General features: G+C 37.5%; 48 protein-coding genes and 4 pseudogenes (2 of these 52 cut by a window edge). 42 read left to right on the plus strand and 10 right to left on the minus strand.

What is annotated here, in order from left to right; translation table 11 throughout:
- The 7 genes from P0092_RS07355 to P0092_RS07385 form a co-directional block, all read left to right on the plus strand.
- Nucleotides 1–1,512, plus strand: the 3' portion of a protein-coding gene (locus tag P0092_RS07355) for an ABC transporter ATP-binding protein (protein WP_004621015.1). The gene continues 327 nt to the left of window position 1, outside the view; 1,512 of the gene's 1,839 nt are visible here — the last part of the coding sequence; its start codon lies beyond the left edge, outside the window; its stop codon occupies nucleotides 1,510–1,512.
- Between the two features lie 99 nt (nucleotides 1,513–1,611).
- Nucleotides 1,612–1,734 (plus strand): hypothetical protein, encoded by a 123-nt coding sequence (locus P0092_RS07360; RefSeq protein WP_004621016.1) that lies wholly within the window; start codon nucleotides 1,612–1,614, stop codon nucleotides 1,732–1,734.
- Nucleotides 1,735–1,889: 155 nt separating this feature from the next.
- Entirely contained in the window at nucleotides 1,890–3,701 is a 1,812-nt protein-coding gene (locus P0092_RS07365) for a non-ribosomal peptide synthetase (protein ID WP_276187131.1), read from the plus strand.
- Nucleotides 3,702–3,742: 41 nt separating this feature from the next.
- Nucleotides 3,743–4,780: a cysteine peptidase family C39 domain-containing protein gene (locus P0092_RS07370; RefSeq protein WP_004621019.1), complete on the plus strand. Its 1,038-nt coding sequence runs from the start codon at nucleotides 3,743–3,745 to the stop codon at nucleotides 4,778–4,780.
- A 343-nt stretch (nucleotides 4,781–5,123) separates the two neighbouring features.
- Nucleotides 5,124–6,035, plus strand: a complete 912-nt coding sequence (locus P0092_RS07375; protein ID WP_004621020.1) for a glycyl-radical enzyme activating protein — start codon at nucleotides 5,124–5,126, stop codon at nucleotides 6,033–6,035.
- Between the two features lie 27 nt (nucleotides 6,036–6,062).
- Complete coding sequence (locus tag P0092_RS07380; RefSeq protein ID WP_004621021.1) at nucleotides 6,063–8,663, plus strand: pyruvate formate lyase family protein; 2,601 nt, start codon at nucleotides 6,063–6,065, stop codon at nucleotides 8,661–8,663.
- Between the two features lie 11 nt (nucleotides 8,664–8,674).
- Nucleotides 8,675–9,715, plus strand: a complete 1,041-nt coding sequence (locus tag P0092_RS07385) for an HAD family hydrolase (RefSeq protein WP_004621022.1) — start codon at nucleotides 8,675–8,677, stop codon at nucleotides 9,713–9,715.
- A 452-nt stretch (nucleotides 9,716–10,167) separates the two neighbouring features.
- Here P0092_RS07385 and P0092_RS07390 read toward each other — a convergent pair whose 3' ends face one another.
- Nucleotides 10,168–11,313, minus strand: a complete 1,146-nt coding sequence (locus P0092_RS07390) for a 2-deoxy-scyllo-inosose synthase (protein WP_004621023.1) — start codon at nucleotides 11,311–11,313, stop codon at nucleotides 10,168–10,170.
- A gap of 470 nt (nucleotides 11,314–11,783) precedes the next feature.
- Between P0092_RS07390 and P0092_RS07395 the strand changes: the two genes are divergently transcribed.
- Nucleotides 11,784–11,960, plus strand: a complete 177-nt coding sequence (locus P0092_RS07395) for a hypothetical protein (RefSeq protein WP_004621024.1) — start codon at nucleotides 11,784–11,786, stop codon at nucleotides 11,958–11,960.
- Between the two features lie 32 nt (nucleotides 11,961–11,992).
- Nucleotides 11,993–13,639, plus strand: a complete 1,647-nt coding sequence (locus P0092_RS07400; RefSeq protein ID WP_004621025.1) for a recombinase family protein — start codon at nucleotides 11,993–11,995, stop codon at nucleotides 13,637–13,639.
- Nucleotides 13,640–13,658: 19 nt separating this feature from the next.
- Here the strand turns inward: P0092_RS07400 and P0092_RS07405 are convergent.
- A pseudogene (locus P0092_RS07405) lies at nucleotides 13,659–13,754 on the minus strand (manganese catalase family protein); the annotation flags it as partial.
- A 240-nt stretch (nucleotides 13,755–13,994) separates the two neighbouring features.
- Between P0092_RS07405 and P0092_RS07410 the strand changes: the two are divergent.
- The 3 genes from P0092_RS07410 (at nucleotide 13,995) to P0092_RS07420 (ending at nucleotide 18,401) form a co-directional block, all read left to right on the plus strand.
- Entirely contained in the window at nucleotides 13,995–16,580 is a 2,586-nt protein-coding gene (locus P0092_RS07410; protein WP_004621026.1) for a glycoside hydrolase family 44 protein, read from the plus strand.
- A gap of 113 nt (nucleotides 16,581–16,693) precedes the next feature.
- On the plus strand, nucleotides 16,694–16,822 hold the full coding sequence (locus P0092_RS07415) for a hypothetical protein (protein ID WP_276187132.1): 129 nt from the start codon (nucleotides 16,694–16,696) through the stop codon (nucleotides 16,820–16,822).
- Nucleotides 16,788–18,401: a recombinase family protein gene (locus tag P0092_RS07420; protein ID WP_004621027.1), complete on the plus strand. Its 1,614-nt coding sequence runs from the start codon at nucleotides 16,788–16,790 to the stop codon at nucleotides 18,399–18,401. The genes P0092_RS07415 and P0092_RS07420 overlap by 35 nt, the downstream gene beginning before the upstream one ends.
- A 15-nt stretch (nucleotides 18,402–18,416) precedes the next feature.
- On the opposite strand, the pseudogene P0092_RS07425 reads toward P0092_RS07420, so the two are convergent.
- From P0092_RS07425 to P0092_RS07435, 3 genes and pseudogenes are all read right to left on the minus strand, one after another.
- Nucleotides 18,417–18,515: pseudogene (locus P0092_RS07425) on the minus strand (manganese catalase family protein); the annotation flags it as partial.
- A 5-nt stretch (nucleotides 18,516–18,520) separates the two neighbouring features.
- Nucleotides 18,521–19,006: a spore coat protein CotJB gene (locus tag P0092_RS07430; RefSeq protein WP_004621029.1), complete on the minus strand. Its 486-nt coding sequence runs from the start codon at nucleotides 19,004–19,006 to the stop codon at nucleotides 18,521–18,523.
- Nucleotides 18,996–19,208, minus strand: coding sequence for a spore coat associated protein CotJA (locus P0092_RS07435; RefSeq protein WP_004621030.1), 213 nt, complete (start codon nucleotides 19,206–19,208; stop codon nucleotides 18,996–18,998). Before P0092_RS07435 ends, P0092_RS07430 begins: the two co-directional genes overlap by 11 nt.
- 190 nt (nucleotides 19,209–19,398) lie before the next feature.
- On the opposite strand from P0092_RS07435, the gene P0092_RS07440 reads away from it, so the two are divergent.
- Nucleotides 19,399–20,331: a DUF4825 domain-containing protein gene (locus tag P0092_RS07440; RefSeq protein WP_004621031.1), complete on the plus strand. Its 933-nt coding sequence runs from the start codon at nucleotides 19,399–19,401 to the stop codon at nucleotides 20,329–20,331.
- Between the two features lie 104 nt (nucleotides 20,332–20,435).
- A complete protein-coding gene (locus tag P0092_RS07445; protein ID WP_242831793.1) occupies nucleotides 20,436–20,861 on the plus strand; it encodes a sigma-70 family RNA polymerase sigma factor in 426 nt (141 codons plus the stop codon).
- Here the strand turns inward: P0092_RS07445 and P0092_RS07450 are convergent.
- Genes P0092_RS07450 through cooS form a run of 4 tightly spaced genes read right to left on the minus strand, consistent with a single transcriptional unit; the run spans nucleotide 20,821 to nucleotide 25,321 of the window.
- Nucleotides 20,821–21,591: an ABC transporter ATP-binding protein gene (locus P0092_RS07450; protein ID WP_004621033.1), complete on the minus strand. Its 771-nt coding sequence runs from the start codon at nucleotides 21,589–21,591 to the stop codon at nucleotides 20,821–20,823. The two genes, P0092_RS07445 and P0092_RS07450, sit on opposite strands and share 41 nt — an antisense overlap.
- Complete coding sequence (locus P0092_RS07455) at nucleotides 21,581–22,348, minus strand: ABC transporter permease (protein ID WP_004621034.1); 768 nt, start codon at nucleotides 22,346–22,348, stop codon at nucleotides 21,581–21,583. The genes P0092_RS07450 and P0092_RS07455 overlap by 11 nt, the downstream gene beginning before the upstream one ends.
- A gap of 16 nt (nucleotides 22,349–22,364) precedes the next feature.
- Nucleotides 22,365–23,306, minus strand: coding sequence for an ABC transporter substrate-binding protein (locus tag P0092_RS07460; protein WP_004621035.1), 942 nt, complete (start codon nucleotides 23,304–23,306; stop codon nucleotides 22,365–22,367).
- 23 nt (nucleotides 23,307–23,329) lie between these two features.
- On the minus strand, nucleotides 23,330–25,321 hold the full coding sequence (gene cooS, locus P0092_RS07465; protein ID WP_004621036.1) for an anaerobic carbon-monoxide dehydrogenase catalytic subunit: 1,992 nt from the start codon (nucleotides 25,319–25,321) through the stop codon (nucleotides 23,330–23,332).
- A gap of 202 nt (nucleotides 25,322–25,523) precedes the next feature.
- Here cooS and P0092_RS07470 point away from each other — a divergent pair, with 202 nt between their 5' ends.
- The 4 genes and pseudogenes from P0092_RS07470 (at nucleotide 25,524) to P0092_RS07485 (ending at nucleotide 29,869) form a co-directional block, all read left to right on the plus strand.
- On the plus strand, nucleotides 25,524–25,712 hold the full coding sequence (locus tag P0092_RS07470; protein WP_004621037.1) for a hypothetical protein: 189 nt from the start codon (nucleotides 25,524–25,526) through the stop codon (nucleotides 25,710–25,712).
- 7 nt (nucleotides 25,713–25,719) lie between these two features.
- On the plus strand, nucleotides 25,720–27,378 hold the full coding sequence (locus P0092_RS07475) for a recombinase family protein (RefSeq protein WP_004621038.1): 1,659 nt from the start codon (nucleotides 25,720–25,722) through the stop codon (nucleotides 27,376–27,378).
- A pseudogene (locus P0092_RS07480) lies at nucleotides 27,368–27,472 on the plus strand (RNA polymerase subunit sigma); the annotation flags it as partial. The gene P0092_RS07475 and the pseudogene P0092_RS07480, both read left to right, overlap by 11 nt.
- A 165-nt stretch (nucleotides 27,473–27,637) precedes the next feature.
- Complete coding sequence (locus tag P0092_RS07485) at nucleotides 27,638–29,869, plus strand: beta-L-arabinofuranosidase domain-containing protein (RefSeq protein WP_004621039.1); 2,232 nt, start codon at nucleotides 27,638–27,640, stop codon at nucleotides 29,867–29,869.
- A gap of 116 nt (nucleotides 29,870–29,985) precedes the next feature.
- Here the strand turns inward: P0092_RS07485 and P0092_RS07490 are convergent, their stop codons facing one another.
- Complete coding sequence (locus P0092_RS07490) at nucleotides 29,986–31,548, minus strand: recombinase family protein (protein WP_004621040.1); 1,563 nt, start codon at nucleotides 31,546–31,548, stop codon at nucleotides 29,986–29,988.
- A gap of 148 nt (nucleotides 31,549–31,696) precedes the next feature.
- On the opposite strand from P0092_RS07490, the gene P0092_RS07495 reads away from it, so the two are divergent.
- The 24 genes and pseudogenes from P0092_RS07495 to hypF form a co-directional block, all read left to right on the plus strand.
- Nucleotides 31,697–31,843 carry a hypothetical protein gene (locus P0092_RS07495; RefSeq protein WP_004621041.1) on the plus strand — a complete coding sequence of 49 codons (147 nt, stop codon included), beginning with the start codon at nucleotides 31,697–31,699 and terminating at the stop codon, nucleotides 31,841–31,843.
- Between the two features lie 36 nt (nucleotides 31,844–31,879).
- Nucleotides 31,880–32,173 (plus strand): annotated as a pseudogene (locus tag P0092_RS07500) (sigma-70 family RNA polymerase sigma factor); the annotation flags it as partial.
- A 126-nt stretch (nucleotides 32,174–32,299) separates the two neighbouring features.
- Nucleotides 32,300–33,682, plus strand: a complete 1,383-nt coding sequence (locus P0092_RS07505; RefSeq protein ID WP_004621042.1) for an MATE family efflux transporter — start codon at nucleotides 32,300–32,302, stop codon at nucleotides 33,680–33,682.
- Nucleotides 33,683–33,830: 148 nt separating this feature from the next.
- Nucleotides 33,831–34,589, plus strand: coding sequence for a 30S ribosomal protein S2 (rpsB, locus tag P0092_RS07510; protein ID WP_004621043.1), 759 nt, complete (start codon nucleotides 33,831–33,833; stop codon nucleotides 34,587–34,589).
- Between the two features lie 122 nt (nucleotides 34,590–34,711).
- Nucleotides 34,712–35,359 (plus strand): translation elongation factor Ts, encoded by a 648-nt coding sequence (tsf, locus tag P0092_RS07515; RefSeq protein ID WP_004621044.1) that lies wholly within the window; start codon nucleotides 34,712–34,714, stop codon nucleotides 35,357–35,359.
- A gap of 139 nt (nucleotides 35,360–35,498) precedes the next feature.
- Entirely contained in the window at nucleotides 35,499–36,206 is a 708-nt protein-coding gene (gene pyrH, locus P0092_RS07520; protein ID WP_004621045.1) for a UMP kinase, read from the plus strand.
- A gap of 52 nt (nucleotides 36,207–36,258) precedes the next feature.
- Nucleotides 36,259–36,816, plus strand: coding sequence for a ribosome recycling factor (gene frr / locus P0092_RS07525; RefSeq protein ID WP_004621046.1), 558 nt, complete (start codon nucleotides 36,259–36,261; stop codon nucleotides 36,814–36,816).
- A 5-nt stretch (nucleotides 36,817–36,821) separates the two neighbouring features.
- Nucleotides 36,822–37,085, plus strand: a complete 264-nt coding sequence (locus P0092_RS07530; RefSeq protein ID WP_004621047.1) for a hypothetical protein — start codon at nucleotides 36,822–36,824, stop codon at nucleotides 37,083–37,085.
- 72 nt (nucleotides 37,086–37,157) lie between these two features.
- Entirely contained in the window at nucleotides 37,158–37,913 is a 756-nt protein-coding gene (locus P0092_RS07535) for an isoprenyl transferase (RefSeq protein WP_004621048.1), read from the plus strand.
- Nucleotides 37,914–37,970: 57 nt separating this feature from the next.
- Complete coding sequence (locus P0092_RS07540; RefSeq protein WP_004621049.1) at nucleotides 37,971–38,798, plus strand: phosphatidate cytidylyltransferase; 828 nt, start codon at nucleotides 37,971–37,973, stop codon at nucleotides 38,796–38,798.
- Nucleotides 38,799–38,832: 34 nt separating this feature from the next.
- Nucleotides 38,833–39,978: a 1-deoxy-D-xylulose-5-phosphate reductoisomerase gene (locus tag P0092_RS07545; protein WP_004621050.1), complete on the plus strand. Its 1,146-nt coding sequence runs from the start codon at nucleotides 38,833–38,835 to the stop codon at nucleotides 39,976–39,978.
- A gap of 34 nt (nucleotides 39,979–40,012) precedes the next feature.
- Nucleotides 40,013–41,299: an RIP metalloprotease RseP gene (rseP, locus tag P0092_RS07550; RefSeq protein ID WP_004621051.1), complete on the plus strand. Its 1,287-nt coding sequence runs from the start codon at nucleotides 40,013–40,015 to the stop codon at nucleotides 41,297–41,299.
- A 21-nt stretch (nucleotides 41,300–41,320) separates the two neighbouring features.
- On the plus strand, nucleotides 41,321–42,370 hold the full coding sequence (ispG, locus tag P0092_RS07555) for a flavodoxin-dependent (E)-4-hydroxy-3-methylbut-2-enyl-diphosphate synthase (protein WP_479692061.1): 1,050 nt from the start codon (nucleotides 41,321–41,323) through the stop codon (nucleotides 42,368–42,370).
- 70 nt (nucleotides 42,371–42,440) lie between these two features.
- Complete coding sequence (locus P0092_RS07560) at nucleotides 42,441–46,742, plus strand: PolC-type DNA polymerase III (protein WP_004621053.1); 4,302 nt, start codon at nucleotides 42,441–42,443, stop codon at nucleotides 46,740–46,742.
- Between the two features lie 357 nt (nucleotides 46,743–47,099).
- Nucleotides 47,100–47,558, plus strand: coding sequence for a ribosome maturation factor RimP (gene rimP, locus P0092_RS07565; protein ID WP_004621054.1), 459 nt, complete (start codon nucleotides 47,100–47,102; stop codon nucleotides 47,556–47,558).
- A 32-nt stretch (nucleotides 47,559–47,590) separates the two neighbouring features.
- Nucleotides 47,591–48,739 (plus strand): transcription termination factor NusA, encoded by a 1,149-nt coding sequence (nusA, locus tag P0092_RS07570; protein ID WP_004621055.1) that lies wholly within the window; start codon nucleotides 47,591–47,593, stop codon nucleotides 48,737–48,739.
- Nucleotides 48,740–48,799: 60 nt separating this feature from the next.
- The gene (rnpM, locus tag P0092_RS07575; protein WP_004621056.1) at nucleotides 48,800–49,072 is read left to right on the plus strand and encodes an RNase P modulator RnpM; all 273 of its coding nucleotides are present in this window, start codon (nucleotides 48,800–48,802) and stop codon (nucleotides 49,070–49,072) included.
- Nucleotides 49,065–49,403, plus strand: coding sequence for a L7Ae/L30e/S12e/Gadd45 family ribosomal protein (locus tag P0092_RS07580; protein ID WP_004621057.1), 339 nt, complete (start codon nucleotides 49,065–49,067; stop codon nucleotides 49,401–49,403). The genes rnpM and P0092_RS07580 overlap by 8 nt, the downstream gene beginning before the upstream one ends.
- Nucleotides 49,390–52,974, plus strand: a complete 3,585-nt coding sequence (gene infB, locus P0092_RS07585; protein ID WP_004621058.1) for a translation initiation factor IF-2 — start codon at nucleotides 49,390–49,392, stop codon at nucleotides 52,972–52,974. The genes P0092_RS07580 and infB overlap by 14 nt, the downstream gene beginning before the upstream one ends.
- A 229-nt stretch (nucleotides 52,975–53,203) precedes the next feature.
- Nucleotides 53,204–53,557 carry a 30S ribosome-binding factor RbfA gene (gene rbfA, locus P0092_RS07590; RefSeq protein ID WP_004621059.1) on the plus strand — a complete coding sequence of 118 codons (354 nt, stop codon included), beginning with the start codon at nucleotides 53,204–53,206 and terminating at the stop codon, nucleotides 53,555–53,557.
- A 33-nt stretch (nucleotides 53,558–53,590) separates the two neighbouring features.
- Complete coding sequence (locus P0092_RS07595) at nucleotides 53,591–54,553, plus strand: DHH family phosphoesterase (RefSeq protein ID WP_004621060.1); 963 nt, start codon at nucleotides 53,591–53,593, stop codon at nucleotides 54,551–54,553.
- Nucleotides 54,554–54,555: 2 nt separating this feature from the next.
- The gene (truB, locus tag P0092_RS07600; RefSeq protein ID WP_004621061.1) at nucleotides 54,556–55,485 is read left to right on the plus strand and encodes a tRNA pseudouridine(55) synthase TruB; all 930 of its coding nucleotides are present in this window, start codon (nucleotides 54,556–54,558) and stop codon (nucleotides 55,483–55,485) included.
- A gap of 22 nt (nucleotides 55,486–55,507) precedes the next feature.
- Nucleotides 55,508–56,443, plus strand: a complete 936-nt coding sequence (locus P0092_RS07605; RefSeq protein ID WP_004621062.1) for a bifunctional riboflavin kinase/FAD synthetase — start codon at nucleotides 55,508–55,510, stop codon at nucleotides 56,441–56,443.
- Nucleotides 56,444–56,463: 20 nt separating this feature from the next.
- Nucleotides 56,464–57,671 carry the 5' portion of a carbamoyltransferase HypF gene (gene hypF, locus P0092_RS07610; protein WP_004621063.1) on the plus strand. Its footprint extends 1,165 nt past the window's final position, so 1,208 of the gene's 2,373 nt are visible here — the first part of the coding sequence; it begins with the start codon at nucleotides 56,464–56,466; the stop codon falls past the right edge of the window.

Here is a 57,671-nt window from a genome sequence, read left to right on the forward strand (position 1 = left end):
GTGATTTCACTGAAATTGCAGGATGGGATTCATCAGAAATCTCAAAAGGTTCCGGTTGCATTTTATGAAGTACCACAATTAAATGATATAATCAACAGGGCACAAAATGCATTCTGCTATGGACCTGCAGTCGGTGCAGCGTTGAATATAACGCATATTCTGAGTGTTATAGCCTCTTTGATAGCATCTGTGGGGATTCTTTCGAGTTTTCACTATTCCCTTGCGATATTGCTGGTGGGCGTATCCTTACCCTATATTATTAAATTATTAATAAACCGAATTAATTTTGATTTTACTGTCCGGTCCAGTCCTAAAAGACGGGAAGCGGAAATATACAGCAGGTATTTCACAAAATATGAATATATAAAGGAAACCCAAATCCTGGATGCCAAAGCCTTCTTTATTGATAAATGGCTGAAAGTGATGAATTTCGTTCGCCGGGATGAAATAAAAACGAATCTTAAAACCGTCGGAATTGAAACGGTTATTGAGATATTTGAAAGTGCAGGGTATGTTTTCTCAATATTTTTAACTGTATATCTGATTAACAAAAAAATTATCGGCATTGGGGAATTTGGAGCCATTGTAATACTGCTTGGACAAATGAAAGATAACATTACGAGATTTTTCGGGGATATAGCTGAAATGCACGAACTATTATGCGTGGTAGAAAAGGGATTTGAATATCTGGATCTTAAGGAGGAGGACCGGCCTATCCATATTTCTCCTGAAATTAAAGAAGATATTGTTTGTGAAAATGTTTCCTATGCATATCCCCTTATTCGAGAAAAAGTGATTGATGGGGTGGATATTCGTATCAAGCAGGGAGAAGTGATTGCTCTTGTAGGGTCAAACGGCGCTGGTAAATCTACTCTGGCGAAAATACTGCTAGGACTTCTCACGCCGGATGAAGGCAGGATAAAGTATGATGGAACGGATATTAAAAATCTGGCTTATCAAAGTGTTTATAAAAATGCTTCTGCAGTTTTTCAAGACTTTGTTCATTATTACTTAAGCATACAGGAGAACATCGGATTAGGTGATATCTCCAAGTTGGATAATACTGATTTGATTTTAGATGCGGCAAAAAAATCCGGTGCAATTTCATTTGTGAATTCCCTCCCGGAAGGCATCAATACGGTTTTAGGGAAGGAATACGGAGGCATGGAACTATCAGGCGGACAATGGCAGCAATTGGCGCTAGCCAGAGGGTACTTCAGAGATAGCTCGTTTGTTGTTCTTGATGAACCTTCTTCTGCCCTGGACCCGGTAAAGGAAGCGGATATGTATGAAAACTTCCGGAGATTATGTAACGGTAAAACGGGAATTATTATCACCCACCGGCTTGGAGCTGCAAGTTTGGCGGATCGGATATTTTTAATAGAAAAAGGGCGGATTGTTGAGGAAGGAAACCACAGTGAACTATGCAATAAGAAAGGGAAGTACTGGCGCATGTTTGAGGCGCAGGCTTCCATGTATCGGGCAAATAATTGTGCTAATGATATGCAGTAAAGAAGTTCCGACCTGAACCCTATGAGGTTTAAGTAATTTTTTGGGGAAGTATGCAGGGTTGCTTTAAATATATATTTTAGTGAGAAATGAGGTGATACTATGAAATTTGATGTTAACGAATTAAAGAATTTGGTTGAAGAAATGGATCTGAATTCAGCTTTTGATAATATTGATGCCGAGAATTGTTCCGTATGCTGTTATGTAGGCGGGGGCGGATGCTAATTTAAAATCAAAAAATTGGAATGACGACCGGCCATATGGCATTAGCCATACGGTGGTTTCTGGTACATAAACAGGTTAATGTGTAGTTTAGAATACCCTGCTTCTTAACTACACATATTTTTTCAGGGTATAAACAGGAGGTGCATTTACATAGGATGGATAGGAATATACCGGTAACCGAAAATCCAATCACACCCCATATGATACACAGGCTTTTTGAAAGTCAGGCACTAAGTACTCCAAATAATACTGCCCTTATATTAGGAGAAAAAAGCTTATCCTATAAGGAGCTTAACGAAAGGGCAAACCAGCTTGCATGGAAATTAAGAGAAAAAGGTGTTCAGGCAGATAGGATTGTCGGTATCATGGTGAATCGCTCATTCGAAATGATCATCGGTATTCTCGGAGTACTTAAAGCCGGCGGGGCATACTTGCCGATTGATCCTGCATATCCTGCAGATAGAATTCAGTTTATGCTGGAAGACAGTAGCTCACATATATTACTGTCTCAGAAAAAATTCGTTGAAGGAATCCATTATGAAGGTGATTTTATAAATCTGGATGAGAAGGCTATATATGCAGGTGATGATTCAAATCCGGCAATAATAAATAGTTCAAAGGATTTGGCCTATGTGATTTATACATCAGGCTCAACCGGTACACCGAAAGGTGTCATGATAGAGCATGGAGCTGTGTGCAATTTTATCCGGGGAATATCAGAGAAAATCGATTTTTCTGAAGGAAAAACAATCTTAGCGCTTACGACAATATCCTTCGATATTTTCGTCATGGAAACACTTCTTCCCTTATCCAGAGGATTATCGGTTGTCATTGCGGATGAATCCCAACAAAAAAATCCGAAGCTCCTAAATGAGTTGATAATCCAAAATCATGTCGACATGCTTCAATCAACACCTTCCAGAATGCAGCTGCTGCTACGATACGATGAAGAGCTGCAAGGATTAAAATATTTAAAGGAAATAATGGTTGGCGGCGAGCCTTTGCCAACTTCTTTGTTAGAGCGTCTAAAGTGCTTGTCAAATGCAAAGATATACAATTTGTATGGTCCCACAGAGACAACCGTTTGGTCCACATTGAAGGATGTATCGCTTTGCAGCAGCATAAACATTGGAAAGCCGATCTGCAATACTCAGATTTATATTGTTGATGAAAACAGCGGGTTACAGCCTGTCACTGAGGAAGGCGAACTATGTATTGCAGGGGACGGATTGGCCCGAGGATATCTTAACAGGCCGGAATTGACGGAAGAAAAGTTTGTTGCAAACCCATTCAACCCAGGAAGTAAAATGTACAGAACCGGAGACCTGGCACAGTGGCTTCCTGACGGTAATATTGAGTTTTTGGGAAGGATCGACAATCAGATAAAACTGAACGGCTACAGGATTGAGCTAGAAGAAATAGAATATCAACTGTTAAAGCACCACTCTATTAAAGAAGCGGTGGTAATTGCAAAGGAAGGTAAGGAAGGAAATAAATTTTTGTGCGCATACTTTATGTCGGATATAGAATTGCAGGATACGGTCTTAAAGGAATACTTATCAAAATCGTTACCGCAATATATGATACCGCCATACTTTATGAGGCTTGAAAAGTTTCCCCTAACGCCTAATGGAAAGATGGACAGGAAATGGTTGCCTGAGATACAAAATAATGAAACTTCCGATGTTAATGAGGAGCAGCAGATAACCGAGGATTCTGAAGAAAATGAAATTGAAGCCAGGGTGAAAACTATTATCAGGGCATCTATTGACATACAGATTCAGGAGGATAGTATAAATTTGAAGAACCGGTTCAGTGACTTTGGAATCGATTCACTCCTCTATATCAAGATAGTTGTTTTAATAGAAAATGAATTTGGCCTGAAATTCGACGACGATGCTTTGAACATGGAAACATTCCCGGATATTCAAAGATTTATTACATATATAGTATCAAAATCAAAATAAATAAGCCTCCCTAAATACAGGATTTTGAGAGGAGTGAGTTTATGAAATCTTCTAAAGTGCTGCCAACAAGGGAACCCCCTGTAAAGGTTTACCATTTTAGGGCGTTTCCTCTGTCGGTAACTTCAAATTATAGTGAAACATTGCCATGGTTTTATAGTAATTTTATACAATTAAAATGTACCTCCGAATTTATACGGGAAAAAGAAATGGACTTTGACTTTATTGCGGGTGATGTTTTCGGCGGCATACCATGGATTGATTATATCAAAGATATTGACAAAACTATGCTGAATGAGAATATGAATGATGTATGTCAGTTTGTTATTAAGAATATTGATAATGGATACTACATTTATACATTTGTTGATGAATTCTTTATTCCTGACAGATCCGCTTATAAAAAATATCATCGTATGCATGATATAATGGTTTACGGATATGATGATTCTGAAAAGGTGTTTAATGTTGCCGGCTATAACTCGAAGATGAAGTATGCTGAAACCAAATCCGACTTTGAATGCTTCTATAATGCATTTTCAAGCTCTGAACCTAAGCGAAATGATAAAATTGTCCTTTTTAGGAAAATAGATGATGTCAATTATAGCTTTGATATAGAAAGAGTATTTGAAAAATTGGAAGACTATTTATATTCAAGGGACTGTTCGGATAAGCTGGAAATTTACGATTTTGACGGTAGGACTAAACGTATAAAATATTTACACCAGCTTCTTAAAACAGGAAATTATGTATTTGGCATAAATGTATATGATCAATTGATACTATTTTGTGAAGCTATGAAGAACAAGTATGTTCGTCCCGATTTACGACCGTTTCATTGCCTGTGGGAACACAAAAGTTGTATGTTAGAGCGATTAAGATATTTAGCAGGCCAGAATTACATTAAAAATATTGATGATTTATGTAATAATTATAAACTTATCGAGTTAGAAGCGTTAACAATCAGAAACATGATGGTTAGGATGATGTTAATCCGTGACTTCCATTCAATTGAAGATGTTAAGTATCGTCTTGACAAGCTATCTAAGGATGAATACGCCTTATTAATTAATTTATTATAATTGTAATAAATTAATTTCAATAATTAGTGGGTAGTAAAAGGAAGATTTTTATGTTTAAAATTTTGTGTATGAAGCCTTTTAGACTCAATGATGGCTAAGTATTTCCAAAGTATTAACTCTCAAAAATTTATTCAATGATATTTCTATGCTTTTCCCTGTATTTTGAGGGTCTAGCCCGTCCGGCGATGAGGATTTGCCTTCACAAAAAATGTCAATATAAATGACACTAAAATTTTAAAATATAGTAGCGTAGTTCTTGAAAACAGTGTATAATAATTTTAAATAAGAGATAAATTTGTATACTAATGCATACAAAAAAATTACATTTTTAAGGACACGTTTTATGAGAATCAAATATTTTGATATTGGGTGGTTATCAAGAACCGATGGGCCGGGTAACAGAACAGTACTGTTTTTGCAGGAGTGTAATCTGCGGTGCCCCTGGTGCCATTCTCCTCATTCAAGAGAAGTTGAATCTCCAATCCTTTTTAACGAAGTAAGGTGTATTAATTGTCATAACTGTATGGAGATTTGCATTCAAAATGTCCATTCTTTCAGGAACGGAATCCACATGGTTCAAAGAAAAAACTGTATAAAGTGCGGCAGGTGTATTGAAGCCTGTCCGACTTCAAGGTTGGATACCAATTCAGGAGCCTTGTTTTTGCCTACCCGCAGTATGGAGGTGTCGGACATGTTTTCGTTGTTGCGCCCGCAGCTTGAGGTTTTAAAAACCTCCGGCGGACTTACGGTAAGCGGTGGAGAAGCTCTTCTTCAAAAGGAGGCTGTTATGGAAATACTGAAACTTTGTAAATCGAGGAACATTCATACAGCCGTAGAAACCTCATTAACACTACCGGAAGAGTATTATGACTCCGTCAGTGAGTATGTGGACTGTTGGCTCATAGGATTGAGAGGTACATATCTGAATAATATATCCGATAAAATCAAAAGTACAACAATGAATAATGTACGTTACTTTTCACGCTTGGATTCGGAAGTAGTGGTAAGGTTTCCTGTGATAAAAAATTATACAATGTCGGAAATACAGTTATCCCGGATTGCAGAAACCATGTGTATCGGGGCTTTTAACAATATCGAGATATTGCCGTGCAACAAAAGTATGGAGCATTATTACAAATTATCAGGAATAACCTCTGAAATTAATGCAGAGGATGCGTTTCCAGATGCATATGAAATAAAATGTATTGTTTCATTCTTCAAGGCAAAAGGCTTCAATGTAAAGGTAATATCCTAAACAAAAAATAAGATAAGGAGAAGATTTATGAGTACTTGTAAATTTGAAATGACAGAAAGAGTCAGAAATTTGCTTAACAGCTTGTACGAACAGGGCAAAAAAGACAGGAGCAGTGAATGGTTTAAGAAGGAGGAGTTTGAAAATATAGCGGTTGCTTATCCTGATGAATCGGTTATCATCAGAAAAGCCTATGCAATCAATGAAATGCTCACAAAACTAACTGACAAAAAGATTTCAGAAAGGACACTTACATATAAAATAAATGAGGGTGAGCTTATAGTTGGTGTATTGCCCATGGGTTCCAACGGATTAGGCAAAGTGTTCCCAAATTACTTAACTGAAAATGAGCAGAGGGCCGGAGCATTTACAAACAAAACCGAGCTTTCTCTTCTGGGGCATAACTCAGTGAATTATGACAACCTGTTGGATAAGGGGCTGAATGCAATTATCAAGGAAGCAGAAGAAAAGCTGGAAGACTTGAAATCTGTTGGTGAAATGTTCGAAACAGGCGACGACAAAAGAAAAAATGCTATTGATTTCTATAACGCAGTGATAATAAGTTGTTCGTCAGTTATAGAATATTCATTAAAATTTGCCGACCTTGCAGGAGAGATGGCAAAAGGTCTCACAGACCCAAAAGATGGGGCCAGAAAAAAAGAACTGCTTGAAATTGAGAGAATATGCAGGAAGGTACCTATGGAAAAGCCGGATACCTTTCACGAAGCACTCCAGAGCATATTTACATTCCATACAGCACTTCATGCAAGCTTGAATTACCTGTCACTCGGGCGTCTGGATCAAGTTCTGGTTAAATACTTAGATAAGGACAAAATAACCGATGAGGATTATTTGAAAAAATGCACAGAATTGTTCGAGTGCTTCATAATAAAAGCTGCATGGCGGCTTAACATGACAACCGAATACCTGGTGGAGCAGGACCATATGGACCATAATGCCGCTCTTGGAGTCCACCCGTATTATATTGACCAAAGGGCAGGAGTGAACAACTTCCTTCAAAACATTATTGTTGGAGGAAAAACACCTGATGGAAAAGATGCGGTCAACAAGATGACATACATAATCCTTAATGCATTTGAGAATGTGAATCTCTCAACTCCGGGTATATATGCGAGGCTTCATAGCCAGTCTGATGACAAGTTGAAAAAAAGAGTGGCTGAGATGCTTTCAAAAACCAAAAACCTCCCGGGTATACTGAACGATGATGTATTAATTCCTGCAATGTTCAATGGCCTACGTGAAAATGACGTTGATCTTGATATTACCAAAGTTAAATCATTTTCCGGTAAAGAAGCTGAATATATGAGGCTGGCAAATGACTACTGTGTTGACGGATGCTGGGAGCCAATTCTAAACGGCAATTCAGACTGGACTTTCGGAATGCTGAACGGAATGACCATACTTCAGTGTACTTTAAATAGGGGAGCTACGTTAGATACAAATCCCGGAATGTTAAGGGGCGGAAAAATGAGCTTTATATCCGATGTCCCCACAGATTACAATAGCTTTAAGAAAATATTTGAAAAGCAAATGCAGTTTTTCATAGACCAGTCTACGTTCGGACTTTATGAATATTATATGCTTGACGAATTTGTAAATCCTTCTCCGTTATTTTCATCTGTTTTCGGAGGCTGTATGCAGCAGGGCCGTGACAAATCATGGGGAGGAGCAGAATACAACCTGGGTGGTACAATACTGATAGGTATACCAGATATGATTAATACTCTTGCTGCAATTAAAAAATGGGTATTTGACGAAAAGAAATACTCTCTTCAGGAAGTACTGGATGCCATGAGAAGTAATTTTGTATCACCTGCAAAGGAAAATGTAATTCTGCAGAAAAGATACGATAGTATTCGAATTGATTTTAATACAAATACACCTAAATTTGGTGAAAATGACAAGGAAATTAGCGAAATAGGAAGCTATATAATTGAAACCTATTGTAATTCCATTAAAAGCTCTAAAAAACTTGCTGATAAAGTATTTCTGATTCCGTTAAGAGAGTTTTCCGAGAAGGAAAAGGCAGAGATATTGAGACTCAGGAAGATTTGTGGATATTTTGGAAATTCTCTTCAAAACAAGTTTGGTAAGGACTTCAATATCAGGTTTACAGCAGGCTGTGGTACATTTGAACAGTATCCGCTACAAGGTCTGGGTATCGTCGCATCGCCGGACAGAAATTCCAACGACCCCCTGGCGCCTAATCTCTCACCTTATCCCGGAACAGTTCAAAAGCCCACGGCTCATATTCTTGAGTCACTAAAAGCATTGAACCTGAACAAACTTGCGGCAGGAGCCATAACTGACTTGTGCATCGATTACAAGGCAAATAACGTGGAGCATATTGCAGGGATTATTAATAAATTCATTGAAAGTGATGGTAATATGATGACACTTGCCATAGGCGACAAGGAGGAGTACCAGAAAATATATGAACTATCGGTTACGGCAAGCAACTCTTCAGATAAGGAAGCATCAAAAGCGGCTTATGAGAAATTGGAACAGTACAAACATGTCAATGTCAGAGTCGGGGGATGGCAGGCACCGTTTGTTTCCATGAGCCTCGACCAGCAAAAAAGCTATATACTCAGAATATTAGAAGAGTAAGGGAGGTCCCTATGATGAATAAGTATATTAAGTCACTGACATCTGCATTACTTGTGTCCATATTAATACTGTCACTGAATTCCTGCGGTATGAACAGTGCATCAAAAAGCCTTGACGCATGGGCGGACAATTCGCCGAACAAGCAAAAAATCATTACCTTTGTCAAAGAAATCACTGACAGAAACAGTAAGAATTTCGTTCCGGAGGAGGATAGAATTGCCACCTTTGATATGGATGGCACAATTGCATGTGAACAGCCTCTTTGGATAGAGCTTGCTTCGGCGGAATACAAGATAATGAATGATATGAAGGACAGGAAAGGTCTGGTTGCAGAAGTTGAAAAACTAAATAAGGATCTGAAACAAAGCCCGGAGCCAGGTGAAACGGGTCAACTAATTGATGATGTTACAAGTCAGGCGTTCTTGAATATGTCGGAAGAAGATTATGTAAATTATGTTCAAAAATTCATGAGTACCAATAAAATTGAGTTTACCAATCTTCAATACAAAGATACATTTTACAAGCCTATGCTTGAACTAATAGACTATCTGATGCTGAATAAGTTTCAGATATACATTGTGTCAGGCTCCGAACGGGGGTCGGTCTGGGGTGCATGCAGGGAAAGTATACCGAATATTCCGAGATCCCATGAAATAGGTTCGGATATTGTCCTGAAGCCTTTAAATCAGACAGACCCGTCAGACAATCAATATATTTATGCACATGATGACAATTTGATAAGACAGGGGACTTTTTCTCAAAAAGACTTGAAGCTTGGAAAAGTATATAACATTTATCATCAAATAGGTCAAAAACCAATTTTGGCTTTTGGAAATACAGACGGGGACTTTTCCATGCTGAATTACGCAAAGTCCAATAAGTATAAAAGTATTTCCTTCCTGTTATGCCATGATGACAATAAACGTGAATATGACTATAATGTAAATCAGAGAGCACAATGGGATAAGGAGGCCAAATCCAATGGCTGGAATGTTGTATCCATGAAAAATGAGTTTAAACAGATATTTTTAAAAGAAACAACAAAAAAATAAAATAGCAAATCATATAAAATTTTAGCCAACTTGACGTAACAAAAAAATATTACATTGCTTAGCAATAGGTCAGGTATAGATTACTTTTTTGTTTTTGGAGATTTGAACTGTTTGAAAGATACAAAAAGCAGTGCAAGTGGACTTCTAAAAAAGTGTGTTCATGGGAATCAGATATAGAAAAATATAAATGCCCATCAGAAGCTGGATACACTGATAATGCTCTACAAAACAGGAAAGTGCGAGATGGAGGTAGAAGACGGGTTCTATCAAAAACATCGGGTAATGTTGTTACATATATATGTAATGTAACAGTTAGCAATTAAACTATAAATAAAAGCCACGCCTTGGATGTGAAGTGCACCCCATTATTAGATGAATGTTAATCTAACAATGGGATGCACTTTTTATGACAAAGTTTAGTATAGAGTTCCGAAATGGATACCTCATTAGTATTACCTGTACATCTTTTTGATTTCCTGTATTACAATTTCCTCCGGTACTAAAGTAATCAAAGCACCATTTTGATTTTTTAGTGGCTTGCCTATGCTGCCTAAAAGCAATAGTTGCACGGTGTCTGGCATATTACTGATATAACCCCTTTTGTTATCGAATTTCATTATGGACATAATAGTGTCGGAATCTATGTGGGCAGGTATTATAGTAGGAGCTCCTGCCTTCTCTAAAAGCTCTTTATGTAAATAAACTTCTTGTTCAGATAAATAACCCAGTGTGTGTGATATTCTTGCTGCACACAGCATACCTAAACCTACAGCTTCACCGTGAGATATCCCTCTGGCATCGGCTAACTCTATAGCATGTCCTATTGTATGTCCATATTCCAGTATCAGTCCCTCATTTATTTCAAAAGGATCGTTTTTCATTACTTGTTCTTTTGCTTGAATAGACATATCTATAAAGTAGCGATAGTCCTGCCATGAGTAAATACACTCTGAATTCAACATATCTAATAAACGTGTTATAGTTTCAGGTAAAATAGTAAGAGAATTTTTGATAACTTCACATAAACCGGAGATTACTTCCTTATTAGGTAATGTACTTAAAAATTGAGTACTTGTAATTACCATATCAGGAGTATAAAAAGTACCAATTAGATTCTTACCTAATTTTGAATTTATTGCCTGCTTTAATGATAAGACAGAATCAAGTATAGCCATTAGTGTTGTTGGAATATGTACAAACTTTAACCCTCTAAATAGCAATGATGCTACCATTCCTGAGATATTGCCACAGATTCCGCCACCAAGACCGATTATGCATGTCCGCCTTGTTGCTTTTAATAATAGTACTTTTTCAATTAGCTGTTGTAACCCATCAAGACTTTTATTTTTCTCTGTACATTCAAACAAAATTAAATCACACTTGTATTCTTTACTTATTTGCTCAACCAAGCTTTGTCCGCATATATCTGCTACATTTTTATCAGCTATTATTACAAATGATTCAATATCGGTTAACTCATTTAAAAGTCTTGTACAGTCATTTAGCTCGTTGTTATATAGAAAATATTTAAATGAATTATTTCCAAATCTTATATTGTATGTATAGTAGGTTTCTTCCAAGCATTCTAATGACTCCATTAAAATCACCCTCCCTTTTGTTTACCTATTATCTTTTGCCAAAAATAGAAATCGTCATAAGCAAATAACCTTTTATAGACTAATTAAGTAATATAATACAATTATATTATAAACTTCCACAAAATACATGTCAATATATACTATAAAAGTATATATTTGGTATATTTAATTTATTGCAATTAGCACATAATTTGATTTATTCCGCATAGCAAACTGTGAGGAAACAAGGTGACCCTTTCTCAATCAAAGATACAGCAATAATCCCTAAGCTTAAAAGTTTGGCATAGTTACATTACGCTAAGTGCTGGGCATTAGGAGAGTTTCTTGTAAGAGAAATGAGTCATGCGATACAATAAACCACCTAACAGTTAAAATAAAGTTGTTCAAGTACATCTGTTAAGAAAAAGAACATAGACAAAGAACCAGATTCTTTCTTTTGAATATCATGTAGGTATAGGGGGGCGAATTAAGTGAGGACTGGGCGACAGCTGTATTTATTGAGAATCAGGGATACAAAAATATCTGATAAGCAATTATCAGAATTACTGGACATGAGTGTAAATGACATACTTATTTATGAATATGGCTTAAAACCAATTCCAAAAGATTTATATGATAGATGGGAAGGAATTGTCTGCAATCATTGAGGTATATTTATTGATATTGGAGAAAATTATAAATGAGATGTGTTGCATATTGCAGAGTAAGTTCTGACAGTAAAGAGCAGATGAATAGTTTGGAAAATCAGATAAAGCATTATACGGAATTGTTTAATAAGAATGGCTTTACCAGAGCAGAATGTGGGATGTATTATTCCAAAGATAAGAAAAATGAGGTTGTTAAATATATACCTTCCATTTTTGCAGACGAAGGAATTTCCGGAACAAAGCTCAAAAATAGGGGAGCTTTTAACTATATGCTCGAATGTGCATACAGAAAAGAGTTTGACGCTATTCTTGTAAAGAATGTACAGCGTTGGGCCAGAAACGTGGAGGATGGTGCAGGAATTCTCAAGAAACTCAAAGTAATGGGAATTAAAGTAATATTTGAGGATGGATGGCTTGACAGCTTGAATCCGGCAAATGAAGCTACAATTAATATATTATTCGTTATGGCGCAAGAAGAGAGTAGGGCGAAAAGTATTGCAATTCAATTCGGAATAAGGAAAGCTCAGGAGGCAGGTAAATTTACAAGTGCTTTGCCCTACGGATATAAAAATAATAAGGGTTATCTGGAGCCTGTACAAGAGCAGTTGGATGTCGTAAAAAATATATTCAACTTATATTTGGAAGGCTGGGGAAGCACCAAAATAGTAAAATATCTGAATGGTGAAAAGATACCTACACAGAAGGGGAGAGGATGGTCTACCTCACAGATTTTTGGTATCATAACAAATTCAATATATACAGGAAAACAAATAACACATAGACAAATTAATACTGATATTAATTTGGACAGATTTGTCCATGATGGACAAGTTTATAAAAGTAGAAAGCCGGTATCAGAAGACGAATGGATAATAAATCAAATAGAAGAGCTGAGAATAATATCGGATGAAACCTTTCAGGAAGCACAAAGAGAGTACACTAAAAGAAAAGAGATGTATATTACGGCATCAAGACCCAGTAATGCGAATATTTTCAGTAATCTCCTTTACTGTAGAAATTGCGGAATAGCAATGAGAAGAAAAAAATTGTGGGGTTGGAAGCGTAAAGACGGAACAAGAAAATTCGGAGTTGAATGGGTCTGTACCCAACATGATAAGTATCACAATGACATATGCCAGTACAGAAATTCATGGCATGAGGATGTGCTTATTGAAAGAGTAAAAAAAGAAATAGAAAAACTCAGAGAAAACAAGGGTTCTCTTGATAAAATGTTTAGCGAATATATGCAGTCTTTTTTCAGCAGCGAGGAAGTAGCAGAGAAAATTATGGAGCTTCAGACACGGCTGGACGAGATTAAAGCAGAAGTATCAGCAAATTTAAAGCTATTTTCAAAAAGCATTATTGACGAAGAGCAGTATAAGCAGCAAAACGATGAGTTGCAAAACAATAAAAAAATGATAGACACCGAGCTTGCTAAGATTAAAAGAATAGACCATGCAAGAAATGAAGTAAAAAGAAAATATAATAACTATGTTGATTTCATTAATAAAGTTGACGTTAATAATTTAAATAATGCATTGCTTAAAAGAGTTATTAATAAAATTGAGGCATATACCGTAAAAGATGAAAAAGGAAACGAAGTAAAAGATATATATATTGATTGGAATATGCTTGATAAGTCCTTTGATGATGTTTTCTATTTTAGAGCCAAGGAATAAAAACCTATATACACTTATACAATATCTCTTTTGCCTGCTCATAGGGCATAGTATATCTCTGATTAAGATAACGGAGGGATGCAGCAAGTTCTCCATCAGGCCCGCCGGATTTCATGTTTTTACAAATTCACCCTATTAACACAATGATGCAAATAAGAAGAAATTTTAACAATATATTACTTTAATTTATGATATAATTTAAGTTACAACATATTAAAAATATGTTAAAAACAAGAATTAAATTATCATTTGCAATATTAGGGGTAGAATTCGAAAAGAAAGGGGGATTTTAGTGTTAACCATTTACCCCAATGTCTGCCGATGAGTAAAAAACATAAAAGGAGACTTGAGTTAAATGACGAAAGTATCAAAAATGAGAAAGGTTGGGGCATTACTTGCTGGATCTGCATTGCTTTTTACAACCATGATTCCGGCAAGCTTCTCTTCCGTAGCTGCCAGTGAAGCGATAAATGTAAGTATAGACACAACTGCTGAGAGAACTGCAATCAGCCCATATATTTATGGAGGAAACTGGGAGTTCAATAATGCTAAATTAACTTCAAAAAGATTTGGCGGAAACAGAACAACAGGTTACAACTGGGAAAATAACTTCTCCAACGCAGGTAGCGACTGGCAACAGTCCAGCGACACTTATATGTTGACAAACCCCAAAATTCCACAAGAAAAATGGGGTGAACCGGGAGTAGCAATAACTGATTTTCAGGATAAAAACCTTGCAGCAGGCGAACCATATTCATTGGTAACCTTGCAGGCAGCAGGATATGTTGCTGCTGATGCAAATGGAACTGTAGCAGAAGATGAAGTAGCACCTTCAGCAAGATGGAAAGAGGTAAAATTCAAAAAGGATGGGCCTTTATCACTTACTCCGGATACGACTGACAATTATGTATACATGGATGAGTTGGTAAACTTCCTTGTAAATAAATACGGAGCTGCCTCTACAGCAACAGGAATAAAAGGCTACGCTATTGACAATGAGCCTGCTCTATGGCCGAGCACACACCCAAGAATTCACCCTAAACAGCCAACTTGTGCAGAAGTGGTTGATAAGAATATCAACCTTGCAAAAGCTGTAAAAGGTGTGGACCCAAGTGCAGAAACCTTTGGACTTGTGGCATACGGATTTGCAGCATACAATGAATTCCAGTCTGCAACTGATTGGAAGAGTTTAAAGGGCGATTACACATGGTTCCTTGATTATTATCTGGACAGCATGAAAAAGGCTTCTACTGAAGCAGGAACACGTTTAGTAGATGCTCTTGATCTTCACTGGTATCCAGAGGCAAAGGGTGGAGAACAAAGAATATGTTTTGGCGAAGACCCGACAAACATATTGTGTAACAAAGCTCGTCTGCAGGCAGCGAGAACATTATGGGATCCTACATATAAAGAGGACAGTTGGATAGCACAGTATTGCAGTTTTGGACTTCCTTTAATACCAAAAGTACAAGAGTCCATAGACAAATACAATCCGGGAACAAAGCTTGCTTTCACAGAATACTCCTATGGAGCAGATGATCATATAACTGGTGGTATAGCTGAAGCTGATGTATTGGGTGTATTCGGCAAATACGGTGTTTACCTTGCAACAGTTTGGGGTGGAGGAACTTACACAGCAGCTGGTGTAAACATGTATACAAACTATGATGGTAATGGTTCAAAATATGGAGATACAAAGGTAAAAGCAGAAACTTCTGACGTAGAAAATACTTCAGTATATGCTTCTGTTGACTCAAAAGACGATTCAAAATTGCATGTAATCTTAATAAATAAAAATTATGATAGTCCTATGACAGTTAACTTTGGCATAAACGGTGACAAACAGTATACATCAGGAAGAGTATGGTCCTTTGACAGAAGCAGCGCAAACATAACAGAAAAAGATTCAATAAATGCTATTAACGCCAACAAATTAACTTATACAATACCTGCATTAACCGTATGCCACATAGTGCTTGATTCAAGTAACTCTGCTGTAGTTTACGGTGATGTTAATAAAGATGGAGCTATAGATTCTATAGATTATGCACAATTTAAGAAAATATTGTTAAACCCCGATTCTAGTTATGATAAAGCATGTGATTTAAACCTTGATAATGCTGTTGACGCAGTTGACTATGGATTACTAAAACAATACTTACTTGGAAAAATACAAACACTACCATACACAACAATAACAGAAAACAAACCACCGGTAGCAGCTTTTACAGTATCACCAAAAGAAGCATTTACCGGAGATAATATAAATTTCGATGCGACAGCTTCAACTGACCCTGATGGAAAAGTTCATATTTATTCTTGGGATTTCGGTGACGGTAAAGAAGGTTCCGGCTCAACAATTGTCCATAAGTACAAAGCTCCCGGAACATATACAGTCAAATTAACGGCAATAGATGAAAAAGGTCTGTCAAATTCAGTGACAGATACAGTTACAATAACTTCAGCTACAGGGGATAATGCTGACGTTAACTTTGAAGATGGAGAATTACACGGTTTTACAACAAATGAAAGCACTACAACAAAATTATCAGTTACCTCTGAGAAGGCTTTCCAGGGAAACAAGTCCCTTAAATGGGAAGCTGTGGGTTCAAAAGACGGTAAAGTAGATGCTGAAATAAACAGCAGCGTACCTGTTTTAAAACCCGGACAAACAATGACCTTCAGAGTTTGGATTCCGGAAGGAGCTCCAATAAAATCTATTCAGCCGTATGTAATGCCACATAACGCTGATTGGACAGCAATGGAATGGAATTCATCATGGAAGGGCTACGACATGGTAAAGAAAGGTGACTGGAATGAATTTACAGTTACACTTCCTCTTACTACAGATGTTAGTTTAACTCAGCATCAGTTTGGTATTCAGGTTGAAACATCTGCAGAAGGCAACTTTACAATGTATGTAGATTCAATTGACTGGTAATATAAGCATCTTAAAAAGCTCTGAAGCGCTTAAATCGCTTCAGAGCTTTTTTGCATGAATAGCTTTATTCACAAAAGAGCTTTACCCCCATATTATATATATGGGGTGAGTTTATGACCAAAAAGGAAATACTTGATGAAGTTATCGAAATTCTTATAAAAAGAGCCTTGGAAGAAAAAACAATAGATTCAAGGGGTGAAAAAGAAAATGGAGTATATTCCTCCTCTGGTTACGGCAAATAGATTTGAACAGTATAATGATATCAAAAATTCCATAGGGGAAGTCGGCTTGGAAGTAGGAGGATACATACGAATATCAACTAAAAAAGACAGTCAAATAACTTCAATAGAAAATCAAAAAAAATATATATTAGAATGGGCAAGTGTTAATGGCTATAAAATAATAGATTTTTACATAGACATGAAAACCGGTGCGTACAGTTATCAGAGGCAGGAAATGGTAAAGATGAAAAACGATATTTCCTCCGGGAAAATAAAAGGAATTGTTTCAAAGGAAATATCCCGAACCTCACGTGACATACTTGACATAATTGAACTTAAAAGGAGCCTTGCAAATCAAGGAGCTTTTTTTATTTCAATAAAGGAAGGTTATGACAGCAGGACTGACGATGATGAGTTTCTTTTGATAATACATGCGGGACTTGCGCAAAAGGAGAGAAAAGTAACCGGTTCAAGAGTTAAAATAACACAGATGATAAAAGCACGAGAAGGTAAAACCAATGTACCGATACCGGCTTTTGGGTACAAGCTGTCTTCTGACGGACAGCATATTATTATTAATCCTTCAACAGCAGAGGTATACAAAATAATAGTTGATAAATTTCTTGAAGGCTGGGGCAGGCTTAAAATATGCAAATATCTTAGCTCAAAAGGAATAAGGACAAACAGAGGAAATGCCAGTTGGAGTACCAATTCCATATATGCAATTCTGACAAACCCCGTATACCTTGGTATAACCATGTATAACGTAACTCTGACAGTGCGGGACGATACAGGAAAGGCAAAAAGAATGGTAAGACCGCGTGAACAATGGATTGTACGGGAGAATACTCATCAGCCCCTTATTACAAAAGAAAAATTTGATAGAATTCAACGAATAATTCAAGATAAAAAACAAAAAGACCAAAAGGAATGGAGCTGTACCAAGAAGTACCTTTTATCAGGGCTTGTTTACTGCGGTTCCTGCGGCAGTAAATTATACGGGGGAAAATTTCCTAAAAAGGAGGCAAAGTTGAAAAACAAGTCAGAAAGAACGCCGGAGGACTACTATTATTATTACTTTGATAGAAAGACATCAGGGCTATGTGGTAACAGTAAAGCAAATTACCACATGGATATTCTTGAAAAAAAGGTAATTGAAAAGGTAAAGGAAATTCTTTTGTCCTATGACAAATTGGATGAAAGAATTAATAAGAAACAGTTCCTTTACGAAAAAGGGTTTACAAGAGAAAAAATTGAGCATCAGCGACTTCAAGACAAGCTTGAAGCAGTTGCAAATGCAATAAGAAGACAACAGGCGGCATACGAGGAAGAAGTAATTACAATAGATGAATACAAAACACGGTTGGAGGAGCTTCGGCGTGAAAAGCTTTCACTGGAGGGCAGAATTGAAAAAATAAACACCATACCTGTAAAATCAAGTTCCTTAGAGCTGATAAACAAGGTAAAGGCTATTATATTCAATTTACATAATGCGGATTCGGATTTTCAATATGAAATAATTAGAAAATTAATAAACAAGATATATATATATGATAATTGCTTTCTTGAATTTGAATATACTTTTAATGAATCAAATTAATTAAAAAAACATAAAATCCGGCCCGCCGAGTTGTGTTATTATAACTTTTGCAAGAGCTGCATTTGGTCTGGCTATTTTAACAGGATATTGCAATTTCTTTTCATAAATCCACATGTATATTAAACCTCCCGTCCTATTTCCCATGGCCATGGATTCTCAATCCATCTCCATGTTGATAAATCGTTATCCATGTGAGTGGCAGTCAGAGGGCCAAACCTCTTTGTAAATTCAGACTCCAGCTTATTCTTCATTTCACGGTACTGTTTAAAGTATGCCAGTGCTGTTTTATCGGTGGGATGGGTATTGAGAAACAAACCTACTTCGACACAGGCAAATTCATAAGCCTGAACCTTCCAAAGCAGTGCTTCACGTTCATTCATAGGCTTTGATTTGCTGGTCATGCCCATGTTTCCCATACCGCCGCAATCATTCATGCCACCCATATTGTTCATGCCACCCATATTGTTCATGCCACCCATATTGTTCATGCCACCCATATGGTCCATACCACCCATATGGTCCATACCACCCATATGGTCCATACCACCCATATTGTCTTTACCTGCCATATTACCCATACCGCCAACACCGGTGTTAGTATTCATTCCTGTTTCCCCCTCCCAAGAAAGGCTTATCCAAAGCCGGGAAAAGAGTACCTCTGTCTAATCCTTCATTTACATCATAAGGCCTTTCCCATACCTGATCAGGCACATAGGCCATAGCGATAGCTATCTTAGCAGGATTAAAGGGTTTTATAGGACTTTTGTCTCTTTCCTGATAACCGTATTCATTTACCAAGTCACCCATTATTCTTCTCCTTTCAAATAAAACGAATAACTTTCTCTATTTATAGAATATGAAGATACAATGGTATGGGTTACATAATATCGAATAAAATGAATTTATGTATTAGGTTTAAGTATTTTCTTGACAGGAAATATCTTACAAGTGTAATATTTAAGATAAAATAACCAGTTCTTATGAGGAGGAATCTGTTTTGAATAAGCCTTCAAGAAAAGTTGTGACAGTACTTGTATCTATTACATGTGTTTTTGCTTTAGTAATTATTTTGGTATTTGCTACCAAGGGGAATACTCCCGGAGCTTTTGATAATAGTGCAAAGATAAACGCAAAAGGGCAAGTCTATAATGCAGATTACTTATTTGAAAACAAAACTCCTTATGTGGGAAACAACAGCAAGGTTTTACATATTGTCGGAAACCTGCAGTTTAATAACTACATAGAAAAAGTATCACTTCAAACTGATAAAACTCCTTACGGAGTAACAGTCAACTATGATTTTCAAAATGTGGCTAATGGGGATTTCCAAAAGGCAAAAATAGAAAACGAAGAACGATTAAAACTTGCTTTTAAAAGAAACGCAGCAATGATGTTTTGTCTTATAGAAAATCTGGACATGCTAACATTTAGCTGTCGCACAATAAAAGGGACGGCTGAGTACGGATTTACCAGAAAAGAAGTACAAAAAGATTATAATGAAGATTTGAAAGAATATTCAAAGGATAAAAACAAGTTTGGCAGCTTTGCAATTACATTGAATAATGACAATATTATTGTACATTCAATGAAAAAATACTCTCCTGCCATGTCAAGTATATTTGGTTTGAAAATCATGTCTGCCTATGAAGGGAAAGCAGATAATATAAGATATACAGCCACGGAGGGTACACTAATGAGAGACATTAGTTCCGAAAATCGAGGAAAGACACTGACAGTTCCGGCGAATACGCCTATATACTGGAGTCCCTTGACCGGATATGATACAAGTTTAAAAACTGATAAAATTATTGTTAAAGTTGAAGCCCTTAACCAAGGGATAAAGATTGCGGAGCAAAAAGTTTGTATTAACAAGGATGGTTTAATGTATTCTATAGAAGAAAATACCAATGTGCTGGCAGATTTACAATAAAATATTAAAATATTTATATTTGGACACGCATTATTTTTTTATTTTATCATAGAATGGAAAGGTACACTATTTTTGAGGTGTTAATTACTTCATTATCATAGGGGGTGCCTTGCTTGATAGATATACTATTTTCAACTATCTTTGATGTATTAAGCAATTTTTTTGTAATGATTGGCTACGTATCAAATGTGAATTCCTTCCCCCAGCCATTAAAACCGGAGGAGGAACAATACTATGTTGAGGCATACAAAAATGGTAGTGAGGATGCAAGAAATATTCTTATAGAAAGAAACTTGAGACTTGTTGCACACATTGTAAAAAAATACGGTTCGTGCGGCAGCGACAGTGATGATCTTATATCAATAGGTACTATTGGCCTAATTAAGGCAATATCTACATTCAACATGGATAAAGGAACCCGTCTTGCTACATATGCTGCCAGGTGCATAGAAAATGCTATTCTCACACAACGGAAACATTTTATATATGTTAAATATAGTACTCTGTCTTATCAGGGTCTTTCATATTAAATTCGGAGAATACCCTGTCACGGATTTTCAGAAAATCATGACTGGTTCTGTCACGTTTTCTCGCCAACGGAACACTGACAATTGACTTAATTTTGCCGGGATTAGGCGTCATAATAACAATCCTGTCAGCAAGAAATACAGCTTCTTCAATATCATGAGTAACAAAAATAATGGTCTTTTTTTGCTGTTCCCAGATATTTGAGATTTCATCCTGCATTTTAAGTCTTGTTAATGCATCCAAAGCACCGAAAGGCTCATCCATAAAAATAATTTCAGGGTCAACAGCCAGAGCACGGGCTATTGCAACACGCTGCTGCATACCGCCTGATAACTGGGAGGGGTGACTTTTGCTGAATTTCGAGAGTCCTACCAAATCAATGTATTTACTGGCGATATCATGTCTGTCTTTTTTTGATAGCTTTTTACTTTCCAAACCCAATTCTACATTTTTTTGCACCGACCTCCAAGGCAGAAGACCATAGTTCTGAAAAATGGTTACATTGCTGATGCAAGGCTCCAAGACCTGTTTGCCGTCTATTTCAATACTTCCGCTGTTAACCTTTTCAAAGCCTGCAACGGAGTTCAGAAGTGTAGTCTTACCGCAACCGCTTGGGCCAAGGAGGCATATAAACTCTCCTTTTTCAATTTGCAAGGATACGTGGTCCAAGGCTTTAAAAGTTGAATTATTTTGAAAATATTCCTTTGAAACATCCTTAATATCAATGAACATTGTTACCTCCAATAATTCCCCATCTTTTCAAGAGCTGCTTCTCTGCAAAACCTATAAAACTGTCCAAAACAAGTCCTATAAGCCCGATGGATAATATTCCTGCAAGTAATAAATCTGCCCTTAGATTGTTTCTTGCATCAATAATCATAAAACCTAATCCTGTCTGAGCTCCTACCATTTCACCTGCCACCAGAAACACCCAGGCTGTACCTAAAGCTATATGTAGACCGGATGCAATAACGGGAAAAGCGGAAGGGAGAATTATTTTAGTCAATAAATGAGGTTGGCCGATGCCAAAATTCTTTGCAACCTTAATATAGGTTTGGTCAACCTTTCCTACAGCATTTACAGTGGTTAAAAGTACGGGGAAAAATGCTGCAATGAAAATAATAATAATGGCAGGAAGGTCACCTATTCCAAAAAGAAGTACAATAAAAGGAAACCATGCTATGGGTGAAATAGGTCTTACCAATTGGACAACTGGATTAACAAAGCTCCACGCATTTCTGAACCAACCCAGAACAAGACCCAGTGTAATTCCTGCAAAGGCAGCCAGAAGATAGCCTATAAAAAATCTGTACATACTGGCCTTTACACCCGTAAAAAGAGTTCCTTCCGAAATAAGCTCTCCAAATCCCCTTCCAACATCAACAGGAGAGGGCAGCAGAGCTTGATTCCAGTGCCCCAAAGACACGGCTCCCTGCCATAAAAGCAATAATATTGTGAATGATACTAAAATATGAATCAGTTTCTTCATGAATTATTCTCCATTTTTATTTTTCTAAAAGGCTGGAATCTACAAAATCGTCATATGCCGGAGGATTTGAGGATATCCCGAATTCTTTGATCTTGGAAGTAAGGCTGTCATATGCTTCTCTGGTAATTTTAAGGTCGTTGTATGAAATCCATTTCATTGACAAATCCAGAACCTTGTCGTCAAGCTTTAGATACTTCTTGGCAATAGTATTTGCCTCATCCTTGTGAGAACCGATGTATTCACCTGCTTCACTATAACCTGATACCACATTTTTTGCTAAAGCTTTGTTGCTGCTGATAAACTTGTCGGATAAAACCAAAGAGCAGCATATTGAATCCTTCCACAGTTCATTGGATTCAAAAAGTACTTTTCCTGTGTTCAGAGCCACGGACTTTGCACCAAAGGGCTCTGCAACACTATATCCCGCTATTTGGCCTTGAGCGAGAGCCGCAGGCATTTCCGGAGGAGGAAGTTCAACAATATTTACATCCTTGTAAGATAGTCCGGCATTTTTAAGCATTTGTCCCAAAAGGATATTATGAGAAGATTGTCTATGGGGAATGGCAAATTTCTTTCCTTTTAAATCCGTCACATTATTAATATTTTTGGATACAACTACAACGTTACCGTCCTTATGTCCCAGTGCTACCGCTTTAACGCCAACACCCTGCTCTTTTGCTTTCATGGCAAGCTCTATAAGCACCGAAGCCCCGTCAACATGCCCTGTGTTCAGGGCGTCCATCAATTCAGGCCATGAACCGTACTTGACCAGATCAATTTTATATTTTTGCCCGGCTTTATCCGTTAATTCATTTTCTACAAACACAGGAAGTGCGTGAGTAATAGGAAGGTAGGCGATTTTAACGGCTTTTACATCTGCTGCAGATTTTCCACAGGCTGCAGTACCTGCAATTAGTCCAAAAACTAAAGCTGCTGCAATAAACTTTTTAAATTTCATAGTTATTCCTCCATATAATCATTTTAATCCCATCCCAGAGCTTTTCTCTGCTGCTTGAGGTTATTGACAATCTCATGTGCCAATTCTGTGTGATTAACATTGACAATCATTTTTGAACCCAAAATGTCTTTGGTTCCATTACTCATAAATTCTGTAACATTATCTGAGCCTTGAGTGGGTGCATATACACAATGGTAAGAATCAATCCCCAGCAATCTGAAACTAAGAGCCGCACAGATTCCTTTTTCGTTAGACCATTCGGGACTGGCAAAAGCATAGGGCATATCTTTGATGTAAATATCCGAAGTCTCAGCTACAGCCTTAAAAAGTGCGGATGCTCTTGCATTATCCAAACATTCTCCCATATGCCATACGGGGGGAAGCTCCTTTAAAAATCCTTTCAAGCTGTCCCCTGTGCGCTCCAATGCCGAAGCAGAGCAGTACCCGAGTTTCATAAGAGGAAAGGAAGCACACCCGTTAGTCAGAACCAGAACATTATTCTCCAGAAGAATGTCCGTAAGCTCAACAATAGCTTTTTCATATACAATACGTGGATTATTGCAGCCAACAAGATTAACAATACCGAGAATTTCTCCTCTTTTCAGCGCTTCTGCAATAGGCTTTACGCTTCCGAAATGTTTATTGATATATTCAACGGAAAAACCTACTTCTGCTTCAATTTCATACGGCGGAATATAAACAGGAACCTCTCTTCTCTGGGTAAAGCTTTCAATAGCTCTGTTCAGAATCTTTGCTGCAAGTTCAGCAGTCTGATTCATATTAGAGTGGTGATGGTCAAAACCGTAATGCTCTGCGCCGGGCAATCTTGCAGAGTCATTTGTGGTAACAACAGTTGTTTTAAAACATCGTGCAACCTCCATGATGGAAGGAAAAACATCCTGAACATCAGCTACCCATAAATCCAAGGCCCCTGTTCCCAGAACAAGTTCAGCCCCGATAGCATTAGAAAGGGGAATAACCCCTCCATACCTGTACATTGCAGAAAGTCCTGAACAGCAAATGCCGTAAAACTTGATTCCCAAAGCACCGTTTTGTTTTGCAAGCTCTTGAAACTCATCTGAATTACCAAGCTTTACAATTTCACTTACCAAAATCGGAGAGTGACCATGAATTGCAATATTAACATAGCCTTTTTCCAAAGCACCTATATTAACTTTTGAAGTACTTCTTACAGGCAGTCCGAACAGGCTGTCCATAGCAATGGAGGAGCCCAGAACACAGGACCATGCAAAGGCTATACCTGTACGCAGCATTTGTTTCATTATATTATTCCAATCACTGTCATTACCCGTACCTGTTCTGTTAAGACTCTCAAAGACTTCGTGGTAAGGACTGATAGGAAGAATATCAAGTTCACTCCATACTTTAATTCGTTCCTTTGCAGCAAATGCATTGAGAGTACGGTGTGGGCCCGGAAGAGTTCTGGACAAATCCTCCAGAAGAATATCCGCAATTAGTCCGGCAAGTTCCTTAATGCTTTTATTTTCAGTGTCAATACCGAATGCTTTGGCGGTGGCTAATACTTTACTTTCTCCCTCAATAGAAATATTGATTAAACCTTCAGAGGCGTACTTCAAAGCCAGCATACTTTCACGGCCTCTTCCGCCGTGTTCTGCGGCGCCTGCAGCTACACTTCTTAGAAGATTTCTTGCTACAATTACATCAGCATCAGCTCCACAGACCCCTTTGGGACTCTTTTTGGTGATTTTACACGGCCCCATGTTGCATATTTTGCAGCAAACTCCTGCAAGGCCAAAGCTACACTGGGGCTTTTGAGCATCAAACCTGTCAAAAACAGTCTCACACCCTTTTTCCTCCATATATAAAAGCATAGCTTTTACAGCAGGGTCTGGTGTTTGTTCAAGAACGTCCTTTTTAGAAGCAAAACTCTTTCGGTATTCAGCTACGGCAGTTGCATAATCGTTGCAGCCGGAATCATTATGATGATGATTTTCTGAATGATCAAATTTTGCATGATGATATCTAAAATCCATTATATGCTCTCTCCTTAATAATCCATAGAAATCCGGTAAAAATAGTATGAATTGATTATAATAAGTGAATAATAAAAAGTCAATGATATTTTTATATAATTCATATATAATTACTATGTAATTAAAAGAATTCTCTTAAACACATTTGTACGAGTAGTACTGTCATATAGTTAAACAGCAACTAAATCATGGAGTTCTCAGAATGGGGAAGCATAAAAATGAATATGAAATTATTATTTTTACTCCTGAGAAGAATGAACAAGAAATGTATCTGAAAAATGAAATAGGGAGAGCATATGGTGAATTTATAATTAAACATCTGATTAATTCAGAAATTCCTGATAAACAAATTTCTAGTATCTTTAGAAAAATAATAAAAGAAATCAGGTGATTTATTTATGAGGGCTGCAATCTATTCCAGAAAAAGCAGGTTTACAGGGAGAGGAGAGAGTATAGAAAATCAGATTCAAATGTGTAAAGAGTATGCCATAAACAATATTGGATTAACAGAAAATGATTTTGTAATTTTTGAAGACGAAGGATTTTCGGGAGGAAATACAAACAGACCGGAGTTCAGGCAAATGATGCGGGAAGCACGAAGCAAAAAAATCGACATAGTAATTTGCTACAGGTTGGATCGTATAAGCAGAAACGTATCTGATTTTTCTCAGCTCATAAATGAACTTGAAAAATATAAAGTGAGCTTTATTTCTGTTAAGGAACAGTTTGATACAACAAAACCAATGGGTAGGGCTATGATGTATATAGCATCGGTTTTTTCTCAGTTGGAAAGAGAGACTATTGCGGAAAGAATAAGAGACAATATGCTGCAGCTTGCAAAAACAGGAAGATGGTTGGGTGGTGTTACCCCCACCGGTTATAAATCCGAAATGCTCAATAAAAAGGATTCGTCTTTGAAACAAACAAGAATTTTCAGGCTTAAAGTCATTCCTGAAGAAGCCGAACTTGTAAAAGAAATTTATGATAAATTTATTATTTTCAAATCACTGACCAAGGTAGAAAAAAGTCTTCTTGAAAACAGACTTACAACAAAAAACGGTGTGGATTTTTCAAGGTTCTCTCTGAGATTTTTACTTACAAATCCTGTATATGCAATTGCTGATGGGGCTCTGTACCGCTATTTATCAGAGCAGGGGTATGAAATATATTCTGACATAAAGGAATTCAACGGTGTTAACGGGCTTATGGCCTACAACAAAACAAGGCAGGGCAAAAACACATCCGGTGACAAGTACAGAGAGCCGAAGGAGTGGATAATAGCCGTAGGAATGCACCCGGGAATCATACCTTCAGGTAAATGGATAGAAGTTCAGGAAGTGTTGCAGCGTAACAAAAGCAAAGCTTACAGGAACGTTAAAAGTACCAATGCACTTCTGTCGGGGATACTAAAATGTGAAAACTGCGGTAGCTTTATGAGGCCTAAAATCATGACAAGGCTGGATTCGGAAGGGGAAAAAGTTTATTACTATATTTGTGAATTAAAGGAAAAAAGTAATAAAACACGCTGCGATGCTCCAAATATAAACGGTAATATATTGGATTCCTTAATACTTGAAAGACTTATCAGCATCATAAATGACTATCCTCCGGCAGTTAATCCCGGATTATTATTGACTCTGAATTATAATACACAGGCTGCTAAAAATCCTGAAATAAAGCTAATAAGAGGAAAACTCGCATCAGCAGAAACAGAAATGAAGAACCTTATTAAACTTGCAGCCAAGCAGGCAGACGAAAAGGTACAATCCTTGATATTAAAGCGTATGGAGAATATAGCAAAAAATATCAATATATACACAAACAAAATAAAACAGTTGGATGGTGTACAGGAACAAACGGACCTTGAAGAACATAACGAAGAAAAAATAATACAAATGTTGTCAGACCCCGGTTACTGCATTATGAATCTAATAGATATAAAGCAAAAAAGAGAGCTTTTAAAAAGTGCAATTGAATTTATTGCATGGGACGGCAGACAGGTGAAGGTTTGGCTTAACTACGGTAGAATGTTGCCGGAGTGTAAGGATTGCAAATGAGATTCTAATGCAAATCAGAGCATCCAAGAAAATTCAGAATGAAGTTTCACTGCAAGACCCTATAGGTGTTGATAAAGAGGGTAATGAAATAACATGTTCATGTTGTATACCTTGTTGCAACTCGCTAGCTTAAGTCGTGATGACTTTTTACCACCTATTCTGTGAAAAATCCATTTAAATTAAGTATATTAATTGGTAAACTGAATTAAAGTACAATTAAACTGTTAAAGGGGCGCTTATTACGATTAAATCATTTTCTATGTCACAGGTGAAGCTGATTGATCCTTATTTGGTAAATGCATTCAAAAAGGAAATAGAGTATCTGGAAGCCTTCGACTGCGACAAACTATTATCCTGCTTTTATATTACAAAAGGCCTTACACCTAAAGCGGAAAACTACCGGGGATGGGAGAATACAGAAATCAGAGGACACACCATGGGGCACTATCTGACGGCTTTGGCACAAGCTTATTCTGCTACTAATGATAGCAAAATATATGAACGGCTGCAATATTTGATGAAGGAGCTTTCTTTGTGTCAATTTGAAAGTGGGTATCTATCTGCATTTCCTGAGGAGTTTTTTGACAGGGTTGAAAACAGAAAACCTATATGGGTACCTTGGTATACAATGCATAAAATAATTACAGGGCTAATATCTGTATATAAACTCGCTAAAATTGAAACAGCACTAAAAATAGTTTCCCGACTGGGAGAATGGGTATTTAGCAGAACTGACAAATGGACACCTGAAATACATGCAAATGTTTTGGCTGTGGAATACGGTGGTATGAACGATTGCATGTATGAACTTTATAAGATATCAGGAAATGAAAAACACTGTACTGCTGCCCATATGTTTGATGAAATAGAGCTTTTCAAGGAAATTCATGACGGAAAAGATATACTTAACAACAGGCACGCAAATACTACAATACCAAAATTTTTGGGTGCTTTGAACCGTTATCTGGCTATTGGAGAAGAGGAACAGTTCTATCTTGATACATGTAAAGAGTTCTGGAGTATTGTAACAAATAACCATAGCTATGTTACAGGAGGAAACAGTGAATGGGAACATTTCGGCGAACCTGGTATTCTGGATGCAGAGCGTACTTCAACTAATTGTGAAACCTGCAATACCTATAATATGCTTAAAATGACAAGAGAGTTGTTTAAAATTACCGGGAACAAAAAATATGCCGATTTTTATGAAAATACCTTTACCAATGCAATATTATCCTCACAAAACCCTGATACAGGAATGACTATGTACTTTCAACCCATGGAAACTGGTTATTTCAAGGTTTATGGTAAACCTTTCGAGCATTTTTGGTGCTGTACCGGAACAGGTATGGAAAATTTCACTAAATTAAATAACAGTATTTATTTTTATGAAGAAGACAGGCTGTACGTTAATATGTATTACTCCACGGAGTTAAACTGGGAGGAAAAGGGGGTAAAGCTTACTCAGAATTCTGATATACCCGGTACTGACAGGGCTGGTTTTACAATCAAAGCAGAAACAGGAGCAGAGTTCACATTATGTATGCGTATTCCTACCTGGGCAAAGGGAGTAAAAATCAATGTAAATAATAATTTAAGCATATTCACAGAAGAAAGAGGTTATGCACTAATTCACCGCACTTGGAAAGATAATGATACTGTTGAAATCATTTTTAAAATTGAACCCCAACTGTCAACTTTACCCGATAATCCAAATGCAGTTGCATTTACTTACGGGCCGGTTGTATTAAGCGCCGGACTTGGGGCAGATGAAATGGAAGAGTCAACTACCGGAGTTATGGTAACAATTCCAAGCAAGCATGTGGAAATAAAAGATTATTTAGTTATTATGAATCAAAGCGTTGATGAATGGAAAAAGGATATTGCATTGAACCTTAAAAAAGCCGAGGGCAAACTGGAGTTCCGGCTAAATGGTACCGACGAAGATGGAAGGCTGGTTTTTACCCCTCATTACAGACAGCATAGCCAGAGGTACGGAATATATTGGCTTCTTGTGGAGGATGGTTCAGATGAGCTGAACAAATACATTGATGAGAAGAAAAAAGTTGAAGACATCAAATCGGCAGAGATAGACAGCATACAGATTGGCAATGACCAATATGAACTGTCCCATGGTATTGAGGGCCAATATACAGAGTCAGGCGATAGGGATGGATTCCATTATAGATTTGCAAAACAGAAGGGCTGGTTCAGTTATAACTTAAAGGCTAGAAATCATGAGAACTCTTTTCTGCAAATTAATTATATGCCGGCAGACTGTAAAGCGGGTTTTGATATATTAATAAATGATACTCTGCTTTCACGGGAAGTTATAGGAGAAACTCCTTGGAATAAAACAGTTTCCAAGATATACCATATCCCAAAAGAATTGATTGGTGACAGAGATTATGTCACTGTTAAAATCATGGCTTCAGAGAAGGAAGCAACTGCAAGGGTAATTGATATTCTTCGTACAATGAAAGCAGTGTAAATAAGATGATGTTTGATATTCAGTAATTGCTATGACATAAGGGGTTGAATCGAATTTCTTTTGAAACAGCCTCCTTATATCATTTATTACCATTATAAAAATCCTGCCCATGTTACCTAAATGTTTTGTGCCATGGCATGAAAGGGAGGACACTGTATTTTAGGATACAATGCGATTTTAAAATCATCAGCTCCTGCATCGGGTTCTTTGCTATATACTACTTTATCCAGTACTGATTTTATAAGCAGATTTTTATCCGAAGGAGAATCCATTTTTATATAGGCATCTAAAACACTTCTAAGTTTAATGATATAATCCTGATTAGCTGTAAGCTTCAGTTCAATATCATGTAATTGCCTTTCCGATTCTGACATAGAATTGTCTATTTGAGTGATTTTTCCCGAGATATAGTTTGTTCTTTCCGTAAAGGTGTCTATATCATATATGCCTTGTTCCAATAAATCAAAGGCCTTAACTTTTTGCTGTTCCAGTGTTTTTAGTTCATTTTCCAACGATGTTATATTTTTTTTAATTAGTAAGGATTTTGTTGGCTCTCTCATTTGGGATGTTTTTTTTGCACTGAGCAGCATGTTGGAATAATAGCTTTCAAGTCTCTCAAGCAATAAGTTTTCTACGGTTATAAACTTGTTGCTTTTCTGGCCGCAGCTTTTGGGGCACATAATTCTAGGGGCTTTGTTTGCTACAGGACGTTGAATCATTTTGCTGCCGCAAATGCCGCAAATAACAATACCTGCAAGAGGATTCGCAATACGGTTTTTAAGCTGATAGGGTACATGATATTTCTGAGCCAGAATTTCCTGAGCCTTTAGATATATTGATTCTTCTATTATTGCTTTATGCTTTCCATTGCATACAATCCATTCGTCAGCGGGTCTGGTATATGTGTCTCTCTTTTTTCCGGATTCTTTCGACTTGCGAATGCATTTTTTCTTCCAGACAAGTTTCCCGATGTAAATGGGGTTTTTAATCAAATTAGTTATGGTGGATTTTTCCCACTCGGCGCCTGTATATGATTTTATACCCAGTTGGTTAAGCTCGTTGGCAATTTTACTGCAGCCCATGTTTTCATTTACGTACCCGTTAAATATCATTTTTACAACATCTGCTTGTTGTGAATTTGGTGTTAATGTTCTGGTGTTTTTATCGATTCTTAAAACATCATATCCATATGGAGGTCTCGTTGCAATATAATTTCCTTCTTCAACCGAATTAATTCTGCCTCGCTGCATTCGTCGGTTAATCATTTTATATTCTTTACGACTCATAAAGGCTTCAAATTCACTATATTCCTCATCAAATTCGTCATTGAGGTCGTAAATTTTTTTGGGTGTGATTATTTTAGTATTAGATTTTTTAAAGGCCTTTAGAATAAGCCCCTGCTCTTCCATGTCACCACGTCCGAGCCTTTGAATATCCATTACAAGCACACCGTCACAGGCACCGGCTTCTACATCTTTTAATGTAGCAAGCATTGCAGGCCTGAAAAATAATTCTTCTCCGGATACAAGTTCTTCATGGATATTTAAAATTGTAAGCCCGTTTTCTTTTGCATATCTTAATAGGGCTTTGCGATGTCTGGCAAGGGTTTCACCATTTCCTAATGTCTTTTCCAGCTCTTCATCAGATCTTGATTTCCTCAGGTAGATATCAACTATCATTTAAGCATATTCCCTTCTTTTAAGTTTGAATATCCTTATTTCCAGTTTATACACTTAAAACAATATATAGACTTGTATCTACCAATGAAATAATCATTGAATAATGTACAAACAATTCAAAATAGGTATATAGTGGAGGTGAATTTCAGTGGCGATAGCAGTGATTATCCCACCAAAGATAACACCTGAAGAAAACGAGAAAAGCATTAAAGAACTGGAGAGAGTTTTATCAAATATTTTTAAATGTGAGATAGATATCTCTTTCACTAACAGCATAAAGAGTCATTCTACATAACAAATTTTTTTATAGGGTTTAAAAAGTATACAATATGAAGAAGTCAACGAAATAACATTGATAGACTTAATAAGTAATGATTCCGAGTCCGTAGTGGATGAAGTTGAATTGAAAATGCAGGTTAAAAAACTGTATAGTAAAATGAAAGGTACTTTGAAAAACAGGGAAAAGGTAGTCTTAGAATTAAGATACGGACTCCTTAACGGCTCAAGTAAAACTCAGAGAGAAATAGCTAAAATGTTGGGAATCTCCAGATCCTACGTATCAAGAATAGAAAAGAAAGCAATAAAAAAATTAAGCAAAGAGCTGAAACCGGAGGGCTGCCATTAATGGCAGCCTTTTGGATGTAACGATAGCAATAACTAAATATAATGACTCAATTACACAATATAAGTTTGTATACCGGTATTCAAAAGTTGCATATAATGGCTTTCAGGGGTAGAATGTATGTGAAAAATGTCGAAAATTAATTACAATACAGAAGGCCGTGATAACACTTTGTATACAAAAAAGGATTTATTACGCCTCTTTTTTCCTGCTCTTACCGAACAGTTTCTTTCTACGGCAATAGGTGTAGTAAATACTATGATGGTAAGCGGATTAGGGGCATTTGCAGTATCGGCAGTGGGCATAGTAGATTCTATAAACTTTGTAGTTATGAATCTTTTTGTTGCTGTGTCCACAGGTGCTACAGTTACTATAGCACAGCATTTGGGAGCTTCAAACAGAGGAGATGCTTCAAAGACTGCGGCTCAGGCAATTACGGCTGTTCTTTTAATGTCCACAATTGCAGGACTTGGTCTCTACATATTCGGAAACCAGATAATAAATTTTCTTTTTGGAGATGCCGAATACGCCGTTAAATCAGCGGCAAGAACATATATGATTTGTTCAGCTATATCGTATCCGATACTGGGACTCTTTGACGTATGTACAGGTATATCAAGGGCCAGTAATAATTTCAGGGCATCAATGTTTGCAGTTGTTGCATCAAATATGGTTAATTTTATGGTGGGGGCCCTGTTGATTTTTGTATTTGATTTCGGGGTACTGGGAGCCGGCATCGGCCTGATTTGCGCAAGACTAACCGGAGCAATTATCGTGGTATTTTCGTTATTTAAGTCACATCATTTGGATGTTTTTCGCAGTTCATTTAGAATAACTTCAAAAATCTTAAAGCCTGTTTTATATATTGGACTTCCGGCAGGGATAGACAGTCTTGTCTTTAACGGAGGAAAACTTCTGGTGCAGACAATAGTGGCATCCCTTGGAACCTCGGCACTTGCTGCAAACAGTATTGCAAGCTCTACAAATTCACTGCTGAACATACCCGGAAATGCAATAACAATAGTTGCTGTTACGGTTGTGGGGCATTATGCCGGAGCAGGATTAAAAGAGGATTTGAACAAAATTATTAAGAAGCTCATGGTTTATACAATGGTGCTTTTAGGTGCTGTTTCTCTGGCCTTTTTCCCGTTTGTACACCATTTTCTGAAATTGTATTCTCCGGCACCGGATGTGGCAAGCCTTGCTTTGCATATAACATATCTTACACTTATATGTATACCTATTTTCTGGCCGGCTGCTTTTCTCCTTCCGGCATGTCTGAGAAGTACAAGAGATGTTGTATTTGTAACAGTTATTTCCATAATGAGTATGTGGCTCATAAGAGTTTTCGGGGGCTATATGTTAGTAAAGTATACAAGCCTTGGCCTTATGGGAATATGGGTGGCATGGTGCTTTGACTGGGTCACAAGGGGAATTCCTTTTCTTGGAAGAGTGGTTGCAAGACGATATGAGAGATATTTACCAAAAACAGAAGCTGAGGTATCTTCTTAAAAAAATATTTAAAAAGATTGATAAATAATTTTCAATGTGTTATACTATCAAACGGCAAAATACACACGCATTTTTAAGTTAAAGTGTCGGACAGGTTCCGATAAAACGTGAATGCGGAGGTATTAACTTTAACGGAGGTGTTTATATTATGGCAGTTATTTCAATGAAACAACTTTTGGAGGCAGGTGTTCACTTTGGTCATCAGACTAGAAGATGGAACCCTAAGATGGCAGAATATATCTTTACGGAGCGTAACGGTATATACATCATAGACCTTCAGAAAACAGTAAAAAAGGTTGACGATGCATACTTCTTCATCAGAGAAGTAGCTATGAACGGACAGGATGTATTGTTCGTTGGAACTAAGAAACAAGCACAGGATTCAATTAAGGAAGAAGCTGAAAGAAGCGGACAGTTCTTTGTAAACAACAGATGGTTGGGCGGAATGCTTACAAACTTCAAGACTATTACAAAGAGAATCAACAGATTGAATCAGTTGACTGCTATGGAAGCAGACGGAACTTTCGATGTACTTCCTAAGAAGGAAGTTAGCAAGCTGAAGAAGGAAATGGCTGATCTCGAAAAGAATCTTGGCGGAATCAAGAACATGAAGAAGCTTCCTGGCGCAATGTTTGTTGTTGACCCAAGGAAGGAAAGAAATGCTATTCTTGAAGCAAAGAGACTTGGTATCCCGGTTGTAGCTATTGTTGATACAAACTGTGATCCTGATGAAGTTGATTTTGTAATTCCCGGTAATGACGATGCAATCAGAGCTGTTAAGCTTATTGCTGCTAAAATGGCTGATGCTGTTATAGAAGGACGTCAGGGAGAACAACTTTCAGAAACTCCTGCTGAAACAGCTGAAGTAGCTGAAGAAGCACAAGTAGCTGTAGAAGCTGCAGAATAATTTGAATAAAAAAGGGTATATTATCAGGCATAGCCTGATAATATCCTTATGTTTACAATAAAACGATAATTAAATATTAGTCTTATTTTAATATAGGATAATACGGTTTGGAGGATTCAAAGATGATTACTGCTGAAATGGTAAAGCAGCTCCGCGAAAGAACCGGAGCAGGAATGATGGACTGCAAAAGAGCACTCAATGATGCAAACGGAGATGCTGAAAAAGCTATCGAATTGTTAAGAGAAAAGGGTCTCTCTGCTGCAGCTAAGAAAGCGGGAAGAATTGCTGCTGAAGGTTTGGTTGAGGCTTATATACACGGCGACGGAAGAATTGGTGTTCTTGTTGAAGTAAATATTGAAACAGATTTTGCTGCAAGAGGAGACGAATTCAAACAGTTCGTAAAGGATATTGCAATGCAGATAGCTGCAAGCAAGCCTGAATTTGTTAAGAAAGAAGATGTTCCTGCTTCAGTTATTGAAAGCGAAAAGGAAATATTAAGAGCTCAAGCAAGAAATGAAGGAAAACCTGAAAAGATAATAGATAAAATGGTTGAAGGCAGAATTGAAAAGTTCTATGCTGAAAACTGTTTGATGGAACAAGCATTTATAAAAGATCCTGATATGACAGTTGGACAGTTATTAACTGAAAAGATAGCTCATATCGGTGAAAATATTTCAATCAGAAGGTTTGCAAGATTTGAAAGAGGCGAAGGTATCGAAAAGAAAGATGAAAACTTTGCTGATGAAGTAATGAAACAAATAAATGGTTAATATAAAAGGGAACATATTCATTGTATGTTCCCTTTATTCGGGCCTTTTTTGAAAATAAACATAAAATATGTAATAAATTTACTACATATATGTATTCGCAACGATTACATATATTACGATTTGAACGGGGGAAATATCCATGAGCGAACTAAAATATAAGAGAATAATGTTAAAAATCAGTGGAGAAGCACTTGCAGGTGATAAGGGACAAGGTATTGATACCGACACAGTAAACGAAATATGTGAAAGAATATCAGTAGTATACAAAATGGGTGCTGAAATAGCTATTGTAGTAGGCGGAGGCAATTTCTGGAGAGGCAGAAGCGGAAAAGGTATGGACAGAACAACTGCCGACCATATGGGAATGCTTGCAACAGTCATTAATTCTCTTGGATTGCAGGATGCACTTGAATCTAGAGATATTCCCGTGAGAGTTCAGACTGCTATTGAAATGAGGCAGATTGCTGAACCTTATGTAAGAAGAAAAGCTGTAAGGCATCTTGAAAAGAAGAGAATAGTTATATTTGCATGTGGAATGGGAAATCCTTATTTTTCAACGGACACAGCGGCAGCATTAAGAGCAGCCGAGATAGATGCCGAAGCAATATTAATGGCAAAGAATGTAGACGGAATTTATGATTCTGATCCGTCACAAAATGTTAATGCAGTAAAATACGACAAGCTCAGCTATCAGGAATATATGAACAAAGGACTTTGTGCAATTGACCTGACAGCCGCTTCATTTTGTAAAGATAATGCTATACCAACACTGGTTTTCGGTCTTAATGATCCGGATAACATAATCAGAGCTGTAAAAGGTGAAGAGATTGGTACTACTATATATTGAAATCCTTCATAAATAAAGGTATTATATAAGTATTAATTTAAGGAGGAGTTTTATGGATAAGGAACTTTACAAGCCAATCGAAGAAAAAATGAAAAAAACCATAAATGTATTAAAGGACAATCTTGCTGGAATCAGAGCAGGAAGAGCGAATCCTGCAATATTGGATAAACTCACAATTGATTATTATGGTGCAGCCACTCCTATTCAGCAGATTGCAACAGTGTCAGTACCTGAAGCCAGAGTTATTTTAATTCAGCCATGGGAAGCAAAACTGTTAAAAGACATTGAGAAGGAAATTCAGAAATCTGACATAGGAATCAACCCAAACAATGACGGCAAAGTTATAAGGCTTGTTTTTCCTGCATTAACAGAAGAAAGACGTAAAGAACTTACAAAGCAGGCAAAAAAAGAAGGCGAAGAATCAAAAGTTGCCATAAGGTCAATCAGAAGAGATTCTATTGAAGGCATGAAGTCAAAGAAAAAGAACGGCGAAATCACAGAAGACGATTTAAAGGATGCAGAAAAGGATATACAAAACCTTACTGACAGATATATTGCCGACATTGACAAGATTATTGAAGCCAAAGATAAGGAAATAATGGAGGTATAACTTCATTGGGTTATACGGAAATAAATGAAAGCAATGGTTGTACAGAGGATGAAGAGGTTCACATGACCTCTTTCTGTAACAGCCTTATCGGATATACAGTGGGAGATGCGCTTAAAGCGGCCGGTGACAGGGGATATCCCGTCGATGGTATTTTTATTTCATCACCGCCTAAAATCAATATTACTGAATATGATGATACATTCAGAGTAATAAGAGTTAAGACTCTTAACAATAAAAGTTTAAATTTACTTGTTTGCAAACCCCTCTAAATTGAGGGGTTATTTTCAATAATCGTTACGCTTTTTATGCAAATACATATAAAATAGGAGTTGGAAAAATATATGGGGTTTTTTGATAAGATATTCCCCCAAAAGAAAATAGACAATAATTTTCAATGTATTCCGCAGCATATAGCTATAATTCCTGACGGAAACGGAAGATGGGCAAAAAAGAGAAGCTTGCCCAGAAACGTTGGACATAAAGAAGGCTCAATGACTCTTAAAAAGGTTGTCATTTATTGCTCAAAGGTTGGAGTTAAACATTTAACGGTTTATGCCTTTTCTACCGAGAATTGGAAAAGACCGCAAAGTGAAGTTGATGCACTTATGGGCCTGCTTTTGGAATTTCTTCGCAATGCAGAAAGAGAACTGGCAGGAAGTAATGTAAGAATAAGGGTTATTGGAGATATTAACGGACTTCCTGAGGAACTGCAAAATGAAATTGCTAGAGTTGAAAAGATGACAAGCATAAATAACGGATTGAATCTAAATATTGCCCTTAACTATGGCTCAAGGTTTGAGATATTATATGCAGTTAAAAAAATAGCTAAGGAAATTAAAGACGGAAAACTATCAATAGATGATATAGATGAAAATCAGATGGAACAGCATTTGTATACCAAAGGTATACCTGAGCCTGACTTACTCATCAGAACCAGCGGTGAGCAGAGAATCAGTAATTATCTGCTATGGCAATGTGCTTATACAGAGTTCTGGTTTACCGATACACTATGGCCTGATTTTAACGAGAGTCATATTGCCGAGGCAATAAAAGCTTTTGAGAAAAGAAATCGTCGGTATGGCGGAATAGAAAATTAATCACACGGAACATGAATATACTTATTCATGCAGTGTTTTATAACATGGAGGGTTCTTATGGCAAGAACAAGGATAATAAGCGGACTGGTTGGATTGGTGTTATTAATTGGAGTACTGTATATGGGTTCTATTGTACTGGGAATTGCAGTAAGTATTATAGCTGCAATCGGTTTATATGAATTTTATAATTCCATATCCAAAACAAAAGGAATACATCCTATAAAAATAGTAGGTTACTTGTCTATTGTTCCTTTATTGCTTTTGGGACTTGAAAAGACTGGTTGGTATAGTTTGGATTTGGGTACCATGACAGGTATGTCTGTTTGCCTTATTATTTTTGTAAGCATGGCAGTTATTGTATTCGGACATAAAAAATACAATATCGTAGATGTTTGTGCAACAGCTTTTGGTATAGCATATATTCCATTTCTTATGAGCTTTTTGATTATGCTTAGAAACATGGAATACGGAAACATACTCATTTGGTTGATTTTTATAGGAGCATGGGGAACTGACACACTTGCTTATACCTTCGGAAGATTGTTCGGCAAAAGGAAAATAATACCCGAAATAAGCCCCAAAAAAACACTGGCGGGAGCAATAGGCGGAATACTGGGATGTATTTTTCTCATGATAGTCTTCGGTGTTATTGTCAGAAATTATTTTGGTCTGAGTATAAGTTATGTTGCATTGATTTTATTGGGATTATTATGCGGAACTATATCTCAGATAGGTGATTGGGCTGCATCGGCTATAAAAAGATATGTAAATGTAAAAGATTTTGGGAATATAATGCCGGGACACGGCGGAGTACTTGACAGGTTTGACAGCATATTATTTGTTGCTCCTGTAATATATTACGTATTAGTTCTATTTATAAAATAATTAAGAGCTTTTCTTAGGTTATGGTGGTGTGACAATGGCAAAAATTATATCCATAATAGGTTCAACAGGTTCAATAGGCAGGCAAACCTTAGAGGCGGCGAAAAACCTTGGGGTCAAAGTTGCTGCGTTATCAGCCAATTCCAATATAGAGCTTTTGGAAAAGCAGGTACGTGAATTCAAGCCTGATATTGCTTCTGTAGGGAATACCGAGTTGGCAAAAGAGATGTCATACAGATTGGGTGATACAGGCGTAGAAGTGGTATGGGGACAGGAAGGTATGAAAAGAGTTGTAGAGCACTCTGAAGTTGATACCGTAGTTACTTCTGTAGTTGGAACAGCAGGTTTGATACCCACAATGCATGCTATCAGGCATAAAAAAAATATAGCACTTGCAAACAAGGAGACACTTGTAACTGCAGGTCAGCTGGTGATGGAAGAGGCAAAAAAGAATAATGTAAATATCTTTCCTGTTGACAGTGAACACTCAGCTATATACCAGTGCCTTTTGGGGAATAAAGACAAACAGGTAGAAAAAATAATAATAACTGCTTCAGGTGGTCCTTTTAGGGGTAAGAAAATAGAAGAACTCAAAAATATAACACCTATGCAGGCATTAAAACATCCAAACTGGAGTATGGGAAACAAGATAACAATTGATTCTGCAACTCTTATGAACAAAGGACTTGAGGTAATAGAGGCAAAATGGCTGTTCCAGAGGGATTTGGACAGTATTCAGGTTTTGGTGCATCCCCAGAGTATTATACATTCGATGGTACAATATGTGGATGGCTCCGTTATGGCTCAACTTGGTTCCCCTGACATGAGGATACCTATACAGCTGGCATTAACCTATCCGGACAGATGCCAAAATGATTTTAATAAACTTGATTTTCTCAAATGTCCTCCTTTGACCTTTGAAGAGCCGGACATAGCTACCTTCAAGTGTCTTCGTCTGGCATACTCGTCATTGGAGACAGGTGGGACAATGGCTGCGGCAATGAATGCTGCAAATGAGATTGCAGTTGCGGCATTTCTGGATAATCGTATAGGCTTTACTGAAATTGCGGATACAATAGAAAGGGTAATGCAAAAACACAATGTGAATATTTGTCCTTGCATGGATGATATAATAGAAGTAGACTGTTGGGCAAGGGAAACAGCAAAACAACTTATAATTTAAATAAATCTGCCGATTTCGGCTTATGGAGGATTGTATGGGAATTTTACTGGCTATATTGGCCTTAAGCTTTTTAATAATAATTCATGAATTGGGTCATTTCTTAGTTGCAAAGGCATTCAATGTAAAAGTTAATGAATTTTCACTCTTTATGGGGCCTAAAATCTTTAGTTTTGTCAGAGGTGAAACAACCTACTCTTTAAGACTAATTCCATTAGGCGGATATGTAAAAATGGAAGGTGAAGAAGAAGCTTCTGAGGATGACAGGGCGTTTAACAGAAAACCAATAGGTGTAAGAGCTGCAATAATAGCGGCGGGGCCTATAATGAACATAATTATAGCAGTTGTATTTGCATTTATAATTATGGCTCACTCAGGTTTTTATACAAACCAGGTCAAGACAGTTTTAGCAGGTTCTGCAGGTGAGAAGGCAGGGATTCAGGTTGGTGACGTACTTGAAAAATATAATGGGAAAAATATATATCAGGTAAATGACCTTGAGATATTTGCCTACCCTCTTACCAACGAGAGCATAGACCTTCAGTTAAAAAGAAACGGTGAAAGTAAAAATATTAGTTTCAAACCCGACAGAATGTCCGGATATAAGCTGGGCTTTTCACCTAAAGCAGAAAATGGCAATGATTCAAATGTAGTTGCAAACGTAAGCAGCAAATCTCCGGCAAAAAAGGCAGGAGTTAAGGATGGAGACAGGATTGTAAAGCTTAACGGAACACCTGTTAATTCCCGTCAGGATATAGCAAGTGCTCTGGACAAGATAAAGTTGAATAATGTTACCATAACAGTCAACAGAAACGGTAAGGATGTTAATTTGACTCCTGTAGTACCTATGCAGGGTAAAAACCCGGAATACTATGCAATAGGGGTTGACTTCAATCATGCAAAAAGCGGAATATTTGCAACTTTGGGGCAATCAGTAAAATACAATATATCTATTGCAAGATCAATATATTACTCAATCGGATGGCTGTTTACGGGTACAGTTCCGGCAAGTGACCTTATGGGGCCTGTAGGAATTACTACTACAATAAAAGATGTAGTGCAACAGGGGCCGTCAGTAATGGATAAACTATTAAACCTCTTATCGTTTACTGCTATGATTAGTTTGAACCTTGGATTGGTAAATCTTATACCATTTCCGGCGCTGGACGGAAGCAAGCTGGTACTTCTTCTTGTTGAGGGTATCCGTAAGAAACCACTGAGTCCTGAGAGAGAAGCGCTAATATCCATGATAGGCTTTGTATTTCTTATAATGCTAATGATATATGCAACCTTTAATGATATATTAAGAATAGGAAGAGGATAGGGTTTTAAATTGGAAGATTATATACAAAGAAAGAAAACCAAAAAAATAAGAGTTGGAGATATCTTCGTTGGAGGAGATTCTCCAATCTCTGTTCAATCTATGACAAATACTGATACAAGGGACATTAAGGCTACCGTTGACCAGATAAAGAGCCTTGAAGCTGCCGGATGTGATATAGTCCGGCTGGCAATTCTTGACAATGAAGCTGCAACTGCAATAGGCGAAATAAAAAAACTTGTAAAAATTCCTCTTGTTGCTGATATTCATTATGATTACAGACTTGCAGTAGAATGTATGAAAAACGGCGTAGACAAAATAAGACTCAATCCGGGTAATATCGGAGGAAATGACAGGGTTAAAATAGTAGCAGGTATGGCGAAGGAGAGAGGAATACCTATCAGAATAGGTGTTAACTCCGGCTCAGTTGAGAAAGGTATTCTGGATAAATTCGGCGGTGTAACAGCTGAGGGAATGGTGGAAAGTGCTTTGGCTCATGTAGCTATGCTGGAAAATGTAGATTTTAATGACATAGCAATATCCATTAAGGCTTCCAGTGTACCAATGACAATAGCTGCTTACAGGCTGCTGTCTGAAAAGTGTTCATATCCTTTACATGTAGGAGTTACAGAAGCAGGTACGGTATATAAAGGAACTATAAAATCCTCAGTTGGTATAGGCTGTCTTCTTGCAGAGGGAATCGGGGATACCATCAGAGTTTCATTGACGGGAGACCCTGTTGAAGAAATAAAAGCAGGAAAGCAGATACTGAAGTCTCTGGGATTATTGAGAGAAGGCATAGAGATAGTTTCATGTCCCACCTGTGGGAGAACTCAGGTTAATCTTATAGATATAGCAAACAGCATCGAGCCTTTGTTGGAAAAAATGGATAAAAATATTAAAGTGGCAATTATGGGGTGTGCCGTAAACGGCCCAGGAGAAGCTAAGGATGCCGATATTGGTATTGCAGGTGGTGTAAATGAGGTTTTGCTGTTTAAAAAGGGTCGTATAATAAGAAAAATTCCTCAGGAAAATGTTGTTGAGGAATTGCTAAAAGAGATAAGTCAAATGTAGTTTGGGGCCGGATAATATATAGAACGTAAATGCGAGGCACAAAAAGATTTGGATAAAATGGGGTCAAGCTATGGAAAATACAAATAATACAAATAAATATTTATGTGATTTATTCCCCGGTGAAATGGATTTTGACGGGGAATTTTCTACATTAAAGCAATTAAAAGTAGAAAGAATGAGCGTTTTTATAAAGGACAGCAAGATTGAGATACATACTACAAGTTCTGATATTGTCAGTATTGCTCTTATTATAAAAGCGGAAGAACGTCTCAAGCAAAAGCTCGGAGCGCCAAATCTCACTTTAAAAGTAAAATGCATCAGGAATTGCAGTATTGAGGAGTACCTGAGCAGCATGTGGAGTGAGCTTGTAATGATGCTTACTTCAAAGGTAGCATTATGCAGAGGTATCCTTCCCGGCTCTAAATATGAACTTTCCGGTAATAAAATAATAATAAATCTGCTGACATCAGGATCTGATATATTAAAAGCACAAAACTGCCATTTAATGTTAGAACAGCATATAAAGGATACAATAGGCCAGAATGTAAAGGTTGAATTCTGTGATATTCATGTTGACCATGCCAAAATTGAAGAGTATGTTGCTGAAAAAGTTAAGATTGAGGCAAAAGTAGTAAGTTCAGCCATAACTGCTCTCCCTTCAGACCAGAAACAGAAGAAGCAGGAATTCAGGTCATCGGGGTCGGGAGAAATGCCTGTAAGGGGAGTAATAGCAGGAAAGCCCTTTACTGACAGTATAATGAACATATCAGAAGTAACGCCTGATTCCGGAAAGGTCGCTATAGCAGGAGAAGTCTTTAAAACAGAGTCCAGAGAAATAAGAGGCGGTAAATTCATATACATATTTGATGTTACTGATTACACCAGTTCTGTTACCGTAAAAATGTTCGTTGAAAAGAAGGACTTTGCTAATATATCAGAGAGAATAACAGAAGGTGTTTGTTTACGTATACGTGGAGAAGCCCAGTATGATAAATTTTCAAAAGAACTTACTATAATGGCATTTGACATAACTGAAACAGAAAAAGAAATAAGGCACGATGATGCCGAGGAAAAGCGGGTTGAACTTCACCTGCATACTCAAATGAGTTCAATGGACGGAGTAACCCCGGTAAAAGAACTGGTAAAGCGTGCTGCCCAATGGGGACACAAGGCAATAGCCATTACAGACCACGGTATAGTTCAGGCCTATCCTGATGCGTATGCAGCATCCAAGAAAAACAATATTAAGGTGATTTACGGACTTGAGTGTTATCTTCTGGATGACAGTGTACCTATAGTATATGATATGAAAGAACATTCTCTGGAAGATGATTTTGTAGTATTTGACATAGAAACAACAGGCTTAAATCCTCATCAGGACAAAATTACCGAAATTGGTGCAGTCAAGGTCAGAAACGGTCAGATTGTTGACCGGTTCAGTGCCTTTGTAAATCCTGGGGTTTCAATTCCAAGCTTTATAGTTAAATTGACAGGTATCACTGATGATATGGTAAAGGACGCACCGCCTGTTGAACAGGTTTTGAATGAATTCATGGAATTTATCCAAGGGAGTGTTCTGGTAGCACACAATGCTAACTTTGATGTGGGCTTCATAAAGCAAAATGCAAAATTAATGGGTGAAAAGGTTAAAAACCCATATATAGATACATTAGAGCTGTGCAGGAAAATGTTTCCTGAGCTTGGCAGGTACAAACTCAATATAGTTGCAAAGCATTTGAAAATTGAATTGGAAAATCATCACAGAGCAGTTGATGACTCAATGGCTACGGCTAAAATATTTATGCATTGTATAAATATACTTAAAGAAAAAGGCTGTAAAACCATAAAGGATATACAGAATGCATTTGATGGAGAGATAAACCTTAAAGCCAGTTCCTATCATGCAATTATTCTGGTAAAGAACAAGGTGGGCCTTAAAAATCTGTATAAAATAGTTTCTCAATCCCACTTAAAGTACTTTTACAAAAAGCCCAGAGTACCTAAAAAACTTCTAATGGAATACAGAGAGGGACTTATTCTGGGAAGTGCCTGTGAAGCAGGGGAGCTATACAGAGCTATACTAAACAACAAAAGTGAAGAAGAGATATCTAAAATAGTCCGATTTTACGATTATCTTGAAATACAACCCTTGGGGAACAACCAATTTCTGATAAATAACGGGAAAGTTTCCTCTCAGGAAGAATTAAAGAAAATAAATAAAAAAATCATCAGACTTGGAGAAAGGCATAGAAAGCTGGTAGTTGCCACTTGTGACGTTCACTTTATGGACCCGAGGGATGAGGTGTTCCGAAGAATACTAATGGCGGGACGGGGATTCACAGACGCTGACAATCAAGCACCCCTCTATTTAAGAACAACCGATGAAATGCTAGAGGAGTTCAGCTACCTTGGTGAGGAAAAAGCCAGGGAAGTAGTAATAGAAAACACAAATCTCATTGCCGATATGATTGAGAGCATTGCCCCGGTGCTTGAGGGAACGTATCCACCGAATATAGAGGGTGCGGAGCAGGACATAGAAAATATGGCCATGACCCGTGCAAAAGAGATTTATGGAGAAGATTTACCGGAGGTTGTGGCACAGAGACTTGAAAAAGAGTTGAATTCCATTATAAAAAATGGGTTTGCTGTTATGTACCTCATAGCACAAAAGCTGGTTTCCAAGTCCCTGAGTGACGGTTATCTGGTTGGTTCCAGAGGTTCTGTAGGTTCATCTTTTGTAGCAAATATGTCAGGTATAACCGAAGTTAATTCTTTGCAGCCTCATTATGTATGTGAGAAGTGCAAATATTCCGAATTTGTTCTTGACGGTACATATGACTGTGGATTTGATATGCCTGAAAAGGAATGTCCCAATTGCGGTAACAAGCTTAAAAAAGACGGCTATGATATTCCCTTTGAAACCTTCCTTGGCTTTGACGGTGACAAGGAGCCTGATATTGACTTAAACTTTTCAGGGGATTATCAGCCTGTGGCACACAAATATACAGAGGAACTTTTCGGAGAGGGCTATGTATTCAGAGCCGGTACTATAGCATCAGTTGCCGAAAAAACTGCATACGGATATGTTAAGAATTATCTGGATGAAAGAGAAATAATTGTAACAAACTCTGAAATAAACAGATTGGTAAAAGGTTGTACGGGAATAAAGAGAACTACTGGACAGCATCCCGGAGGAATAATGATAGTGCCAAAGGATAAGGAAATATTTGATTTTTCGCCAATACAAAGGCCTGCGGATGATACACAGTCAGAAATAATAACTACTCACTTTGACTATCACTTTCTTCATGGGAGTATACTAAAGCTTGATATTCTGGGGCACGATGATCCTACGGTAATTAGAATGCTTGAAGATTTAACGGGAGTGGATGCAACAACAATCCCAATAGGTGAGGAAAAAACCATGAGTTTGTTCAATTCCACAGAGGCTCTTGGTGTGAAGCCCGAAGATATAGGAAGCGAAACAGGAACCTTTGCTATTCCTGAGTTTGGAACTAAGTTTGTAAGACAAATGCTTATGGACACCAAGCCCCGGTCTTTTTCAGAATTGATTAGAATATCAGGTCTTTCACACGGTACCGACGTTTGGCTTAATAACGCACAGGAGTTAATCAGAAATGGAATTACAACGCTATCACAGAGCATATGCTGTCGTGATGATATCATGATTTACCTGATGCACGCAGGACTTCCTCCAAAGACAGCCTTCAAAATAATGGAGGATGTACGTAAGGGAAAAGGTGTAAAAGATGAGTATGAAGTCGTAATGAAAGAGAATAAGGTTCCTGATTGGTATATTCAATCATGTAAGAAAATAAAGTACATGTTCCCCAAGGCTCATGCTGCTGCGTACGTTATGATGGCGTTCAGAATAGCCTGGTTCAAGGTATATTATCCTGAAGCCTTCTATACAACTTACTTTACGGTAAGAGCCGATGATTTTGATGCTGAAATGATGGCTCACGGACAGGATAAGGTAAGGAATAAAATAAAGGAATTTGAAATGAAAGGCAATAACATTACTACAAAAGAGAAAAATGTCCTTACCATACTTGAAGTTGTAAATGAGATGTACGCAAGAGGAATAAATTTCCTTCCTATACACTTATATCTTTCTGAGGCAACTAAATTCAGAATTGAAGATAAAGGTATAAGGCCCCCGTTGAATGCACTTCAGGGCTTGGGAGGAGCTGCAGCACAGAACATTGTTGAGGCACGCAAAAATGGTGAATTCCTGTCAATTGATGAGCTGAGGACCAAAGCGAAAATCAGCAAATCCGTTATTGAAATACTGGAAAGAAATAACGTATTGGAAGGAATGCCGGAGAGTAACCAACTTTGTTTATTTTAATAAAACAAGCACTAAAAAGTACCTTAAATAGTAGCAATTTTTTATAAAACAGCAATAAATTGTTGATAATTAGAAATAATAGTGATATAATACACTAGGATAGAGGTTTAATAGACTTGACTACCAAGAGTGGGAAATCCCACTCTTTATTGTTTATCCGAACTCTATTAGGTCTTAAAAAGAGTAGAACTGGGTAAACTTATAATAAGGACAGTTAGCTGTCTGGTTCATGTTAAAATTATTACAAGGGCACTTATAGTGCCTACGTTTTTGTGTTTTTAAAATTTGTGCCATAAAAAGAGTAAAAGGCATAACTGAACCGGTCTTTAAACCCTAACTACGGAGGCAGAAAAAAACATGAAGAAAAATATTCAGCAAACTGTAACAGAGCTTGTATCACCGGTAGTAGAAAATTTAAACTATGAGTTGGTGGATGTTGAGTATGTTAAAGAAGGTGCCAATTGGTACCTCAGAGTTTATATCGACAAGCCCGGCGGCATCAGTATTGATGATTGTCAGGCAGTAAGCGAACAGGTAAGTGAATTACTTGACAAAAACGATCCTATTGATCAGAGCTATTATTTAGAGGTATCTTCACCAGGCCTTGACAGACCATTAAAAACAGAGAAAGACTTTACTAAATATAAAGGCGAACTTGTAGAAGTAAAAGTTTTTCAACCTATAGACGGCAAAAAAATATTTGAAGGGGAATTGGTTGGCTTAATGGATAATTTTATTGTAATTAGCCAGGACGGTCACGATGTCCAGTTTGAAAGAGATAAGGTTGCTGTAGTTAAAAGGGTCATTAAATTTTAAATTTTGATTAGTAAACGGAGGTTGACAAGAAGATGAGCGCTGAGTTGATATTAGCTCTTGAACAGCTGGAAAAGGAAAAAGGAATTAAGAAGGAAATAATTATTGAGGCTATTGAAGCTGCACTTATTTCTGCATATAAGAAAAACTTTGGTTCAGCAATGAATGTTAAAGTAAATATAGATAGGGTAACAGGGGATGTAAAAGTGTATGCACTCAGGAAAGTTGCCGAAGACCCTGATATGGAAGCAATGGATATATCTGTTGGAGAAGCTGCAATACTTAATCCCACACTTGAAATAGGGGATTACGTTGAATCAGAGGTAACTCCAAGATCCTTTGGAAGAATAGCTGCTCAGACTGCCAAACAGGTAGTTGTTCAAAAACTTAGAGAAGCAGAAAGAGGAATTATTTACGATGAGTTTTACAATAAGGAAAGTGATATTGTAACGGGAATAATTCAAAGGATAGAAAAGAGAAATGTAATTGTAGACCTTGGTAAAACCGAAGCTGTTCTTGGACCTACTGAACAGACCCCCGGTGAGGAATACAGATTCAATGAACGTTTGAAGTCGTACATTGTAGAAGTTAAGAAGACTACAAAAGGTCCTCAGATTATGATTTCAAGGACACACCCGGGCCTTGTAAAAAGGCTTTTTGAATTGGAAGTGCCTGAAATACATGACGGTACCGTTGAGATAAAGAGTATTTCAAGAGAGCCGGGTTCAAGAACTAAGATTGCCGTGTACTCTAAGGACGAAAATGTAGACCCTGTTGGAGCTTGTGTAGGACAAAAGGGTACCAGAGTTCAGGCTATAGTTGATGAACTCAGAGGCGAAAAAATTGATATCATTAAATGGAGTAATGATCCAAGAGACTATATATCAAGCAGTTTAAGTCCCGCTAAGGTTGTAAGGGTAGACGTGGACGAAGATGAGAAATCTGCAAAAGTTGTGGTTCCTGACTATCAGCTTTCATTAGCAATAGGAAAAGAAGGTCAGAATGCAAGACTTGCTGCAAAGCTTACCGGCTGGAAAATTGATATAAAGAGTGAATCTCAGCTGAGACAGTCAATCGAGAAACAACTGTTTGATGATAGCATAGGCAGTGGATTTTTGGATGAAACTGATCCAGATGATATAAATTATGATAATAATGACCATGAAGATATTATTATTGAATGACCCTTTATCACCTTTGGCAAGAATTGAGATATTAAATTAAAATATGGAAGGTGTGGATGGATGAAGCAAAAAAAGATTCCATTGCGTATGTGCCTTGGCTGTAAGGAAATGAAGCAAAAGAGGGAACTAATACGCGTGGTAAAAAATAATGAGGGAGAAATCAGTATTGATCTCGTTGGTAAAAAGCCTGGCAGGGGTGCATACATATGCAGAAGTGCCGATTGTCTAGAACAGGCGATTAAGGCTAAAAGACTAGAAAAGGCTTTTGAGACTACAATTGACATGGACATTTATCATATTCTGAAAAACCAATTGGAGGAAAACGATGGATAAGGTTTATTCCTTATTAGGGCTTGCAAAGAAAGCAGGTCAGCTGTTATCAGGTGATGAAACCTGTGAAAGGACAATAAAGTCCGGAAAGGCTGTACTTGTTGTCGTTGCAAATGATGCTTCTGAAAACACGAAGGACAAATTTAAAAGTATGTGTAATTACCACTCTGTTCCGTACAGAGAGTATGGGCTAAAACTTGAACTTGGTAAGTATACCGGTAAAGAAATAAGAGCGGTAGTTTCAATTACATCAAAAGACTTTAAAAATGGCCTTCTTAAATTAATAGATAAATCAACAAACGAAACAGGGGGTGAAGGTTTTGGAAAAAGCTAGAATATACGAGCTTGCCAAAGAACTTAATACTACAAGTAAAAGGTTAATGGAGAAGCTTGCTGAGATAAATGTAAACGTTAAAAATCATATGAGCCTTCTTGAACCTCATGAATTAGATGCACTATATAAACATATAGGTGTTATAAGACATGATGTTAAAAAAAATGAGGTTGGAGAAAAGAAAACTGTAGCGGAAAGTACCAATACGGTTGCAGAAAAGAAGAAAGAAGTAAAAAAGGAAGTAAAGAAAGATAATAAGAGTGCACCGAGAATTATCAGAACGACGGAAATAATTATTGATAGTAACACGGATGATTCACCGCAGTCTAACAATTTTTCAAAGAATGAAACAAAAAATGTCCAAAAGAAAAATTACAGAAATGATTATGTCAAAGTGGAATCAAGTACATCAGGTTTAAGACCTGGATTTGTAAGGGATGTTAAACCGGATTTTAAAAATAAAAGAAATGAAGTACAAAAGGTAGTTCCAAAGGAAACGCAGGTACCAAAAGAAGAGATTTTAAATAATTCAAAAATAAATCAGGACATTCATAAAGAGGAAAAAATTGTGGCGGATAACAAGGGAAATGAATCTAAAGTATTAAATGATAACTCAAATGCGGAATCAGCACAGTTGAACAACAAGGTTGCTGCCGCTGAAAAAGAAGGGCAGAAAAGCATTATTAAACCAGAGAGTGTAGAACCATCTGCACAGCCGGAGATTAAGCCACAGCAGAGTGTTGGTGCCAAGAAGCCGGAAGAGGCGGGTTCACATGGTAACGAAGAATCTCATGGTAAATCTGAAAAACAGGTGACTGTTCAAAATGACAATTCATCTGCAAACAATGTTCCGGCAGCTGAGAAGCCTGTACAAGTGACAGACAGACCACAGGGTCAGTACAACAACCAGAGGTCAGACAGACCACAGGGACAGTATAACAACCAGAGGACAGACAGACCACAGGGTCAGTACAACAACCAAAGATCAGACAGACCGCAGGGTCAGTACAATAACCAGAGGACAGACAGACCGCAAGGTCAGTACAACAACCAGAGGTCAGACAGACCACAGGGTCAGTACAATAACCAGAGGACAGACAGACCACAGGGTCAGTACAACAACCAGAGGTCAGACAGACCGCAAGGTCAGTACAACAACCAGAGGTCAGACAGACCGCAAGGTCAGTACAACAACCAGAGGTCAGACAGACCGCAGGGTCAGTACAACAACCAGAGGTCAGACAGACCACAGGGTCAGTACAACAACCAGAGGTCAGACAGACCACAGGGTCAGTATAATAACCACAGGTCAGACAGACCACAGGGTCAGTATAATAACCAAAGGTCAGACAGACCACAGGGTCAATACAATAACCAAAGGTCAGACAGACCACAAGGTCAGTACAACAACCAAAGGTCAGACAGACCACAAGGTCAGTACAACAACCAAAGGTCAGACAGACCACAGGGTCAGTACAGACAGCAAAATCTGGATATACCAAAGCCGGATGCTTCAGTAGCACAGGAAGCTTTTGATTCACAGAGAAATGAGGCAAGAAGAGAGTTCCAAGGAAGAGATTTCGATAAGAGTGTTAAGAGGGAAGAGAAGCAAAAGAAAGAAACTCCAAAGAACAACAATCCAGCAACAAAGCAGAGATTCAGGCCTCAGAAGATAGTTATAGAAAAGAAGGGAGTTTCTGAAATTCTCTCCGAAGACTATATTTTTAATGAATTCTATAACGATGACGGTAAAAAGAAGAAACAAAGAAATAGAAGAAATGAAAAGGTTCAGGAGAAGTACATTCCGCCAAAGGCAGTACTTACTTCAATAACCATTCCGGAGTCACTTACAGTAAAAGATTTGGCTGAGTCACTTAAAAAGACTTCTACAGATATTATTAAGAAATTGATGGCTTACGGTGTAATGGCAACTCTCAATAACGAGGTTGATTTTGAAACAGCTACGGTAATCGCTGAAGAATATGGAGTTAAGACCGAAAAGGCTATTCAGGTAAGCGAAGAAGATATACTGTTCGATGATAATGAAGTTCAGGATGAAACCAACCTTCAGCAAAGACCACCTGTTGTTGTTGTTATGGGACACGTTGACCATGGTAAGACCTCCTTGCTGGATGCTATCAGAAGCGCACATGTTATAGACAGCGAAGCAGGCGGAATTACACAGCATATAGGTGCTTATACTGTTAAGGCAAATGACAGACTTATAACTTTCTTAGATACACCGGGTCACGAAGCGTTTACTGCAATGCGTGCCAGAGGTGCTCAGGTAACAGACGTTGCGATACTCGTTGTTGCAGCTGATGACGGTGTTATGCCTCAGACAATTGAAGCAATCAACCATGCCAAGGCTGCAAATGTATCAATCATAGTTGCAATAAACAAGATTGATAAGCCGGGTGCAAATCCTGATAAGGTTAAGCAGGAGCTTACCGAGTATGGTATTGTTGCAGAAGAATGGGGCGGAGATGCTATAATGGTTCCTGTTTCCGCTAAAAAGAGAGAAAATATAGATCAATTACTTGAAATGGTACTTCTGGCTGCAGATATGCTTGAATTAAAGGCAGATCCTGAAAGACAGGCAAAGGGTACAGTTATCGAAGCAAAACTTGATAAGGAAAGAGGCCCTGTTGCTACAGTTCTTGTCCAGAGAGGTACTTTGAAAACAGGAGATTCATTAATTGCAGGCTCATCATTTGGTAGAATCAAGGCAATGACAAGCGATAAAGGTTATACCATTAAAGCAGCAGGACCATCAATGCCGGTTGAAATTCTGGGTATGGATGAGGTTCCTGAAGCAGGAGAAGTATTCTATGCAGTAACTGATGAAAAAGTAGCAAAACAGCTTGTTGAAAAACGTAAGTTCAAACAGAAGGAACAACAGTTCAAAGCAACTGCAAAGGTTACTCTTGAAGACCTGTTTACTCAGATAAAAGAAGGTAAAGTAAAAGATTTAAATATTATTATTAAAGCCGATGTTCAAGGTTCTGTTGAAGCAGTAAAACAGTCTCTTGAAAAATTAAGCAATGAAGAGGTAAGAGTAAAGACCATACATGGTGCGGTTGGAGCAATTACCGAGTCAGATGTAACTTTGGCTCAGGTTTCAAGTGCAATAATTATCGGATTTAATGTAAGACCGGGTGCAAATGTTACCGAAGCTGCAAAGAATGCTGAAGTTGACATGAGACTATATAGCGTTATTTACAAGGCCATAGAAGATGTTCAGGCTGCTATGAATGGTATGCTTGAACCAACCTATCAGGAAGTAGTACTGGGACACATTGAAATCAGACAGACATTCAAGGTTTCAGGTGTTGGAACCATCGGAGGAGCTTACGTAACTGACGGTAAGGTTCAGAGAAATTCTGAAGTTAGGGTTGTCAGAGAAGGTATTGTTATTCACGAAGGTAAGCTTGCTTCTCTCAAGAGGTTCAAGGATGATGTCAAGGAAGTTGCTCAAGGTTATGAATGTGGTGTATCTATCGAGCGTTTCAATGACATTAAAGAAGGCGATGTAATAGAAGCCTTCATTATGGAAGAAGTAAAGAGATAACAATAAAAGTACTGCGATTAAATAGGTTGAAGTTGGAGGATATCCAATTCAACCTATTTACATATTAAAATGAAATTTGAATATGAATTGACATACTGTATTTAACCACAAATAAATGTCAATAATTGCATTAGTATATTGTATGATTAGCCTCCTTTATTCGCTGCATGTGAATAAGGGAGAAGTATAAAAAATATTCAGCCGATAGCGGCAGATGGAGGCTAATAGTATGGCAGACAGAATAATTAGAATATCAGAAGAAGTTAAAAAGGAAATAAGCAATATAATTCAAAATGATATAAAAGACCCTAGACTTCCAAGTATGGTTAGCATAGTTTCATGTAATGTAACCAAGGATTTAAGATATGCCAAGGTATTTGTCAGTGTTTTGGGGAATGAAGAGCAAAAGAAAAATGCCATTAGCGCTTTGAAAAGTGCCGCAGGTTTCATCAGACGTGAGCTTGGGCATAGAGTGCAACTCAGGTATACACCTGAAATACACTTTGAACTTGATACATCTATTGAACATGGTATCCACATCAACAAGCTTCTTGATGATGCCAAAAAGGAATTTACCGAATAACATGTTTAATTTAAATTATCGGGGGATAAAATCATGGACAAAGAATTAGTAAAGGCAGTTGAAGGGGCAGAAAGCGTAGCTATTTTTCCCCACATTTCTGCCGATGGCGATGCAATAGGTTCATCCCTTGCGTTGGCTTTAGCATTAAAGAAAACCGGTAAAAAGGTAATTGTGTATATGGAAGAAAATATACCTGATACTTTCAAATTTCTTCCAGGAATTGAGCTTGCGGGGTTTATAAGCGAAGACCAAGAAGTTATGGACTTGAATATTGCACTTGATACCGGAGATACAGGTAGACTTGGGACAAGAGCAGACCACTTCTTCAAAGCTCCTGTTACAATAAACATCGACCACCATATTACAAATACAGAGTTTGCACAGTATAACCATGTGGAGGCTTTATCAGCATCCACTGGTGAACTTGTATTTTTGCTTCTGAATGAAATGAAGTATGAAATTGATACTGATATGGCGAAGTGTCTTTATACTGCCATTGCAACGGATACAGGTGGTTTCAAGTACGGCAATACTACTGCTGAAACCCACAGAGCTGCAGCAGAATTACTTTCAACAGGTATTGACGTTGCTGAGCTTTCTCAGAAAATATTTGATAATACAACTTTTATTAAACTAAAACTTACCCAGAAAGCAATAGAGCTTCTGGAACTATATGAAAATGATTCGTTGTCTGTAATAGCAATTACTCAGGACATTCTACAGTCAACAGGAGCCAGAGACGAAGACTGTGAAGGGTTGGTAAATATTGGAAGGTCAATAATTGGCGTAGAAGTATCCGTTCTTATAAAAGAAAAGAGCAGCAATGAAATCCGTGTAAATTTAAGGTCAAAAACATATGTAGATGTATCGGAGATTGCAGCTTTGTTTGGAGGCGGCGGACATAAACGGGCGGCCGGATGTACAATAAAAGGCAGTATATCGGATGCTAAAGAGCAATTGATAAGCATTATCAAGGACAAACTTAATCGGAGATAAATATGAACGGTATTTTAAATGTTTTAAAGCCTGCAGGTATGACATCTTTTGATGTAATTGGATTTATGAGAAGGATAACAGGACAAAAAAAGATAGGTCATGCAGGTACACTTGATCCTTCGGCAGTGGGAGTTTTACCATTATGCATTGGCAATGCCACAAGGGCTTTAGAGTTTATGATAGACAAGGATAAGGTTTACCGTGCAGAACTGACACTGGGAGTTTCCACCGACACTCAGGACTCTTCCGGTATTGTGTTGGATTCATATTCCGTAGAAGTTAATGAGGATGAAATAAAAAAGACAGTTATGAGCTTTGTAGGTACTATTGAACAGCTTCCACCAATGTATTCTGCCATAAAAATCGGCGGTAAGAAGCTTTATGAGTTAGCCAGACAAGGCCAGACAATAGAACGGGAATCAAGAACTATTCAAATTTACAGCATAGATGTTATAAGAGTTTGGGAGGATAGTGCAGTATTTGATTCGGAAGGTACAGCAAAAGAATTTGCCGTAAAAAAAGCTCTTTTGGATGTTCACTGTTCAAAGGGAACATATATAAGAACCTTGTGCAACGACATTGGTGATAAGCTTGGCTGCGGCGGTCATATGTCTTTTCTCGTAAGAACAAGGGCGGGACAGTATAACCTTGACAACGCCCTTACAATGGAAGAGGTAATTCAGCTTTCAGAAACTAAAGCTCTTGAGGGGCATTTATTGCCTGTTGAAAAGATATTTGAAGTGTTTGATAGTATTAAATTAAGCAACAAGGAACTTTTTAAGTATAATAACGGAGTATGGCTGGAAGTTGAGAAAAACAAATATAAAAAAACTGTTTACAGAGTATATGATAATAATAGTTTTCTTGGGATAGGGGAAGTTTTTGAAAAAGAAAACACACTATATTTAAAATCAAAGAAGTTTTTTAAGTGATGAAAAACTAAGGAGACATAATATGCAGGTTATTCATTCAAATGATACTAACAATATATTCAGTTGCTATACCGGTGTCGGTCTTGGTAATTTTGACGGCTTGCATATCGGACATATGGCTCTTATTAACACACTAATAAGAGAATCCAAATTAAACGGACTATCATCAGTGGTTTATACATTTACCAAGCATACAGAAAATATTCTCAGAAAAAAGCTTATTACACCTCTGTTACTTACTGAAACTAAAAAAATAGAACTTTTAAGTGAAACCACACTTGACAACCTATATCTTGACGAATTCAATGAAGGATTCTCAAGAATGTCTCCCGAAGAATTTGTTGTAAATATTCTTAAAAACAAGCTGAATATAAAGCTTGCTGTTGCAGGTCATGATTACAGATTTGGCTATAAGGGCGGCGGAGACATACCTTTACTGGAGGAATACGGAAAGAAATATGGCTTCAAGGTGGTAGCTATCCCGCCCATTACCTGTGATGGTGAAATTATAAGCAGCACCAGCATCAGACAAGCTATAATAAATGGGAATATTGAAACTGCTTACAAGCTGTTGGGGAGAAATTATTCTATTATAGCTGAGGTTGTAAATGGGAGGCGTGTAGGCAATACAATAGGCTTTCCTACTGCCAATATTCATCCTGAAAAATACCTTGTACTGCCACACAATGGAGTATATATAACAAAGACACTGTTAAATGGTCGTCTGTACAATAGTATGACTAATGTTGGCTATAACCCTACTTTTGAGGATGTAAGACAGAAGACGGTTGAAACTCATATTATGGACTTTGATAAGGATATTTACGGTGAAAAAATTGAAGTATTCTTTTTGAAAAAAATTCGCGATGAAAAGAAATTTAACAATGTAGAAGAATTAGTAAATCAAATCTCTAAGGATATGAAGATTTCAAGGGATTACTTGAGCATAGTAAGTTAGGAGATTAATTATAGTTATATATGATAGGTTACAGAATTATTATAACAGGTATTGTACAGGGAGTTGGCTTCAGACCCTTCATTTTTAATCTGGCTGAACGTTTTGGTGTAAAAGGTTGGGTAGGCAACTCCGACAGTAACGTAATAGTAGAGATTGACGGAGATTTTCAAAGGGCTGCCGATTTTATAGATGAAATAAGAAAATCGGCACCTGTTTTATCACTAATCGAATCAATAGAATATAATGAGATAGAATATCAAGGCTTTAGGAATTTTGAAATAAGGCACAGTCAAAAAAATTCCAAGGGGCCTGTTTTCATTTCACCTGATGTTGCTACTTGCGATGATTGTCTAAATGAAATGAAAGATAAAAGCGACAGAAGGTACAAGTATCCGTTTATTAACTGTACCAACTGTGGCCCAAGATTTACCATAATAAAGAATATCCCCTACGACCGGGATAAGACTACTATGGAATACTTTGAAATGTGTGATGCTTGTAAGAAGGAGTACACTAATCCTTCTGACAGACGGTATCATGCCCAGCCCGTTTCCTGCCACCAGTGCGGCCCTAGTCTAAGTGTAGCCGATGAAACAGGCAAAGTTCTGCAAGAGATTAAAACCAGCAGTCAATGTATCGGGTACACTGCCGACATGATTAAAAGGGGCTATATTGTTGCTATAAAGGGAATAGGAGGATATCATCTTGCTTGCGACGGACTGAACAAAGAGGCCGTTGAAAGACTCAGATGCAGAAAGCATAGAGATGATAAGCCTTTTGCGGTAATGGCAAAAGATTTAAAGACAGCTGAAAAATACTGTGCAATCAGCACTGCTGAAACAAAAATATTAAATTCACCTGCAAGTCCCATAGTTTTACTTGAAAGAATTGATGGTGATATACTGCCTGATGCTATCGCTCATCTTAACAGGTACCTTGGGGTTATGCTGCCCTATACTCCCGTTCATCATCTTTTATTTGAAGAAGAAGGTTTTCCGGAACTTTTAGTTATGACCAGCGGAAATTTGAGCAGTGAACCTATTTTTTACCGGGATGAGGAGGCAATGGAAGGTCTTCAAGGGATTGCAGATGCCTACCTGACCAACAACCGAGAAATATATATAAGAACAGATGACTCCGTAACCAGAGTTTTCAAAGACAAGGAATATATCATAAGAAGGGCCAGAGGCTATGTACCAAAACCTGTTTCTATGAATGTACACCAATT

The organism is Ruminiclostridium papyrosolvens DSM 2782 (assembly GCF_029318685.1).
GTDB lineage: Bacteria > Bacillota > Clostridia > Acetivibrionales > DSM-1351 > Ruminiclostridium > Ruminiclostridium papyrosolvens.

Bases quoted from the DNA above. Each gene is read 5' to 3' on its own strand.
- P0092_RS07400 (WP_004621025.1), top strand. From the start codon at position 11,993: ATGAGATGTGTTGCATATTGCAGAGTAAGTTCTGACAGTAAAGAGCAG.
- P0092_RS07375 (WP_004621020.1), top strand. From the start codon at position 5,124: ATGAGAATCAAATATTTTGATATTGGGTGGTTATCAAGAACCGATGGG.
- P0092_RS07390 (WP_004621023.1), bottom strand. From the start codon at position 11,313: ATGGAGTCATTAGAATGCTTGGAAGAAACCTACTATACATACAATATA.
- frr (WP_004621046.1), top strand. From the start codon at position 36,259: ATGGATAAGGAACTTTACAAGCCAATCGAAGAAAAAATGAAAAAAACC.
- rseP (WP_004621051.1), top strand. From the start codon at position 40,013: ATGGGAATTTTACTGGCTATATTGGCCTTAAGCTTTTTAATAATAATT.
- P0092_RS07460 (WP_004621035.1), bottom strand. From the start codon at position 23,306: ATGAAATTTAAAAAGTTTATTGCAGCAGCTTTAGTTTTTGGACTAATT.
- P0092_RS07540 (WP_004621049.1), top strand. From the start codon at position 37,971: ATGGCAAGAACAAGGATAATAAGCGGACTGGTTGGATTGGTGTTATTA.
- P0092_RS07430 (WP_004621029.1), bottom strand. From the start codon at position 19,006: ATGAATACTAACACCGGTGTTGGCGGTATGGGTAATATGGCAGGTAAA.
- rnpM (WP_004621056.1), top strand. From the start codon at position 48,800: ATGAAGCAAAAAAAGATTCCATTGCGTATGTGCCTTGGCTGTAAGGAA.
- P0092_RS07410 (WP_004621026.1), top strand. From the start codon at position 13,995: ATGACGAAAGTATCAAAAATGAGAAAGGTTGGGGCATTACTTGCTGGA.
- P0092_RS07380 (WP_004621021.1), top strand. From the start codon at position 6,063: ATGAGTACTTGTAAATTTGAAATGACAGAAAGAGTCAGAAATTTGCTT.
- P0092_RS07560 (WP_004621053.1), top strand. From the start codon at position 42,441: ATGGAAAATACAAATAATACAAATAAATATTTATGTGATTTATTCCCC.
- P0092_RS07490 (WP_004621040.1), bottom strand. From the start codon at position 31,548: ATGATAGTTGATATCTACCTGAGGAAATCAAGATCTGATGAAGAGCTG.
- pyrH (WP_004621045.1), top strand. From the start codon at position 35,499: ATGAGCGAACTAAAATATAAGAGAATAATGTTAAAAATCAGTGGAGAA.
- P0092_RS07545 (WP_004621050.1), top strand. From the start codon at position 38,833: ATGGCAAAAATTATATCCATAATAGGTTCAACAGGTTCAATAGGCAGG.
- rimP (WP_004621054.1), top strand. From the start codon at position 47,100: ATGAAGAAAAATATTCAGCAAACTGTAACAGAGCTTGTATCACCGGTA.
- rbfA (WP_004621059.1), top strand. From the start codon at position 53,204: ATGGCAGACAGAATAATTAGAATATCAGAAGAAGTTAAAAAGGAAATA.
- P0092_RS07605 (WP_004621062.1), top strand. From the start codon at position 55,508: ATGCAGGTTATTCATTCAAATGATACTAACAATATATTCAGTTGCTAT.
- P0092_RS07370 (WP_004621019.1), top strand. From the start codon at position 3,743: ATGAAATCTTCTAAAGTGCTGCCAACAAGGGAACCCCCTGTAAAGGTT.
- cooS (WP_004621036.1), bottom strand. From the start codon at position 25,321: ATGGATTTTAGATATCATCATGCAAAATTTGATCATTCAGAAAATCAT.
- P0092_RS07420 (WP_004621027.1), top strand. From the start codon at position 16,788: ATGGAGTATATTCCTCCTCTGGTTACGGCAAATAGATTTGAACAGTAT.
- rpsB (WP_004621043.1), top strand. From the start codon at position 33,831: ATGGCAGTTATTTCAATGAAACAACTTTTGGAGGCAGGTGTTCACTTT.
- P0092_RS07450 (WP_004621033.1), bottom strand. From the start codon at position 21,591: ATGTTCATTGATATTAAGGATGTTTCAAAGGAATATTTTCAAAATAAT.
- P0092_RS07365 (WP_276187131.1), top strand. From the start codon at position 1,890: ATGGATAGGAATATACCGGTAACCGAAAATCCAATCACACCCCATATG.
- P0092_RS07505 (WP_004621042.1), top strand. From the start codon at position 32,300: ATGTCGAAAATTAATTACAATACAGAAGGCCGTGATAACACTTTGTAT.
- P0092_RS07485 (WP_004621039.1), top strand. From the start codon at position 27,638: ATGTCACAGGTGAAGCTGATTGATCCTTATTTGGTAAATGCATTCAAA.
- tsf (WP_004621044.1), top strand. From the start codon at position 34,712: ATGATTACTGCTGAAATGGTAAAGCAGCTCCGCGAAAGAACCGGAGCA.
- P0092_RS07580 (WP_004621057.1), top strand. From the start codon at position 49,065: ATGGATAAGGTTTATTCCTTATTAGGGCTTGCAAAGAAAGCAGGTCAG.
- P0092_RS07455 (WP_004621034.1), bottom strand. From the start codon at position 22,348: ATGAAGAAACTGATTCATATTTTAGTATCATTCACAATATTATTGCTT.
- P0092_RS07535 (WP_004621048.1), top strand. From the start codon at position 37,158: ATGGGGTTTTTTGATAAGATATTCCCCCAAAAGAAAATAGACAATAAT.
- P0092_RS07385 (WP_004621022.1), top strand. From the start codon at position 8,675: ATGATGAATAAGTATATTAAGTCACTGACATCTGCATTACTTGTGTCC.
- P0092_RS07415 (WP_276187132.1), top strand. From the start codon at position 16,694: ATGACCAAAAAGGAAATACTTGATGAAGTTATCGAAATTCTTATAAAA.
- P0092_RS07360 (WP_004621016.1), top strand. From the start codon at position 1,612: ATGAAATTTGATGTTAACGAATTAAAGAATTTGGTTGAAGAAATGGAT.
- nusA (WP_004621055.1), top strand. From the start codon at position 47,591: ATGAGCGCTGAGTTGATATTAGCTCTTGAACAGCTGGAAAAGGAAAAA.
- P0092_RS07475 (WP_004621038.1), top strand. From the start codon at position 25,720: ATGAGGGCTGCAATCTATTCCAGAAAAAGCAGGTTTACAGGGAGAGGA.
- P0092_RS07470 (WP_004621037.1), top strand. From the start codon at position 25,524: ATGGGGAAGCATAAAAATGAATATGAAATTATTATTTTTACTCCTGAG.
- truB (WP_004621061.1), top strand. From the start codon at position 54,556: ATGAACGGTATTTTAAATGTTTTAAAGCCTGCAGGTATGACATCTTTT.
- P0092_RS07595 (WP_004621060.1), top strand. From the start codon at position 53,591: ATGGACAAAGAATTAGTAAAGGCAGTTGAAGGGGCAGAAAGCGTAGCT.
- P0092_RS07435 (WP_004621030.1), bottom strand. From the start codon at position 19,208: ATGGGTGACTTGGTAAATGAATACGGTTATCAGGAAAGAGACAAAAGT.